This window comes from Sphingomonas tagetis (assembly GCF_024211275.1).
Lineage (GTDB): Bacteria > Pseudomonadota > Alphaproteobacteria > Sphingomonadales > Sphingomonadaceae > Sphingomonas > Sphingomonas tagetis.
The window spans coordinates 1-51726 of the sequence record NZ_JAMLDX010000013.1 but is presented as its reverse complement, the minus strand read 5'-3'; the positions used below and the strand labels follow the sequence as shown (position 1 = coordinate 51726).

The window sequence follows — 51726 nt, the reverse complement described above, 5'->3', positions numbered from 1 at the left end:
CGGCGGCCGCGCAGGAACTGCACGACGATCACGATCAGCGCGACGACGAGCAGCAGATGGATGACCCCGCCCGCGACGTTGAGCGAAAAGCCCAGCAGCCACAGGATCAGCAGGATGACGGCGATGGTCCACAACATGGCGAGTCTCCGTAATCAGAGACTCGTCAACGTGTTGCGGGGGCGGAACGTTCCGCGAGGACGCGGTCAGCGCACGCAGGTGACTTCCAGGGCCCTGACGTCGCCGCTATAGCCCGCCCGCTCCGTTCGAGAAACGACCCCCGCGCTGAATCCGGCCTTGACGCAAAACACCTTTGCCCGATCGCCGCAGTCGCGACTGGGCGAACAATAAAAATCGGCGATGGAACGCACGCCTTCACTCGATTCTCCGCCACTCGGCCCCGCGCGAAGCAGCTTCTCGATCCGGTCGAGCCGCTGAATGATCTCGTTGTGAACGTCCTGAGCGGTTGCCGGCGCGCTCGCCAAGAGGCCCGCCACGGCCGCTGCTGCCACCACGATGCCCCGAACTCGCCCTGCCCCACCTTTGCTCATGCTGTCCCCCCTCGAATGCACGATGGCATCGAAGCATGGCGCGTGCTCGGGTGCAACGGACGTTGCTCCCGTCAGCGAACATCGAACGCGACGGGATCGAACCGGCCATGCCGCGCGCCATTTTCGACCGCACGCCAGAGCTTGAGCGTCTCGTTCGCCACGATCAGCCAGAGCTTGCCGTCGGGCACGGCCATTGCCGCGTCGGTCGCAGAGGGATCGGCGTCGCCGCCCGGGTGCGAATGCCAATAGCCGGCGAGGCGCTCGCCCCCGCCGCGCTCGGCGCGCAACGCCGCGAACAGCGCCGCCGCATCGATCTCGAAATGGCGGCGCGGATCGGCGGCGACGTTGGCGGTCACGCTCGCCCGCCCGAGGTGCCCGCCCGTCCCGAACAACAGCCCGCACGCTTCCTCGGGCAGCGCCTCGGCAGCGGCCTGCTGGATTAGTTCGATAACACAGCTTGAAATCGTGATCGCCATCCCCATCTCGCCTACCAGAATGGACCGGGGGGTTGCCACACTCGAAGCGCGGATCGCGAACACGGCTGACGGATGGCGGCTCGACCGCGCATTGGCCGACGCGCTCCCCACCCTCTCGCGCGAGCGCATCAAGGCGCTGATCTCGACCGGTAACGTCACCGGCCCCGACGGGCAGGTGCGCGATCCCAAGAAGAAGGCGCCGGGCGGCGCGCTGTTCACGCTGAACGTGCCCGAGCCAGAACCCGCGCATAACGAGGCGCAGGATATCGCCCTGAACATCGCGTTCGAGGACGAGCATCTGATCGTGATCGACAAGCAGGCGGGGCTGGTCGTCCATCCCGCCGCGGGCAATTTCGACGGCACGCTGGTCAACGCGCTGCTCCACCACTGTCAGGGCAGCCTGTCGGGCATCGGCGGGGTCGCGCGGCCGGGGATCGTCCACCGCATCGACAAGGACACGTCCGGCCTGATGGTCGCGGCCAAGACCGACCGCGCGCATGTCGGCCTGGCCCGCCAGTTCAAGGCGCATTCGATCGACCGGCGCTATCAGGCGATCGTGTCGAGCCGACCGAAAACGTCAGGCGGGACGATCGACGCACCGCTTGCGCGATCGCCGCAGAACCGCAAGAAGATGGCGATCGTGTCCGGCGGCAAGCGCGCGGTGACTCACTGGACACTGGTCAAGCCGCTGTTCGAGGCCGCGCTGGTCGAGTGCCGGCTGGAGACGGGGCGCACGCATCAGGTGCGCGTGCATATGGCGTCGATCGGCCATCCGTTGATCGGCGACCCGGTTTATGGTAGAACGAAGAAAGAACACCGAGAGGTCCTGGAAACCCTGGGTTTCCAACGACAGGCCTTACACGCGGCGCATCTGGGGTTTATTCATCCCATAAATGGCCACGCTTTGGCTTTCGAAAGCAGCATGCCTGCCGATATGCAGGAACTGTTCAACAGGCTCGTCGTATAGAGAGTCGCCCCCGGCCGCGTCGCCTGACAGGGACGCACAGCCCAACGAAAAAGGGAGTAAGTAGATCATGGCAAGCGGAAGCAACGTCCCCGCGACGATCCCCGCGCTTGGCGGTGAGCAGAGCCTCAATCGCTATCTGGCCGAGATCAAGAAGTTTCCGATCCTGGCGCCCGAGCAGGAATATATGCTCGCCAAGCGCTTTCAGGAGCATGGCGATCCGGAGGCCGCGGCCCAGCTGGTAACCTCGCATCTGCGCCTCGTGGCGAAGATCGCGATGGGTTATCGCGGCTATGGCCTCCCCGTCAGCGAGCTGATCTCCGAGGGCAATATCGGCTTGATGCAGGGTGTGAAGAAGTTCGAGCCCGACCGCGGATTCCGCCTTGCCACCTATGCGATGTGGTGGATTCGCGCCTCGATCCAGGAGTTCATCCTGCGCTCGTGGAGCCTGGTGAAGATGGGCACCACCGCCGCGCAGAAGAAGCTGTTCTTCAACCTGCGCCGGATGAAGGCCAAGCTCGACGCGTTCGAGGATGGCGACCTCTCCCCCGAGCATCTCGCCAAGATCGCCAAGGATCTGGGCGTGACCGAGGACGAGGTCACGTCGATGAACCGCCGCATGGCGATGGGCGGCGACACGTCGCTCAACGTGCCGATGCGCGAGGATGGCGAGGGCCAGTGGCAGGATTGGCTGCAGGACGATGCCCCGTTGCAGGATACGGTCGTTGCCGACGCGCAGGAGGCGGACGTCCGCCACACCATGCTGACCGAGGCGATGGACGAGCTCAACGAGCGCGAGAAGCACATCCTGACCGAGCGCCGGCTGACCGACGATCCCAAGACGCTCGAAGAGCTGTCGCAGGTCTATGGTGTCAGCCGCGAGCGCGTGCGCCAGATCGAGGTGCGCGCGTTCGAGAAGCTGCAGCGCGCGATGATGCGTCTGGCGGGCGACCGCCGTCTGCTTCCCGCCTGACGGCCAAGCGGGGGCGGCATTGGCGAGGGTGCAGCCACGGCGCTGGGGCCGCCGGCTCGTCATGTGGACGGGCAAGGCGATTCTGGCGTTCGTCGCGCTGTCGCTGGTGATGGTGACGGCTTACCGCTTCGTCCCTCCGCCCTTCACCTGGACGATGGCGGGCGACCTGCTCGGCGGGCATGGCGTGACCAAGAGCTGGCGCTCGCTGGACAAGATCGACGCCGACATGCCGCGCGCGGCGATCGCGGCGGAGGATTCGAGCTTCTGCTCACATGGCGGGTTCGATTATGATTCGATCGCGGCGGCGATGTACCGCAATGCCAAGGGCGGCAAGGTGCTGCGCGGCGGATCGACGATCAGCCAGCAGACCGCGAAAAACGTCTTCCTGTGGCAGGGCGGCGGCTATTTCCGCAAGGCGCTCGAAGCGTATTTCACGGTGCTGATCGAGCTGATCTGGCCCAAGAAGCGGATCATGGAAGTCTATCTCAACGTCGCCGAGACCGGCATCGGCACCTATGGCGTCGAGGCCGGAGCGCAGCGTTATTTCCGGCATGGCGCGGGCAATCTGACGCGGGCCGAGGCGGCGCGGATCGCGGCGGTGCTGCCGCTGCCCAAGAAAAGGGCGGGCGCCGCCCCCAAGGGCTTCACCCGCCGTTACGGCAATTCGATCGCCGCGCGCGTCGGCGTGGTTCAGCGCGACGGGCTGGACGCCTGCCTTCGTTAGCCTCCCCTCCCGCAAGCGGGAGGGGAATCAGAGCTTACTTCTTCTCCGCCGGCACCGCCTTGTCGATCGCATCGCCGGCCTTTTCGGCGGTGTCACCCACGCTCTTCGCCGCTTCGGCGATGGCGTCGTCCTTGCGGCTTTCGCTGCTGCCTTCGCTCAGGAAGTAGAAGGCGCCGACCACGACGATGATCAGGGCGATGATGCCCAGGATCAGTCCGCCGCCGCCGCCCCTGCGCTCGATCACGGTGGTGGTGCCGCCGCCGGTACGCTCGGTCACGCGCTCGGCGGTCACGCCGTCGTCGCGCTCGACAATCCGTTCTTCAGCCATTTCGCATCTCCAACTGGAACATTGGCGGCGAAACGCGGACGCCAAATAGATTGTTCCCGTTGTGAAATGTTCAGAACGGCAGCTTGAAGCCCGGCGGGAGCGGCAAGCCGCTGGTGAGCTTGGTCATTTCCGCGTTCGACGCGGCGTCGGCCTTGGCGCGTGCGTCGTTGAGCGCGGCGGCGATCAGGTCCTCGAGCATCTGCTTCTCGCTCGGCGCGAGCAGCGATTCGTCGATATCGACGCCGATGATGCGGCCCTTGGCGCTGGCCTTGACCTTGACCAGCCCGCCGCCCGACACGCCATCGACTTCGATATTGTCGAGATTGCCCTGCGCCTTGGTCAGCTCGTTCTGGACGTTCTGCGCCATCGCCATGATGTCTTCGATACTCTTCACGCGGTCCTCCGTGCGTCGTTGTTCCAGCCGATCAATTCGGCGTCGGGAAATGCTTCGATCGCCGCGGCGACGACCGGCGAAGCCAGCACCGCGTCACGCTCCGCCAGCGCCGCGGCCGCCATGACCTCGGCCAGCGTCGCTTCGCCGGGCGCGTCGGTGACCTTGACCGACCAGCGCTTGCCGAGCGTGCGGCGCACGGCCTGCTCGAAATCACGCACCAGATCGGCGGGCAGACCGCGGCTGCTCACCTCGATCACTGGTTCGCTGAACGAAATCATGCGGACGAGGTTGCGCGCGCGCGCCGCGATGTGATGGTCGTGGGCCGCTTCGAGCCGGTCGAGCAGTTCGGCAAGGTCGCGCGGCGCAGCCGGTTCGGCGGGAGCCGAGGGCGTCGAGGCGGCAGGACCGCCGACCGGTAGTCCCTCGGCGATCTTGCGCGCCAGCTCACCGGGATCGGGCAGAGTCGAGGCGTGAATCACACGCAGCAGCGCCATCTCGCACGCCTCGATCGGCAGCGCGGCGCGGGCGACCTCGTCATGGCCCTTGAGCAACAGCTGCCACAGGCGATGCAGCACCGGGAAGCCGAGCTTCGCCGCCCATTCGGCGAGCGCCTGAGTCTCCTCCGTCGCCTGCCCCGGGATCGCCTCATTGCCGAGCTTCGACAGCGTCACGCGGTGCACCGTCTCGAGCAGCGACTTGAGCACCGCCTGCGGATCGACGCCCAGATCATATTGATCGCGCAACGCCTGCAGCGCGCCGGGCGCATCGCCGGCGATGACGAGCCCGAACAGCGCGCGGATCGCATTGCGATCGGACAGGCCGAGCATCGCGCGTACCGCGTCGGCGGTGACCGCGCCGCCCTCGATCCCGGCATGCGCGATCGCCTGATCGAGGATCGAGAGGCCGTCACGCGCCGAGCCCTCCGCGGCGCGCGCGATCATCGCCAGCGCCTCGGGTTCAGCCTCGGCGCCTTCCTTTCCGGTCACCTCGGCGAAATGCGCAGCCAGCTTCTCGGCGGGAATGCGGCGCAGGTCGAAACGCTGGCAGCGCGAGAGCACCGTCACCGGCACCTTCTGCACCTCGGTCGTCGCGAAGAGGAATTTCACATGGCCGGGCGGCTCTTCGAGCGTCTTGAGCAACGCGTTGAACGCGTTCTTGGACAGCATGTGGACTTCGTCGATGATGTAGATCTTGTAGCGTGCGCTGACCGCCGAATAGCGCGACGCATCGATGATCTCGCGCACGTCGTCGACGCCGGTATGGCTGGCGGCGTCCATCTCGATCACGTCGATATGGCGCCCCTCGGCAATCGCGCGGCACGGTTCGCACACGCCGCACGGGTCGATCGTCGGACCGCCCTGCTCGTCCGGGCCGATGCAGTTGAGCGCCTTGGCGATCAGCCGCGCGGTCGAGGTCTTACCCACGCCGCGCACACCGGTCAGCAGAAAGGCATGCGCCAGCCGGTCGCGCTTGATCGCGTTGCCCAGCGTCTGGACCATCGCATCCTGCCCGATCAGCTCGGCAAAGGTCTGCGGCCGGTATTTGCGCGCGAGCACGCGATAGGCCCCAGCATTGGGGTCGCGCGGCTGCGGGGGTTCGTCGAGGCCAAGCAATGAATCGGACATTACGGGAACCCTAGCGGGTCATGCGGCTCGCGTCATGTGGGGAAGGTGGGAGCCGGGACGACCCGACACGAAAATCGTTACGGCTGCTTCCTTCCGGACCTGACCGGGTTGGCGACGGCATCGTCCGCCCGACTCCCGCGGCGCATATGGGGGAAGCGCGGCGCGATTGCAATGTCAGGCGAAAAGCGCGCCAACGAGCTGCCCCACCTGCGCGTGCACGGCGTTCGCCCTGGCTGGATCGAGGCCGGGGGCGTCGAAATAGCAGCTGATCAGGATCGGCTTGCGGCCCGGCGGGGTAGCGATGGCGATGTCGTTGACATAGCCGTCGCCGCTGGTGCCGGTCTTGTCGCCGACGCGCCAGGCCTTGGGCAGGCGGGCGCGCAGCCGGTCCTTGCCGGTGGGCGAGGCCTCCATCCATCCGATCAGTTTTGCGCGCGACGCCGGAGAGAGGATGTCGCCGAGCAGGAGGCGGTTCATCAGCCACAGCATCGCCTGTGGCGTGGTGGTGTCGCGTTGATCGTCGCCGCGCACGCGGTTGAGTTCGGGTTCGTCGCGGTCGGAGCGGGTGACGGCATCGCCCGCGTCGCGGATGAACTTGGTCAGGCCGCGCGGGCCGGCGATCTGGCCGAAGACGAGGTTGGCGGCGCTGTTGTCGCTCATCACCACGGCGGCTTCGAGCAAGGTCTCGACCGGCAGCGCGCCTTTCGCCAGATTCGCCCGCACGACGGGCGCATATTCGAGCAGATCGGCCTCGCCGAAGCGGATTTCGCGCTTGAGGTCGAGCTTGCCGCGGTCGGCCAGTGCGAGCACCGCCGCCGCGAGCGGCAGTTTGAAGGTCGAGCACATCGCGAAGCGCGCTTCCGCCCCGTCGAAATAGCGCCGTCCGGTGCCGGTATCGAACGCGGCGAGGCCGAGCCGTCCCCCGGTTTCCTCGCGGATGCGGGCGAGCGGCCCCTTCTTCTGTGCGAAAGCGGGGACTGCGGCGAACGCGGTGGCGGCGGCGAGGATGTGGCGTCGGTTCATCATCGCCCCTGCATATCACGATGTTCTGAAGGCAGCCTGACTGTGAGGCCGTCGAGCGTGTCGTCGAGCACGATCTGGCATGAGAGGCGGCTGGTGCGCCCGGCACCGACGGCGAGGTCGAGCATGTCCTCCTCCTCTTCGCTGGCGCGCGGCAGGCGGGCGAAATCACCGGGTTCGACGATGACATGGCAGGTCGAGCACGCCATCTGGCCCTCGCAGGTGCCCTCGAGCGGCATACCCCTCGCCTGCCCCACTTCGAGCAGCCGGTCGCCGGGCTTTGCCTCGGCCTCGACCGCGAGATCGCCGTCGGCGGTGAGAAACCGCACCTTGATCATGCCGCCACCTGTTGCGCGCGCGCGGCCTGGTCGATCGCGAGGCAGGCGGTGAGCAAATCTTCCTCCGTGGTGTAGCGCCCGAAGCCGAGGCGGATGCTCGACCGTGCTTCGGCGTCGCTGAGTCCGATCGCCTTGAGGACGTGGCTTGGCCGGCCGGAGCCGCTGGCGCAGGCCGAACCGGCCGAAAAGGCGATGCCGCGCAGGTCGGACATCAGCCGCGCCACGTCGAGGCCGGGATAGCGCAGGTTGAGGTTGCCGGGATAGCGTTCGTCCTTCGATCCGTTGAGCGCCCAGCCGGCGCCGGCGAGCATCTGGAAGGCGGCGCGGAACAGTTGCGAGACATGCGCGCGGTCGGCGCCGAACCGCTGCTTGGCGAGCGCCGCGGCCGCGCCGAACCCGGCGCACAAAGCGGGCGAGAGCGTGCCTGAACGGCCGAGCGGCTCCTGTCCGCCGCCGTGGAGGAGGGGCTCGAGCGTCACGCCGTCGCGCACCCACAATGCGCCGATGCCCTTGGGGCCGTGGATCTTGTGCGCGGAGACCGCGACCAGATCGGCGGTGTCGGGGACGATCTCGCGGCCGAAGCCCTGCACCGCGTCGGTGAGGAACAGCGCGCCGGCCTGTTTTGCGAGCGTGGCGAGTTGCTCGACCGGCTGAATCGCGCCGATCTCGTTATTGACCAGCATGACGGCGACGAGGCCGGTGCCGGGCTTGATCGCCTCGCGCGCGGCGGCGAGATCGGCGAGGCCGTCGCTGCCGACCGGCAGCATCGTCACCGCGCGCCCGCGGCGCGCCTCGGCGGCGGCGGTGTCGAGCACCGCGGCGTGCTCGGTCGCCAGCGTGACGATCGGGCCGGTGCTGCCCTTGATCGCCCAGTTGAGCGCCTCGGTCGCGCCACTGGTGAAACTGACCGTGCCGCCATCGGGCATCAGCTCGGCCACCGCCTCACGTGCGACCTCAACCGCGGCCTTGGCCTTGCGCCCGGCGGCGTGCGCCGAATGCGGGTTCGCGAAATCGTCGCGCAGCCAGGGCAGCATCGCGTCGAGCGCCTGCGGGGCGAGCGGCGTGGTCGCCTGATAATCGAGGTAGATCATGTCCGTTCGAACGCCTGCAATCCGCCGTGCCGCGCCGATTGCGCCATATTCTGCCACAGTTTGGCAAAGGCGTGCGTCTCTTCCTTGCTGGTCTTGCGGCCGAAGCTGACGCGGATCACTTCGCGCAGTTCGGACTCCTGCCAGCCCATCGCGGTCAGCACATGGCTCGGCCGCATGCTGCCCGACGAACAGGCGCTGCCCGCCGACACGGCATAGCCGGCGAGGTCGAAGCGGATCAGCTGCGCCGCTGCCGACAGACCGGGCATACGATAGGCACGAATCGCCGGCGTGTTCTCGACGCCATAGCCGACGATCGTGCCGCCCGCCTGTTCGACCGCGAAATCGAGCTTGCGGCGCAAATCGCGCAGCGGTTCGAGCGGCTCGGGCACTTCGAGCGCGGCGGCATAGCCGAGCGCGCCCGGCAAATTCTCGGTGCCCGCACGATAGCCCTTTTCCTGCCCGCCCACCGGCAGCAGCGTCGCAAAGTCTCGGATCATCAACGCGCCGATCCCCGGCGGCCCGCCGCGCTTGTGCGCCGAGACCGCGATGAAATCGGCATAGAGCAATGGCGCGTCGTCGGCGCGCGCGGGCATCTGCGCGGCATCGACCAGCAGCAGGCCTCCAAACTCTCGCACGATGCGGGCGATCGACTCGATCGGCTGCTTCACGCCGGTCTCGCTATTGGCCCATTGCACGCAGACCAACGTGCCGGGCTGCATCGCGGCACGCAGCGCGTCGAGATCGACCTGACCGGTCGGGCGCACCGCCAGCACGCCCGCGCCCTCCGAATGGCGCAGCACCGAATCATGCTCGACCGCGGTGATCAGCCGATGCTTCGCCATCGACCGCCGCAGCGCGATGTACAGCGATTCGCTCGCCCCGCTGGTCAGGATCAGCTCGTGCGGCCAGCCATAGGCGGCGGCGATACGGTGCCGCGCATCCTCCAGCGCCGCGCGTGCCGCGCGGCCCTCGCTGTGCGGAGAGGACGGGTTGGCCCAGCGCAGCATCGCATCCTTCACCGCGAGCACCGCCTGCGGCAGCATCGGGGTGGTCGCGGCGTGGTCGAGATAGATGCGGTCGGGAGCCAGGAGATTCGTTCCAATTGCTTGTGCGGACGTGCCGACTATATAGCCGTCATCGTTTTTCGCGCTACCGAACGCGCCCTTTCATAGCAGGTGGGAATTGCCCGAAGTCATCATCCCCGGTCCCGAAGGCCGTCTCGAAGGGCGTTTCGCCCCCGCTCCCCGCCCGCGTGCGCCGGTCGCGATGATCCTGCATCCGCATCCCAATGCCGGCGGCACGATGAACAACCGCATCGTGCAGGAGCTCTACAAGACCTTCCAGCGCCGCGGCTTCGCGACGCTGCGGTTCAATTTCCGCGGTGTCGGCAAGAGCCAGGGCGTGTTCGACAACGGCATCGGCGAACTGTCCGACGCGGCCTCGGCGCTCGACTGGGTGCAGAGCTTCCACCCCGAGGCATCGACCACCTGGGTCGGCGGCTTCGGCTTCGGCGCGTGGATCGGCATGCAGCTGCTGATGCGGCGGCCGGAGATTCGCGGCTTCATCTCGATCGCGCCGCCGGCCAACATGTTCGACTTCACCTTCCTCGCCCCTTGCCCATCCTCGGGCATCATCATCCAGGGCGAGAATGACGAGGTGGTCACGCCGGGCGCCGTGCAGAAGCTGGTCGACAAGCTGCGCACGCAGAAGCACATCACGATTCATCACGACACGATTCCGGGCGCGAACCATTTCTTCGAGCATGAGATGGACGAGCTGATGGGCAGCGTGGACAAATATCTCGACATGCGGCTCGACCCGAACTCGCCGATCCGGTGACCGGTGATGCGGCGGGTGCTTGTCATCCCGCCGCACGCCGTCGCATGATGGCGGGATGAAGCAATCGACCGCGATCAAGATCGCCACCGGCGTCGCCGCCGCTGCCATTGGCGGCCTGTTCCTCTATTCCCGCGCGACGCGGCCGCCGGTGATCAACCCAACGGTACCGCAGCCGGCCAAGCCGGTCGATCTCGCGCGCTATGCCGGCACCTGGTTCGAGCTGGCACGGCACGAGAACAAATTCCAGAAGGGGCTCGACGCGGTCACGGCGGAATATACGCTGGAGGACGGCGGCAAGGTCGCGATCGTCAACAGCGGGATTCGCGCAGGCGAGAACGAGCGCGTTGCGGCCGAAGGGCATGCGATCGTCGCCGACGAGGAGACCGGTGCCAAGCTCAAGGTCTCGTTCTTCGGCCCGCTCTACACCGGCGACTATTGGGTGCTGGATCACGGCGACAATTACGACTGGTCGATCGTGGGCGAACCCAGCGGACGCTATCTGTGGGTGCTGAGCCGCGAGCCGCGCCCGGCGCCGGCGACGCTGCAGGCGCTGCTCGATCATGTCGAGGCGCTGGGGTACGACCGCTGGGCGCTGCGCATCACGCGGCAGGATTGAGCCGATGGAGCGCATCGACGTCACGGTGACCGGCGGCTGCCAGTGCGGCGCGGTGCGCTATCGCGCGACTCAGATGCTCGACAACGCCCATCTCTGCCATTGCCGGATGTGCCAGAAGGCGGTGGGCAATCTGTTCGCAGCACTGGTCGCCGCGCCGAACGAGGCGCTCGAATGGACGCGCGGCGAGCCCGCCGCATTCCGCAGCTCCGAGCATGTCGACCGCGGTTTCTGCGCGGCGTGCGGAACGCCGCTCTACTATCGCAACCTCAAGGGCAGCCGAACGAACCTGACGATCGGCTCGCTGGACGATCCCGCGGCCTTCCCGCCCAGGACGCAAATGGGCAGCGAGGCGCGGATGCCGTGGTTCGGCGATTTGCCCGCGCTAAAGGATATCGGCGCGACCGAGGCGCAGGATGAAGCATGGGCCGCGGCGATCGCGGCGAGCAGCAACCAGCACCCCGACCGGGACTAGGGTCTGAACTCAATTAGAACGAGGTCGTGTCGGAGCCGAATTTGGCGCCAGGCTAGGAGCAAGGAGGACGCGATGGGGATCCATCGTGACTGACGCGCGACGCTGCTCGGCGGCCTTCCACGGGCGATCACGATCCTCGTTCTAATCGAGTTCAGACCCTAGACCGTCCAGATCAGCACGTTGCCGATCAGCACGACGGCGCAGACCAGCATCAGCACGCCCTTCAGCCGGTCGCCCCGGCGCAGGATGACAATCCCGCCCCACAGCAGCGCGAACACACCCGCGACCAGCAATGCGAGCACGGTCGAGGCGGTCGGACTGAGTTGCGTCTCCATCGCCTCGCCCCTAACGCGAAGCTGCGATTGCGTCGAGCAAAGGCTTAATTGCGATTGATTCGCAAAAAGCCTCTGCTATGGGGTGCGCCAACAACCCGAACCATCAGGAATTTCGCGCTCGTGAGCGACCGTAATGCCATTCCCCTCGCCCCTTCGGCAGCGCTGACGGTAGAGACCGTCACCAGCGTTCGCCACTGGAACGAGCATCTGTTCAGCTTCACGATCACCCGCCCGCAAAGCTTTCGCTTCCGCTCGGGCGAGTTCGTGATGCTGGGCCTGCCCGGTGAGGGCCGCCCGCTGCTGCGCGCCTATTCGATCGCCAGCCCCGCCTGGGCCGAGGAGCTGGAATTCCTGTCGATCAAGGTGCCCGACGGCCCGCTGACGTCGAAGCTCCAGCTGATCCAGCCCGGCGACCAGATGTTCCTCGGCCGCAAGCCGACCGGCACGCTCGTCACCGACGCGCTGCTGCCGGGCAAGCGCCTGTTCTTCCTGTCGACCGGCACGGGGCTCGCGCCGTTCCTCAGCCTGGCGCGCGATCCCGATGTGTACGACCTGTTCAACCAGATCCTGCTGGTCCATTCGGTGCGCCGCGTGAGCGACCTCGCCTTTCGCGAGGAACTCGAATCGCAGCTCGCCGGCGACCCGCTGGTGCAGGATCAGGCGCTGTTGCAGTTCAACTATATGCCGACGGTGACGCGCGAGCCGTTTCCGACCAGCGAGCGAATCGGCGCGCTGATCGAGAGCGGCAAGCTGTTCGGCCCGCAAATGCTGGGCGAAAAGCGGCTCGATCCCGAGACCGACCGAGTGATGATGTGCGGCAGCATGGAGATGATCAAGGATCTCTCGGCGATGCTCGAGGGCCTGGGGTTCGAGGAAGGGTCGAACGCCAAGCCGGGACAATATGTGATCGAGCGCGCGTTCGTCGGCTGAGGCTCAATCGTTGCTGCTCAGCACCTTCGCGTAAGCCTCCGCGTCGGCATTCCCGCCCGACAGCACGATCAGCATGTCCGGCGCCGGCTGCACCTTGCCCGCCAGCAGCGCGGCGAGCGCAACCGATCCGCCCGGCTCGACCACCAGCCGCAGCTTGCGTGCCGCCCAGCGCTGCGCCGCGCGCACCTCCGCCTCGCTGACCGTCACCCCGGTGACGCCGCGGCGCGAGAGCACGTCGAAGGTGAGCTGCGCGGGCTGGAAGGTCTGCAGCGCGTCGCAGGCGGTCGGCGGCGGCGAATCGCCGACCGATTCGATCCAGCCGGCCGCCAGGCTGCGGCACATATCGTCCCAGCCCTCGGGCTCGACGATCGTCGTCTGCGCATCGGGCAGCGCCAGCGTCACCCCCGCCGCCAGCCCGCCGCCGCCGCACGGCACGATCACTTGCGCCGGATCGGGCAGCCGCATTTCGGCGCATTGCGTCAGCACCTCAATCCCAAGGCTGCCCTGCCCCTCGATGATCCACGGATCGTCGAACGGCGGCACGAGGGTCGCGCCGCGGGCATGGGCGAGGTGCCCGGCGATCTTGATGCGGTCCTCGCGCATCCGGTCATAGGCGACGACCTCCGCGCCCAGCGCCATCGTCGCCTCGCGCTTCGCCGCCGGGGCGTCGGACGGCATCACGATCACCGCGGGCATGCCGAGCCGCCTGGCGGCCCAGGCGACGCCCTGCGCATGATTGCCAGAGGAGAAGGCCACCACGCCCTTGTCGCGCAGTTCGGGCGCGATCGCAGTGAGGCGGTGCCAGGCGCCGCGAATCTTGAACGCGCCGATCGGCTGGAGGCTCTCCGCCTTGATCATCACCGGCACGCCGCGGATTTCCGCCACGAACAGCGGCGTCGGCGGCAGAATCGCCGCGACTTTGGCCGCTGCGTCGCGCACCCCGGCCCGGGTCGGCTGTCGCAAAATCGTCACTGATCACCCCGCTTCACTGGCTGGACCCCCGAATCACTTTACAAGGGGGACCCCCGACCCTAAATGACCCCTCCGCTGCCCCATGGGACTTCCACCGCAAGGCAGTGTTTCACCGTATGCCGCAAGGCAATTGGAGGTCCCTTGAGTTGCACAAGCATCATAGCGCGCTCGGGCTAGCGAAAGCCCTTCGTCCCGTCGAGCCGGTAACGCTCGTTCGTCCGCACGCAGCAAAGCGAGCAGCCCGATTCTTCGTCGAGAAGTTTCCGGGGACGACGATGTACGCCGTCAAGGCCAATCCTTCCCCCGAGCTCCTGCAGATCCTGTGGGACGCCGGCGTGACGCATTATGACGTCGCGTCGATCGGTGAGGTGCGCATGGCGCGCCGCACGCTGCCCAAGGCGACCCTGTGCTTCATGCACCCGGTCAAGGCCGAGGAAGCGATCGAGGAAGCCTATTTCGTCCACGGCGTCCGCACCTTCAGCCTCGACACGATGGACGAGCTGGAGAAGATCGTCCGCGCGACTCGTAACGCGGCCGACCTCAATTTGTGCGTGCGCATCCGCGTGTCGTCGGATCATTCCAAGCTCAGCCTCGCCGCCAAGTTCGGCGCGGAGCCCGAGGATGTCGCGGACTTGCTGGTCGCCACCCGCCAGGCGGCGGACGCGCTCGGCATCTGCTTCCATGTCGGTTCGCAGGCGATGACCCCGGCAGCCTATGCCGAGGCGATGGAGCGCGTGCGCGCGGCGATCGTGGCGTCGTCGGTCACGGTCGACATCGTCGATGTCGGCGGCGGGTTTCCGTCGAGCTATCCCGGCATGGAGCCGCCGCCGCTCGAAGCCTATTTCGGCGTGATTCACAACGCGTTCGAGAATCTGCCGATCTCGTACAGCGCGGAATTGTGGTGCGAGCCGGGCCGTGCGCTGTGCGCCGAATATTCGAGCCTGATCGTGCGCGTCGAGAAGCGCCGCGGCGAAGAGCTGTACATCAACGATGGCGCCTATGGCGCGCTGTTCGATGCGGCGCATGTCGGCTGGCGTTTCCCGGTGACGCTGCTGCGTGACGCGGGCGAAGCGGCGGGCGAGACCGAGGCGTTCAGCTTCTATGGCCCGACCTGCGACGACATGGACCATATGGCCGGCCCGTTCGAGCTGCCGGCGGACGTTCAGGCCGGCGACTATATCGAAGTCGGCATGCTCGGCGCCTATGGCTGCGCGATGCGGACCGCGTTCAACGGCTTTGGCGCCGATGCGGTGCACGAAGTCACCGACGAGCCGATGGCGACGCTCTATTCGGGCATCGCGATCGAGCGGCCGAGCAATGTCGTGAGCCTCGACCAGTTCAAGCGCCGCGCGCGGCGTTGATCCCATCTGGCCGTCTGGCGAATCCCTCCGGGGTTCGTTAGGCGGCCGGCATGGCGACGATCACCCGGCAGACGCTGGTCTATGACAATTGGTACCGCTTCTATCGTCTCGAACTGACGATGGCGGACGGCGCATTGGCCGAGCGGCATTTGCTCGACAACGGCTCCGCCGTCGCGGTGCTGCCCTATGACCTCGAGCGCCGCTGCGTGCTGCTGATTTCGCAGCCGCGCGCCGCCGTGATCGCGGCCGGCGAGCCGCCGCTGCTCGAAACGATCGCAGGAATGCTCGAAAGCGCCGCGCCGGACGACCAGGTGCGTCAGGAAGCGCTCGAGGAAGCAGGCCTTAGGCTGGGCGCGCTGGTTCCGGTGGCGTCAGTGTGGTCGATGCCTTCGGTGTCGACCGAGCGGGTGCACCTGTACCTTGCCGAATATCGCGCGGGCGACCGCATCGGCCCCGGTGGCGGCGCCGAGGGTGAGCATGAGCATATCCAGACGCACGAAATCAGCTTCGACCGGCTGCGCGAGATGGTGGCCGAAGGCGAGCTGCGCGATGCGCATTCGCTGGTGCTGGCACAAGCGCTGCTGATGCGGCTGGCCGGCTAGACCGGCGCAGACCGCCTCAGTTCACCCCCGCCCGTCGAGGATCGCCTCGATCGCGTCGGTGACGTGCGCGATGTCCGCCATGCCGTCCACGCGCTTCACCAGCCCGCGCGCTTCGTAGATCGGCAGGATCGGCGCAGTCTTGGCGCGGTATTCGGTCATGCGCGTGCGCACCGTTTCCTCATTGTCGTCGGGACGGCGCTTGAACTCATGCGCGCCGCACTGGTCGCAAGTCTCGGCGACCGCGGGCAGCTTGAACTTGTCGTGATAGCCCTCGCCGCAGCTGGCGCAGGTGAAGCGGCCGGTGATGCGCTCGACCAGCGCGTCTTCGTCCACCACCAGCTCGATCACATGGTCGAGCGTGCGGCCACGTTCGGCGAGGATGGTGTCGAGCGATGCGGCCTGCGGCGCGGTGCGAGGATAGCCGTCGAAGATCGCGCCGGTCTCGTCGCCCAGCTCGTCGAGCCGCTCGCCGATGATTCCGCTGACGATCTCGTCGCTGACCAGCTCGCCGGCTTCCATCACGGCCTTGGCCTTGAGACCGACCGGGGTGCCGGCCTTGACCGCGGCGCGCAGCATGTCGCCGGTCGACAGCTGGACCATGCCGCGCTCGTCCTCGAGCCGCGACGCCTGGGTGCCCTTGCCGGCCCCAGGAGGCCCCAACAGGATGATGTTCAACAGACTTCCCCTCTGTTGCCGCCCCTTAGCGGAGACGGCCGCCCTTCAACTTCGCCTTCTTGATCAGGTCGCCATACTGGTGCGCCAGCAGGTGCGACTGGATCTGAGTCACCGTGTCCATGGTCACGTTGACGACGATGAGCAAGCTCGTTCCGCCAAGATAGAAAGGAATCGCCAGGGCGGAGACGAGATACTCGGGCAGCAGACAGATGATCGTGAGATACGCCGCGCCGATCACGGTGATGCGCGTCAGCACATAATCGAAATAGGCCTCGGTATTCTTGCCCGGGCGGATGCCGGGGATGAACCCGCCATAGCGCTTGAGGTTGTCCGCCGTCTCCTCGGGGTTGAACACCACTGCGGTGTAGAAGAACGAGAAGAAGATGATGCCCGCGCCATAGAGCAGCATGTACACGAGGCTGCCGTGCTGGAGGTACTGGTTGACGGTGATGATGAAGTCACCCCACCAGCCCGCGCCCGCCTGCTGCTGCCCCGCAAACTGGCTGATCGTCAGCGGCATCAACAGCAGCGACGACGCGAAGATCGGCGGAATCACGCCGGCGGTGTTGATCTTAAGCGGCAGGTGGCTGCGCTCCGACTGGACACCGCGCTGCGTCTGACGCTTGGGATACTGGATCAGGATGCGGCGCTGGGCGCGCTCCATGAAGCAGATGAACAGGACGAGGCCCGCGACCGCGGCCATGATCGCGACGAGCGTCACGGGGTTCATCGAACCGGTGCGGCCGCCTTCGAACAGCTGGACCAGCGTCGTCGGCAGATGCGCGACGATGCCGGCCATGATGATCAGCGAAATGCCGTTGCCGACGCCGCGGCTGGTGATCTGCTCACCCAGCCACATCAGGAACATCGTGCCGCCGATCAGCGAGATCACCGCGGCGACGCGGAACAGCATGCCAGGCTCGACCACCGGGGCGAGGCCCTGGGTCGCGCCCAGCGTCTCGAGCCCCACGGCGATGACATAGCCCTGCACCGCGGTCAGCGCGACGGTGCCGTAGCGGGTGTACTGGTTGAGCTTCTTGCGCCCGCTCTCGCCTTCCTTCTTGATCGCGGCGAGCTGCGGCGACAGCGAGGTCGCCAGCTGCACGACGATCGAGGCGGTGATGTAGGGCATCACGCCGAGCGCGATGACCGACATGCGCTCCAGCGCGCCGCCCGAGAAGGTGTTGAAGAAATCGAGCACGCCGCCCTGCGTGCGCTGCGCCAGCAGACCGAGCTGAGTCGGATCGACGCCCGGCAGCGGCACATAGCTCAGCATCCGGAAGATGATCAGCGCGCCGAGCGTGAACCACAGGCGCTTCTTGAGTTCGGTGGCCTGTCCGAACTTGGACAGGTTGAGCCCGGAGGCGAGTTGATCGGCTGCGGATGCCATGTGCGCGATTATCCTGGAAACCAAAGCGGCGGAGAAGCGTATGCCGCTACCCCGCCGCCCATATAGGTTACTGTCGGATCAGGGCAATGCGGCGCATCGCCCCGTCCACAGTTAAGTCAGGCCCGGAGAGGCTTAAGCCTTACCGGCCTTCTTGGCGGCGATGACCTTCTGCACCGAGCGATGCTTCGCGGCATGCTTGTCGGCAGCCGGCACGATCTCGGGGATCGTCACGCTGCCGCCGGCCTTCTCGACCGCCTCGATCGCGCCCTTCGACGCGCCGGCGACGGTGAAGCTGAGCTTCGCCGAGAACTCGCCCTTGCCGAGCAGGCGGACACCGTTCTTGCCGCCGCGCGCCAGACCGACGGCCTGCAGCGCTGCGTGATCGATGTCGGTCGCGGTCAGCTTGCCGGCGTCGACCAGCTTCTGGATCATGCCCAGATTGACCTCGGCATAGTCCTTGCCGTTCGGGTTGTTGAAGCCGCGCTTCGGGATGCGCATGTGGAGCGGCATCTGACCGCCCTCGAAGCCGTTGATCGCGACGCCCGAGCGCGCCTTGGCGCCCTTCTGGCCGCGGCCCGCGGTCTTGCCCTTGCCCGAGCCGATGCCGCGTCCGACGCGCATCCGGCCCTTGCGGGCGCCATCATTGTCCTTGATGTCGTTCAGTTTCATGTCGTGCACTCGCTTTCGCTTTTGTCGCGCTGAAATCGCCCGCAACGGGTGATTTCCGAAAATCGGAAAGGGGGCCGATAGCCCCCTCCCCTAAACTTGTCACCTGGAAAGGCGCCGGGGACCTTAGTCCTCGATCACCTCGACCATGTGATGCACCGCACGGATCATGCCGCGAACCGAAGGGGTATCCTCCAGCTCGCTGACCTTGTGCATCTTGTTCAGGCCCAGGCCGACCAGGGTCGCGCGCTGTTCCTTGACGCGGCGGATCGGCGAACCGGTCTGCTTGATCTTGATGGTCGCCATGTCGATTACTCCGTGATCGCCGCGGCTTCGGCCTCGGCGGCCTGCGAGCCGCCACGGCCCAGCAGATCGGCGATCTTCTTGCCGCGACGCTGCGCCACCGCCTTCGGCGAGGTCTGGTCGCCCAGCGCCTCGAAGGTCGCGCGGATCATGTTGTAGGGGTTCGAGGTGCCGACCGACTTGGTCACCACGTCGTGAACGCCCAGGCTCTCGAAGACGGCGCGCATCGGGCCGCCGGCGATGATGCCGGTACCGGCAGGGGCCGAGCGGAGCGTCACCAAGCCAGCGCCGAAATGGCCCTGACCGTCATGGTGCAGCGTCCGGCCCTCGCGCAGCGGCACGCGGACCATCTTCTTCTTGGCAGCGGCGGTCGCCTTCGAAATGGCTTCCGGCACTTCGCGCGCCTTGCCATGACCGAAGCCGACGCGGCCCTTGCCATCGCCCACGACGACCAGCGCCGCGAAGCCGAAGCGCTTGCCGCCCTTCACCGTCTTCGAAACGCGGTTGATGTGGACCAGCTTCTCGATCAGCTCCTCGCCGCCATCGTCGTTGCCGGGACCGCCACGGCCGCGATTGTCGCGACCGCCACGGTTGTCACGGCCGCCACGATTGTTGTTGCCGCCGCCGGGGCCACCACGGCCACGACCGCCACGGCCACCGCGCGGTGCGCCTGCATCGGGAGCGGCAGCGGCTTCGACCGGAGCCTCGGTCGTGTTGATTTCATCCGCCATCTTAGAACTCCAATCCGCCTTCACGGGCGGCATCCGCCAGCGCCTTGACCCGGCCGTGGAACAGGAAACCGCCACGGTCAAACACCACCTGCGTCACGCCGGCCTTCTTGGCCGCTTCCGCGATGCGCAGGCCGACGGCCTTGGCCGCATCGACGTTCGCGCCGGTCGAGCCGCGCACGTCCTTCTCCAGCGTCGAAGCGGCGGCGAGGGTCTTGCCCTGCGCGTCGTCGATCACCTGGACGTAGATGTGCTTGCCCGAGCGATGCACCGAGAGCCGCGGACGGCTGCCAGCGCGCGCCTTGAGCGCGGTACGATTGCGGCGGCGCCGCTTCTCGAAGAGAGAGAGACCCTTGCTCATTACTTCTTCTTCCCTTCCTTGCGGAAGATGAACTCGCCCTCGTACTTGATGCCCTTGCCCTTGTACGGCTCGGGCTTACGCCAGCGACGGATTTCCGCGGCAAACTGGCCGACGGCCTGCTTGTCGTTGCCCGAGATCTCGACGGTCGTCTGGTCGGGGGTCTTGACCTCCACACCTTCCGGCACGTCCAGATCGACGTCATGCGAATAGCCCAGCTGAAGCTTCAGCTTGCGGCCCTGCGCGTTGGCGCGATAACCGACGCCGGTGATCAGCAGCTTCTTGGTGAAGCCCTCGGTCACCCCGGTCACCAGATTCTGGACCAGCGTGCGCTGCATGCCCCAGAACGCCTTGGCGCGCTTGGTGTCGTTGGCCGGCTTTACCACCAGCACGCCGTCGCCCATCTCATAGGAGATGTCGTCCGACGCCGGCATGGTGAGGGTGCCCTTCGGCCCCTTCACGCTGACCACACCGCCCTCGACGCTGGCGGTGACGCCGGCGGGAACGGGGATCGGCTTCTTTCCGGTACGGCTCATCAGAACACCTCCGCCAGCACTTCGCCGCCGACATTCTGGTCGCGCGCTTCGGCGTCGGACAGAACGCCGCGAGGCGTCGAGACGATCGTGATGCCGAGGCCGTTGCGGACGCGCGGCAGCTCCTTCGAGCCCGAATAGACGCGGCGGCCAGGCTTCGAGACGCGCGCGATCGACTTGATCGCGGGCTGGCCCTCGAAATACTTCAGCTCGATGCGGATGCCGGCCGCGGGGCCCATCTGCTCTTCGCTGTAGCCACGGATATAGCCTTCGCGCTGGAGCACGTCGAGCACGCGGGCACGCAACTTCGACGCTGGCGTCAGGACGCTGTCCTTGCGCGCGCGCTGGCCGTTGCGGATGCGGGTGAGCATATCACCCAGGGGATCGGTCAATGCCATCTTCGTATGCCCTTACCAGCTCGACTTCGTGACGCCGGGGATCAGGCCCTTGTTGGCCAGATCGCGCAGCATGACGCGTGCGAGACGGAACTTGCGGTAGTAGCCGCGCGGACGGCCGGTGAGCTCGCACCGGTTGCGGATGCGGGTCGGGTTCCCGTTGCGGGGAATCTCGGCCATCTTGAGACGTGCGATCAGACGCTCGGTGTCGTCGAGCGACTTGTCGTTCGCAATCGCCTTCAGCTTCGCATATTTGCCGGCGTACTTCTTCACCAGCTGCTTGCGACGCTCGTTCTTGTTCACGGAACTCAGTTTCGCCATGACTTAAGTTCTCTTTCCCTTACGCTGCCTGCTTCGCTTCGCCGTCCGCCTCGATGGGGAACGGGAAACCGAAGAGACGGAGGAGCTCGCGAGCTTCTTCGTCGGTGTTGGCGGTGGTGGTCACGATCACGTCCATGCCGCGCACCTTGTCGATGCGGTCATAGTTGATCTCGGGGAACACGATCTGTTCCTTGATGCCGCAGGCATAGTTGCCCCGGCCGTCGAACGACTTGTCGTTCAGGCCGCGGAAGTCGCGAACGCGCGGCAGCGCGATCGTGATGAAGCGGTCGAGAAACTCGTACATCCGCTCGCGGCGCAGCGTGACCTTGCAGCCGATCGCCATGCCCTCGCGCAGCTTGAACTGCGCGATCGACTTCTTCGCCTTGGTGACGACAGGCTTCTGGCCGGCGATCAGCTCCATTTCCTGGGCTGCGCTCTCGACCTTCTTCTTGTCCTGGGTCGCTTCGCCGACGCCCATGTTGAGCACGATCTTCGAGATCTTCGGCACTTCCATGACGTTCTTGTAACCGAACTTCTCGGTCATCGCCTTGGCGATGGTCTCGTCATACATCTTGCGCATGCGCGGCGTGTAGGAATCAGCCATTGATGACCTCCCCGGTCTTGACGGCGACGCGGACCTTCTTGCCGTCGCGCTCCTCGAAGCGGACGCGCGTGGCCTTGCCGTCCTTGGTCACATGCGCGACCTTGGAGACGTGCAGCGGCGCTTCGGCGCGCTTGAGGCCGCCCTGCGGATCGCCCTGGCTCGGCTTGGTGTGGCGCACGGCGACGTTGACGCCGGCGACGACGACCTTGCCGTCCTTGGGCAGCGACTTGGTGACTTCGCCGGTCTTGCCCTTGTCCTTGCCGGACAGGACGATGACCGTGTCACCCTTCTTGATCTTGGCAGCAGCCATCACAGCACCTCGGGGGCGAGCGAAATGATCTTCATAAAGCCCTTCGAGCGCAGCTCGCGGACCACCGGGCCAAAGATACGGGTGCCGATCGGCTCCTCGTTCTTGTTGACCAGGACGGCGGCATTGCCGTCGAAGCGGATCACCGAGCCATCGGCGCGGCGGACGTCCTTGGCGGTGCGGACGATGACGGCGCGATGCACGTCACCCTTCTTCACCTTGCCGCGGGGCTGTGCTTCCTTGATGCTGACGACGATGACGTCGCCCACGCCGGCGAAGCGACGCTTCGACCCGCCCAGCACCTTGATGCACTGCACCCGCTTCGCGCCGCTATTGTCAGCGACGTCGAGATTGGACTGCATCTGGATCATCGATCCGGTTCCTTCTCTCTCGGCCTACCGGGACCCATGGCCCGGGGGTTCCAGTTAAAGCTGTTTAGGCCCGAAGACCTTAGGCGTTGTCGGCCCGCTCGGGGGTCGCGTGAGTATCCACCCGCTCGATCACCTTCCAGGTCTTCAGCTTGCTGATCGGCGCGGTCTCTTCGATCCGCACGGTCTCGCCCGCCTTGTACTCGTTGCCCTCGTCATGGGCGTGATACTTCTTCGAGCGGCGGATGATCTTGCCGTAGAGCGCATGCTTGACCTTGCGCTCCACGTTCACGACCACCGTCTTGTCGCCCTTGTCGGACACGATCTGCCCGGTCAGCACGCGCTTCGGCATGTTTCGTGTCCTCTTACTTCGCAGCCGAGCGCGAACGCTCGGACTGCAGCGTCTTGATGCGCGCGATGTCCTTGCGGACTTCCTTCACGCGGCTCGGCTTCTCGAGCTGGCTGGTCGCCGCCTGAAAGCGCAGGTTGAATGCCTCGCGCTTCAGGTTGCCCAGCTCCTCGCCCAGCTGATCGTCGCTCTTCGCGCGCAGATCGGTTGCCTTGGTCATCTCTATCAACCCTCCAGGTGCGACGTGTCGCCGAGGCGGGCCACGACCTTGGTTTTGATCGGCAGCTTCATCGCCGCACGCTCGAACGCTTCCGCGGCGAGCGGGCCGGGAACGCCGTCCAGCTCGAACAGGATGCGGCCCGGCTTGACGCGAGCGGCCCAATATTCGAGGCCGCCCTTGCCCGAGCCCATGCGGACTTCAGCCGGCTTGCTCGACACCGGAACGTCCGGGAAGATGCGGATCCACAAACGGCCCTGACGGCGGATGTGACGCGTGATCGCGCGGCGAGCCGCCTCGATCTGGCGCGCGGTGATCCGCTCGGGCTCCAGCGCCTTCAGGCCGTAGGAGCCGAAGTTCAGCGTCGCGCCGCCCTTGGCCTCGCCCTTGATCCGGCCCTTGAAGGCCTTGCGGAACTTGGTCTTTTTCGGTTGCAGCATTGCCTAAGCCCTTAGCGACGGTCGTCGCGCGCCGGGCGAACGCCCGACGTCTGCGATTCCATGTTCAGGCGATCGGTCGCCATCGGATCATGGCCCAGGATCTCGCCCTTGAAGATCCAGACCTTGACGCCGCACACGCCATAAGCGGTGTGCGCTTCGGCAGTGGCATGATCGACGTTCGCGCGCAGCGTATGCAGCGGCACGCGGCCTTCACGATACCATTCCGACCGCGCGATCTCGGCGCCGCCGAGACGGCCGCCGCAGTTGATGCGGATGCCTTCCGCGCCCAGACGCATCGCCGACTGAACGGCGCGCTTCATGGCGCGGCGGAACGCGATGCGGCGCTCCAGCTGATCGGCGATGCCCTGTGCGACGAGCTTGGCGTCGACTTCGGGCTTGCGGATCTCGACGATGTTCAGCGACACGTCCGAGCTGGTCATCGACCCGAGCTTCTTGCGAAGCTTCTCGATGTCGGTGCCCTTCTTGCCGATGATCACGCCGGGACGCGCAGCGAAGATGCTAACACGGCACAGCTTGGCGGGACGCTCGATCACGACCTTCGAGATCGCCGCCTGCGGCAGCGTCTTCATGATGTACTGGCGGATCTTGAGATCCTCCAGCAGCAAGCGGCCATAGTCGGCGCCCTCGGCGAACCAGCGGCTGTCCCAGGTACGGTTGATCTGCAGACGCAGACCGATCGGGTTGCTCTTGTGACCCATTATGCTTCTTCCTGCACTTCGCGCACGACGATGCGCAGACGGCTGAACGGCTTGAGGATGCGCGTCGACTTGCCGCGACCACGGGTGTGGAAGCGCTTCATCGTGATCGACTTGCCGACCGAAGCCTCGGCGACGACGAGCGCGTCGACGTCGAGGTTATGGTTGTTCTCGGCATTGGCGATGGCCGAAGCCAGCACCTTGCGCGCGTCAACCGCCATCGCCTTGGTCGAGAACTGAAGGATATTCAGCGCGTCACCGGCCTTCTTGCCGCGGATCAGGCCCGCAACCAGGTTCAGCTTCTGGGCCGAACCGCGGATCTGCGTGCCGACCGACAGCGCCTCATTGTCGCCGACGCGACGGGGAGCCTTGGGCTTCGACATTAGCGCTTACCCTTCTTGTCGGCGGCGTGGCCCGGGAAGTACCGGGTCGGCGCGAACTCGCCGAGCTTCATGCCGACCATGTCTTCGTTGACCGACACCGGCACGAACTTGCGGCCGTTGTAGACGCTGAAGGTCAGGCCGACGAACTGCGGCAGGATGGTCGAGCGACGCGACCAGGTCTTGATCGGACCGCCACGGCCCGAGGCTTCCTGAGCGGTCTCGGCCTTCTTGAGGAGGTGCAGGTCGACGAACGGACCCTTCCAGACTGAGCGAGCCATCGGTTAGCCCTTCTTCTTCGCGTGGCGGCTGCGGATGATGAACTTGTCCGTCGCCTTGTTGTGACGGGTGCGAGCACCCTTGGTCGGCTTGCCCCACGGGGTGACCGGATGACGGCCGCCCGAGGTCCGGCCTTCACCACCGCCATGCGGATGGTCGACCGGGTTCTTGGCGACGCCGCGGGTCAGCGGGCGGATGCCCTTCCAGCGGTTGCGGCCGGCCTTGGCGAGGTTGGTGTTGCCGTTGTCGGGGTTCGACACGGCGCCAACGGTGCACATGCACTCGCCGCGGATGTAGCGCTGCTCGCCCGAGTTCAGGCGAACGATCACCATGCCGCGGTCACGGCCGACGACCTGCACATAGGTGCCTGCCGAACGTGCGATCTGACCGCCCTTGCCAGGCTTCATCTCGACATTGTGGACGATCGTGCCGACCGGCGCCTGGCCGATCTCCATCGCGTTGCCCGGCTTCACGTCGGTCTTCTTCGCCGCGATCACCTTGTCGCCGACGCCGAGGCGCTGCGGGGCGATGATGTAGGCGACGCGATCCTTCCCGTTCTCGTCCGCGCCATAGTTGATCAGCGCGATGAAAGCGGTGCGGTTGGGATCATATTCGATCCGCTCCACCGTGCCCTCGACGTCCCAGGTGCGACGCTTGAAGTCGATGATGCGATAGCGCTGCTTGTGGCCCCCCGCGATGCCGCGCGAGGTCACGTGGCCCTTGTTGTTGCGGCCGCCGGTCTTGCGCTTGCCTTCGGTCAGCGCCTTGACGGGGCCGCCCTTGTGCAGACCCGAACGGTCCACCAGGATCAGGCCACGCCGCGCCGGCGAAGTCGGGTTATAATTCTTTAGAGCCATTTCAGTTGACCCCCTGCGTCACGTCGATCGAGTCACCATCCTTGAGGGTGACGATCGCCTTCTTGATGTCCGACCGGGTGTAGGGCTTGCCCTTCCACTTCTTGGTCTTGCCCTTCTGGACGATGGTGTTGACCGCGGTCACCTTCACATCGAACAGCGCCTCGACGGCCGCCTTGATCTGCGGCTTGGTCGACGTGTTGGCCACCTTGAACACCACGGCGTTCGCCTCGGAGACGAGCGTCGACTTCTCGGTGATGTGCGGCGCGACGATCACGTCATAGTGACGGATGTCGATCTGCTCCTGCTTCTTAGCCATTGAAGCGCGCCTCCAGCTTTTCGACGGCAGCGCGGGTCAGGACCAGCGTGTCGTGCTTCATGATGTCGTAAACGTTGGCGCCCACCGCCGGCAGAACGTTGACGTTCACCAGGTTGCGCGCCGCGAGGAAGCCATTGCCGGCCTCGGCGTCGATCACCAGCGTCTTCTTGCCGACCTTGAGGCCTTCGAACTGGCCCTTGAGCGACTTCGACTTCTCACCCTCGAACGTATCGAGGACGATCAGCGAACCCGCCTTGGCATGGCTCGAAAGCGCCATCTTCAGGCCCAGCGCGCGAACCTTCTTGTTCAGCGAGATGTTGAAGTCGCGCAGACGAGCGCCGTGCGCCTTGCCGCCGCCGATGAAGATCGGGGCTGCGCGGTCGCCGTGACGAGCCGTACCGCCGCCCTTCTGGCGGCCGAACTTCTTGCCGGTGCGCGACACTTCCGAACGCTCACGCGTCGGACGTGCGGTGCCGCGGCGGTTCCACAGCTGCCAGGTGACGACACGGTGCAGGATGTCGGCGCGCGGCTCGACGCCGAACACTTCGTCGTTCAGCTCGATGTCGCCCGATGCCTTCGCGTCGAGGGTTTGAACCTTGATCTTCATGTTCAGCCCTCCTGGCCTTCGGTCGCCTCAGGGGCCTCGGTCACTTCTGCCGGGGTGTCCGCGGGGGCGTCATTGTTGCTGTTGGCAGCCTGCTTGAGGCCGGCGGGGAACGGCGCATCCTTGTGCGCCGGAACCTTCACCGAGTCCTTGACGAACAGCCAGCCGCCCTTCGAGCCAGGGACCGAACCCTTGACGAAGATGAGGCCGCGCTCGACGTCGGTGCCGACGATTTCGAGGTTCTGCTGGGTGCGGTTCTTGTCGCCCATGTGGCCGGCCATCTTCTTGTTCTTGAAGACCTTGCCCGGATCCTGGCGCTGACCGGTCGAACCGAGCGCACGGTGGCTGATCGAGACGCCGTGCGTCGCGCGCATGCCGCCGAAGCCCCAGCGCTTCATGCCGCCCTGGAAGCCCTTGCCCTGCGTCTTGCCCTGGATGTCGACGAGCTGACCCGCGACGAAATGGTCAGCCGAAATCTCGGCGCCCACGTCGAGCAGACCGTCTTCATCAACGCGGAATTCCGCGAGGATCGCCTTGGGCTCCACTTCGGCCTTGCCGAACTGGCCGCGCTGCGGCTTGGCGACGTTCTTCGCCTTGGCGCTGCCAGCGCCGAGCTGGACGGCGGTGTAGCCATCGGTGTTCATTTCGCGACGGGCGACGACCTGCAAGCCTTCGAGGCTCAGGACGGTGACCGGCACGTGGCGGCCGTCGTCCTTGAACAGGCGGGTCATCCCCAGTTTCTTCGCGATCACGCCAGTGCGCATGATCCATACACTCCATAACAGAGGCACCCGCCGGACCATTCCGATGGGTGCGTGCCTTCAGCCCGAATATGCGATGCGAGCCCCCGTCCGGGCTGAGTTCCCTGCCTTGCGGCGGGGAAAGACGGGGGACGCAGACCCGGGCGAACCCGGCGGTATCCCTATGTCGTTTTTGAGCCTTGGCTCCGGTCGGACCAAAAGGATCGGGATCGATCCGGCCAACCCTGCATGATCCCGATGGAATCACGCGAATCTCGTGGGAAGCGGCGCCTTTACGTGAGGCCGGCCTCCCTGTCCACCCCCTGCCCCGCGCTTTGCGGCGGGCCGGGAACGGAAACAGCCCCGGCTGGTGCCCGAGGCTGCGTCAACTGGCTCAGGCCAGCTTGATTTCCACGTCGACGCCGGCCGCGAGGTCCAGCTTCATCAGCGCGTCGACCGTCTGCGCGGTCGGCTGCACGATGTCGAGCAGGCGCTTGTAGGTGCGCGTCTCGAACTGCTCGCGCGACTTCTTGTCGATGTGCGGGCCACGGTTGACCGTGAACTTGTCGATGTGGGTCGGGAGCGGGATCGGGCCACGGATCATGGCGCCGGTGCGGCGCGCGGTGTCGGCGATGTCGCTGGCGGCCTGGTCGAGCACGCGGTGATCGAACGCCTTCAGGCGAATGCGGATATTGTTGTCCATGTACCCTACCGATGCGAAAGAGCGGGACCCGTTGCCGGGTCTCTTGCTGGTTCAAACTCAAACTGGAGGCGCGCCACTACAGGGAAGCGCGATTCGGATCAAGGGGTGAAGGCGGGATTTTTCGCGCGCGCGCTTACAGGCACTTCCCCGTCGCCTGCCCCAGCTCGGGCAACACGCGCAGCCGCCGCTTTCCCCAATAGCTGACGTCGATCGACACGCGCACCTTCGAACCAGCCTTGCGCCAGATGTTCTGGTCACCGCGATCGTCTATCTGGGTGCGGCACAACCGCCATCCCGACACCGCTAGTTTGCGGGCCACCGCCACAACAGCGCGCTGGTCGCGCTCGTGCCACAGCGTCAGCTGGTCGAAGCCGCCGCCCCCGTCCGCTCCGCGTGCGTCGATAGCGCCCTGATAGGGGCCTTCTCCGGCCAGATAGATGCCGTCCCGGCGGCAGCGCAGATAGCTGTTGAAGTCGAGGCAGCGCGTAAATCCGGCGCGCTGCGCGAACGCGAGGCTGCCCGTGACCGGCAAACCCTCGACCGACAGATTGCCCGGCGGGACGCGTGCGGGCTCGCATCCGCCAGCGAGGATCAGAATCAGGGAGGTCGCCACGCGCTTCATCGACCGTCCCCTCGCTTCACCGCCCGGCATTGAAGTAATGTAACGTGGAGTGCCGTCAATGACGGCGCCGAACAGCGGGGCGTATGCACGAAAAAGCCCGGCCTCCCCTTCGGGAAGCCGGGCTCTTCTGTTTCAACCCTTGCGGGTCGAAATACTTACTTCTCGATCGTCGCCACGACGCCGGCGCCGACGGTGCGGCCGCCTTCGCGGATCGTGAAGCGCTGGCCGACGTCCATCGCGATCGGCGCGATCAGCTTGACGCCCAGCGCGACGTTGTCGCCCGGCATGACCATCTCGGTGCCGGCAGGCAGCTCGATCGTGCCGGTGACGTCGGTGGTGCGGAAGTAGAACTGCGGACGATAGTTGGCGAAGAACGGCGTGTGACGGCCACCCTCGTCCTTCGACAGCACGTACACTTCCGACTGGAAGTCGGTGTGCGGCTTGATCGAACCCGGCTTGGCGAGAACCTGGCCACGCTCGACCTCTTCACGGCCGACGCCGCGGATCAGCGCGCCGATGTTGTCGCCAGCGCGGCCCTCGTCGAGCAGCTTGCGGAACATTTCGACGCCCGTGACGGTGGTCTTGCGGACGGCTTCCTGGATGCCGACGATCTCGACTTCCTCGCCAACCTTGACGATGCCGGTCTCGACGCGGCCGGTGACGACCGTGCCGCGGCCCGAGATCGAGAACACGTCTTCGATCGGCATCATGAACGGCTTGTCCAGCGGACGCTCCGGCTGCGGGATCGACTCGTCGACGGCGGCCATGAGCGCGAGAATCGCTTCCTTGCCCAGCTTGTCGTCCGAACCCGACAGCGCGGCAGTCGCCGAACCGCGGATGATCGGAATGTTGTCGCCATCGAAGTCGCGCTTGCTCAGCTCTTCGCGGATTTCCATCTCGACCAGCTCGAGGATTTCCTCGTCGTCGACCAGATCGACCTTGTTGAGGAACACGACCATCGTCGGCACGCCGACCTGACGCGCGAGCAGGATGTGCTCCTTGGTCTGCGGCATCGGGCCGTCGGTCGCGGCAACCACCAGGATCGCGCCGTCCATCTGCGCGGCGCCGGTGATCATGTTCTTCACATAGTCGGCGTGGCCCGGGCAATCGACGTGCGCATAGTGGCGCGCCGCGGTCTCATACTCGACGTGCGCGGTCGAGATGGTGATGCCGCGCTCGCGCTCTTCGGGCGCCTTGTCGATGTTGGCGAAGTCGACGGCGACGCCGCCCGAGGTCTCAGCGAGAACCTTGGTGATCGCGGCCGTCAGCGAGGTCTTGCCGTGATCGACGTGACCGATGGTGCCGATGTTGAGATGCGGCTTGTTCCGCTCGAATTTTGCCTTCGCCATTTTTTCCTACCTTCTAGATCAATTTCGCGGCCGGTCAGGGCGCCACGCGAACGCGGCCCCTTAGCGACTCATTTCGGATTATGCCAGCTTCGCTTTCACTTCGTCGGCCACATTCGGCGGCACTTCGTCGTAATGCGAGAACTGCATGCTGTACTGCGCACGGCCCTGGGTGAACGAGCGGAGCTGGTTCACATAGCCGAACATGTTGGCCAGCGGAACCATCGCCTCGACCGTCTGGGCGTTGCCCCGGCTGTCGGTGCCCTGGATCTGGCCACGGCGGCTGTTGATGTCGCCGATGACGTCGCCCAGATAGTCCTCGGGGGTCACCACTTCCACCTTCATCACGGGCTCGAGCAGCGTGATGCCCGACTTCTGGGCCGCTTCGCGCATCGCGCCACGGGCACAGATTTCGAACGCCAGCGCCGACGAGTCGACGTCATGGTACGCGCCGTCATAGACCAGCACCTCGAAGTCGATGATCGGGAAACCGACCAGCGAACCGGTTTCGGCCGTCTCGCGGAAGCCCTTCTCGATCGCGGGGATATATTCCTTCGGAATGTTACCACCCTTGATTTCGTCCTTGAAGACGAAGCCCGACCCGCGCTCGCCCGGCGTCAGCTTGACCTTGACGCGGCCGAACTGACCGGTGCCGCCCGACTGCTTCTTGTGGGTATAGTCGATATCGACCGGCTTCTTGAGATACTCGCGATACGCCACCTGCGGCGCGCCGACATTCGCCTCGACCTTGAACTCGCGCTTCATGCGGTCGACCAGAATCTCGAGGTGGAGCTCGCCCATCCCCTTGATGATGGTCTGACCACTCTCGGCGTCCGAGGTCACACGGAACGACGGATCCTCGCGAGCGAGACGATTGAGCGCGACGCCCATCTTCTCCTGGTCGGCCTTGGTCTTCGGCTCCACCGACAGCTCGATCACCGGCTCGGGGAATTCCATCCGCTCGAGAATGATCGGCGCGTTGATGGCGCACAGCGTGTCGCCGGTCGTGGTGTCCTTCAGCCCCGCCAGCGCGACGATGTCGCCCGCATAAGCCTCGGTGATGTCCTCGCGGCTGTTCGCATGCATCAGCAGCATGCGGCCAACCTTTTCCTTCTTGTCCTTGACCGAGTTCGTGACCTGCGACGCGGCTTCGAGCTTGCCCGAATAGATGCGCGCGAAGGTCAGCGTGCCGACGAACGGATCGTTCATGATCTTGAACGCCAGCGCCGAGAAGGGCTCGCTGTCCGACGAAGGACGCTCGTCCGGCGTCTCGCCGTCGAGCTTCACGCCCTTGATCGCGGGAACGTCGAGCGGCGAAGGCAGATAGTCGACCACGGCGTCGAGCAGGGGCTGCACGCCCTTGTTCTTGAACGCCGAGCCGCACACCACCGGCACGAACGCCATGCTGAGCGTACCCTTGCGGATCAGCTTCTTGAGGTCGGCGGTGCTCGGCTCGTTGCCTTCGAGATAGGCTTCCATCAGGTCGTCATCGAGTTCGACGGCCATTTCGATCAGGTCGTTGCGATATTTCGCAGCCTTTTCGACCAGGTCCGCGGGAATGTCCTGATATTCGAACTTCGCGCCCAGCGACTCTTCGAGCCAGATGATCGCGCGGTTCTCGACCAGATCGACCAGGCCCTTGAAGCCGCCCTCGATGCCGATCGGCAGATACAGAACGGCCGGACGCGCGCCGAGGCGCTCGATGATCGAATCGACGCAGAAGTAGAAATCCGCGCCGGTGCGGTCGAGCTTGTTGACGAAGCACATGCGCGGCACGCCGTACTTGTCGGCCTGACGCCACACCGTCTCCGACTGCGGCTCAACGCCGGCAACACCGTCGAAGCACGCAACCGCGCCGTCGAGCACGCGCAACGAACGCTCGACTTCGATCGTGAAGTCGACGTGGCCCGGCGTGTCGATGATGTTGATCAGGTGCTCTTCGCCCTTGCCTTCGTCGGCGCGCCACTTGCACGTCGTCGCGGCGGACGTGATCGTGATCCCGCGCTCCTGCTCCTGCTCCATCCAGTCCATCGTCGCCGTGCCTTCGTGCACTTCGCCGATCTTGTAGGACTTGCCGGTGTAATAGAGGATGCGCTCGGTCGTCGTCGTCTTGCCGGCGTCGATGTGCGCCATGATGCCGATATTGCGATAACGCTCGAGCGGATGGCTGCGGGCCATGATCGGGGTTCCTTAGAGATTTGGGGAGCCGTTTGTCGCGGCTCCCCAGGATATAGGTTCGAAAATTACCAGCGGTAGTGGCTGAACGCGCGGTTCGCTTCGGCCATACGATGGGTGTCTTCACGCTTCTTCACGGCGTTGCCGCGGTTGTTCGAAGCATCCAGCAGCTCGCCCGACAGGCGCGCCGACATGGTGTTTTCCGAACGGTTGCGCGCGGACGTGATCAGCCAACGGATCGCGAGCGCCTGCGCACGCTCCGGACGGACTTCGACCGGGACCTGATAGGTCGCACCGCCGACGCGGCGGCTGCGGACCTCGATGCCCGGCTTGATGTTGTTGAGCGCCTCGTGGAAGACCCCGATCGGGTCCTTCTTCGCGCGCTGCTCGACAACTTCGAGCGCCGAATAGACGATGCCTTCGGCGACGGCCTTCTTGCCGTCCAGCATGACGCTGTTCATGAACTTCGAGAGAACCTGATCTCCGTACACGGGATCGGGCAGGATTTCCCGCTTTTCGGGACGACGACGACGTGCCATCTTGAATTTCCTTCTAAACTTCAGCGTATCCGGAACACGTCCGGGGCTTACTTTGGCTTACTTGGGACGCTTCGCGCCGTACTTCGAACGGCTCTGCTTGCGGTCCTTGACACCCTGGGTATCGAGCACGCCGCGCAACACGTGATAGCGGACGCCGGGAAGGTCGCGAACGCGGCCGCCACGGATCAGCACGACCGAGTGCTCCTGCAGGTTGTGGCCTTCGCCGGGGATATAGCTGATGACTTCGCGCTGGTTCGTCAGGCGGACCTTGGCCACCTTGCGAAGCGCGGAGTTCGGCTTCTTCGGAGTCGTCGTATAGACGCGGGTGCAGACGCCGCGCTTCTGCGGGTTCTGCTCCATCGCAGGGACCTTCGACTTGGCCTTCTGCGGTTCGCGGCCCTTGCGGACCAGCTGGTTGATCGTCGGCATGAAGCCCTTCACCTTTGTGTTTACCGGTCGCCCGGCGGTTACTTTGCTGAAGCCCTTTACGAGCGAATACGAAAAGGCCCCGGCGGTCGAAAACGACCTCCCAGGCCAGATGCGTCTCCAGCAACGTTCAGCTCTGCCCCGCCTGGACTCGGCCATTCGGGACGCGGGCGCCTATACGCAGCAGAGCCGATGCGGTCAACCGGATCGAAAGACGTGGCGTGCGATGCAGCGGCGATGCACCCGATTCCATTTCCCGCCTATCACCGTTCGCGCGCCGCCGCCATCGTCACCGCTTTGGCCGCATGCGCCGCGACGATCGCGTTGAGCGGAGTTGGGGCGCCGGCCCCTTCCCTGCCCGCCTTGGCCGTCGCGCTGGGCGCGGACCGCGCCTTGGTCATCGGCCTGGCGTTGCCGCTGCTCGCCGGCCTCGTCGCTTTCCACGCCGCGCGGCTTTCCGCCGAGCCAGCCGGATCGCTCGGCCACGCCGCGCTCCCGTCCGCACTGGCGGCGCTTCTGCTCATGCCGGACGCGAGCACAGTGGGCATGCTGCCAGCGCTGATCGCCGCATCGATGCTTCCGCTCGACCGCAGCGCCGATCGGATCACCGCGATTTTGGTGCTGTGCGGCGCACTTCTCGCACTGCTCGATGGCACCGCAGCGATCACGGTTTGCGGCCTTTTCATCATGATCCTGTTGCTGGCAGGCGCACTTAGCGCGCGTCGTTCAGCTCCGATGGCCGCAAACGACAATATCGGACCGCACCTGCAAGCTTCGTCCCCATGGCTTGGCCTCGATCTGCGCCATGTTACCTTCGCCGGCGAATCATCCGGGGAAGTGGGGAATAGTTCATGTTCAACAAAGGCACGCGTGGCGACGATCGTCCATTGATCGCAACGCCGATCCAGAGTTCGGGGAACGGGAAACGCGGCCAGTTCTCGGTGCTCGGCGCGGACCTCACCATCACCGGCAATGTCAGCGCCACCGCCGAGCTGCACCTCGAAGGGCGGATCGAGGGCGATGTCGATTGCGGCACGCTCTTGCAGGGCGCTGAAAGCCAGATCGTCGGCAACGTCCGCGCGGAAAGTGCACGCCTTGCCGGATCGATCGAAGGCACGGTCCGCGTCCGCCAGCTTACCGTAGAGCGCACCGCGCGCATTACCGGCGATGTCGAATATGAGAATATCACGATGGAAAATGGCGGCCATATCGATGGCCGGCTCAAGCATATGAGCCGCACCGTATCGGTGTCGGCCCCCGCGACGAGCCTCGACCCGACGCCGGTCGCGCCGGCTGGCGACCTGCTGACCCCGAACTTCGGCCAGAGCAGCGCGGCCTGACCGCGCCGGGTGCGGGTTACTCCACCCGCACCCCGCCCTTGATCACCGCCGACACCTTCGTCAGCACGCCGACGTCCTTCAGCGGGTCGCCCTCGACCGCGACGATGTCGCCATAGCGGCCCACGGCGATCGCGCCGACGTCCTTCTCACGCCCGAGCGCCTGCGCGGCGTTGACGGTCGCGGCGCGCATCGCCTCGATCGGCGTCATGCCATATTCGACCATCGTGCGGAACTGACCCGCCGCGGTGCCGTGCGGCATCACCCCGGCATCGGTGCCGAACACCATCCTGACGCCCGCCGCATGGGCCTTGCGGAAATTGTCGCGCTGGATCTGCGCGACTTCGCGGTCCTTGCGCAGATTGTCCTCGAGCACGCCGTTTTTCTTTCCCTCGGCCTGGGTATAGTCGGTGTTGTAGATATCCATCGAGAACCACACCGGCTGCTTGCGCGCCGCGGCGAGCCGAATGCCCTCGTCATCGACCAGACTGGCATGCTCGATCGTGTCGATACCGGCGCGGATCGCCGCCTTGATCCCGGCCGCGCCATGCGCGTGGGCGGCGACTCTCAGGCCCCATTGATGCGCCTCGTCGGCGATGGAGCGCATCTCCTCTTCGGACAGCTGCTGCTGCCCCGGCTCGGTATTGCGCGAAAAGACGCCGCCGGTGGCGCAGATCTTGATCACCTCGGCGCCGTACTTGCGCTGCTCACGCACGCGCTGGCGCAATTCCTGCGGCCCGTCGCCGACCGCCACGCCCTTGGCCTTGAACGAGGGCGGCAAATAGGTCTGGTCGCAATGCCCTCCGGTCGCGCCGAGCGAATGCGCCGCGGGCACGATCCGCGGCCCCACGATCAGCCCCTCGTCGATCGCCTGCTTGTAGCCGACATCGGCATAATTCTCCGACCCGACATTGCGGACGGTGGTGAAGCCAGCCTTCAACATCGCGCGCGCATTGGCGACGCCCTGCGCCGTCCAGAAGCTGTCGGTAAATTGCAGCCCGGTATAGCCGCCATAGAGCGGGTTTCTGTCGAGATGGACGTGCATGTCGATCAGCCCGGGCAGGATCGTCTTGCCCGACAAGTCGATATGCCGGACATCGGCGCCCCACTTCACCGTGCGCGCATCGGCGACGCTGGTGATGCGGCCGTCGGTGATGAAGACGGCGAGATAGTCCACCGTCTTGCCGCTCACGACATCGACCATGCGCTCGGCGGTGACCACCACCGTCTCGGCCGCCGCCGGCATCGCCATCATCGCGGCGGCGAGCGCGCCCATCATGCTGAACTTCATCGGGTTTCCTTTGTTCGCTGCGGCAGCAACGCTCGCCGCTACCACGCGGCAGGTCAACTCGGATCGGTTCCCGGCTCCCGCGGCCCCTCCTCGGGGACGCAGATATCGTGGTCGGGCGGCGCGAGCGCGAAGCTGAACCCCTGGGCGCCCTCGCGCATCACGAGGTTGAACGGCTTCGTATCCACCGGATTGCGCGACGGCCGCGTCACATGCAGCAGCAGGTTCATCGGCGACGCCGCCTGCCCGCGCGGCAAGGCATAGCTCAGCGCGACCTCCCGCGCGCCCGCCTGCGCGTTGGAAAAGCCGAACTGCTTCCACAGCCCCGCCGGCTTGTCGTCGGTCGAGATGAGGCCGGGCAGCGAGAAACGCCCGCCCTCGCGATACCCGCCGGTCTCGCGCGACACGAGATTGCCGTCGACATAGGTCTCGCGCGTCCACGACACGGTCAGCGACCACTCGCCCCACATCGCGCAGATATCGGCACGCCTGGGCGCTTGCAGGTCGCCCTCGGGCGTCTCGATCCAGCCCGACTGGAAGGTGCCCTTGTCGGGCGACTTGGCGACATCGGCGAACACCACCACCGTGTCGCCCGCGCGCTTGGCGCCGACGCGCAGCGAGATGCCGGTCTCCGGGTCGGTGAAGACCGTCTTCTCGGAATCCTTGATCTTGCAATCGGCGAGCGGCGGACCGCCCTTGCCACCCCCGCCGCCACCACCACCACCGCCGCCCAACAGTCCCCCGGCGAGGCCGCCCAGCGTCGACACCAGTTTCTTCGCGGCGCGCGCGCCCGATCCCACCTTGCCGTTCGATCCGATTTTGATCGGCGCGCGGCCCGGCTTCTTGCCGTCGGACGGGCACGCCTTTTTCTTGCCGCCGGGCGTGACCGGGACGGGGTTGCCGCCCGGCACCACCGCGCGGTCATTCGGCGTCTCGGGCTGGGCGGGCGGATCGCATGGATCGAGCGGCCGCGACAGCGCGGCGTTGCGCGCGGCGCGTTGCCGTTCGGTCTCCGTGTAAAGCTCGTTGACCACCGCCTGATAGGCCCGGGTCTCCTCACTCACCGCCTGAATCGTGTTGAAGTCGGCTTTCTCGATCGAGAGCCGCCCCGACTGCTCATTGAGGCTGGTGAGATGTTTCGACGCGGCGGTGAGGCGTTCATCCGCCGCGGCGATGGCGGCATCATGCTGCGTGAGCAGCGCCGTCCGGTCGGCCTCGGTACAGATTCGCCCGGGCACCGGCGCGACCGGCGCGGCGGGCAGTTCGGGGCGCTGCGGCACCGCGAAGCGCGGCGCCGGCGCCACCAGCGCGGGCCGCGGCTCGGGCGTTGTGGCGCAGGGATCGAGCGCCCGGCTCGCGGTCTCGGCGCGCCGCGCGGCCAGATCCTCCAGCGCGAGCTTCAACGCTTCCACCAGCGCGCCATAGCTCCGCACTTCCGATCCGACATCCATCTGATCGAATTCGTTGGCGTTGCCCGTTTTGAGCGCGAGCTGAAGCTGGATCAGAACGCCCAAATGCGCCATCGCCGGACCCAGCCGCGCCTGCGCGGCGCGGATCGCCGCATCGAGCTGCGCCAGCCGGGCGCTGCGGTCGGCTTCGGTGCACAGCCGCCCGGCCGCGACCGGGCCGCCGGATGCGGGCAGCACAGGGCGCGGCGGAACCGGGCTTCGTCCCATACGGTCGCCGGGAACCGTCCCCGGAACGGCGGTCGCGTCGGGCGGCCCGTCGCACGGGACGATCGGCATCGCGGCCAGCAGCTTCTCGCGCTGCTCGGCCCAATAGCTGATCCGCGAATTGGCGAGGTTCTGGTCCAGCGCCCAGTTCCGTTCGGCTCGCAGATTGGCGAGGTGCAGCCGGTGCTCCCGGGTATCTGCCGCCGCGTCGAGGACCCTGCCATGCTCGCTCACCAGGTTGAAATAGGCGCGCATCCGTTCGATGTTCGCCTGGGCCGCTGCCGCCGCGGCGCGCAGCCGCTGGCGCAGCGCCTCGCGCTCGGCCTCGCTGCACAGGCGCGCGGGCAGCGGCGGAAGCTCGACCCGGTCCTGCTGCGGCCGCATCTTCTGGAGGCCCTCGAGCGAGCAGTCGATGATCGGCGCCGCCTTCGCCCGGGCGATATTGTCTTCCGCCTCACGGGGCTGCCTGATCGTCAGATAGTGGAGCATCCCGTCATTCGGCGTGGTCAGGTCCTCACCATGCTCGAACTCCCGCAGCATCTCCATCATACGATCGACCGCGGGCTGGTTCTTCGCGGCCTGATAGTGGCCGAGACTCTGGCGCAGCGCGATGAAGTAGGCGCGGGCGCGGTCGGCATCGGCCTCGATCAGCTTCAGCGCGGCTTCGGCCTTGGCGATATAGGCTTGCCGCTCCGCCTCCGAGCAGAATTTCTCCGGGGGCGACAGAACCAGGCTGCCGCGCGACGGGTAAGGCTGTGGCGGAAGCACGGGCGGGTCGTTGAGCGCATTCGCCGACGCCGGAACAGCCAGCGCCGCAGCGATCAGGAGAATCGACAATAGCTGCCACAGCCGGCCGAGACTCATCGGAACCCCCTCAACTGTCGCGTGCAAGCTACCAGATTTTCAGCGGTCGGTCCATTTGCGTAACGATCTCTCGCAGCGGCCGGAGTACTGGCGCTTCAGGCCGTCAGCACCTCGCCCGGCGCGCGATCGAACGCGGTCTGCGCGCTCGCCAGATCGACCGCGAAGCCGATCCACATCGCCATCAGCACCACCGCCGACAGCGCGAACAACAGCGCGCGCACCGGCACCTTTTTCGGGCCGATATGCACGAAGCTGTGCAGGTAGCGCAGCGCGACATAGAGCCACGCCAGCATCGCCTGCACATCGCTGGCCTGATCGGTAATCATCAGCAGCGGCACCAGCGCGAAATACAGCACCGGCATCTCGAACAGGTTGCGATAGTTGTTCGCCGGCATCTCGATCGGGGCGAAATAGCGGAGCGCCGCATCGCCGCTGTCGAACTCGCCGGCCTTGGGCGGGTTGCGCTTGATGTGCCCGGCGCGCGTCACGAACATCGTTAGGAACACGATGAAGATGAGCGCGACCAGCGCGAATGTCGGCCAGAGGATCGAAATGCCCATACCCGTGGCTCCCCTTTGCATTATGACGCGAGGGTGCCGGGCGATGGCATGCGTGTAAAGCGGAGGATGCGATGATGATCGGTCAGGAAGGCGGCTGCCGCTGCGACAAGGTGCGGTTCCGGATCAACGCCGAACCGCTGGTGACGGCCGTCTGTCATTGTCGCGGCTGCCAGAAAATGACCGCCAGCGCCTTTTCCACCACGCTCACCCTCCCCGCCGACGCGCTTGAGGTGATCGCGGGCGAGCCGGTGATCGGCGGCGTGCACGGGCCGGACGCCCGCCACCATCATTGCGACTGGTGCAAAAGCTGGCTCTTCACGCGCCTGCCGCCCGAATATGGCGCGGTGAACGTGCGCGCGACGATGCTCGACGACGCGAGTTGGTTCGTGCCGTTCATGGAGACGTTCACCAGCGAAAAGCTGCCTTGGGCGCAGACCGGCGCGCCGCACAGCTTCGAGAAATTTCCCGAACCGTCCGATTACCCGCGATTGATCCAGGCGTTCGCCGCCGCGAACGCCTGATCGCCTGTCACATGTGGAGCTGGCGGCCATAGGCGGCCAGCACCGCCTCGTGCATCGTCTCGCTGATCGTCGGGTGCGGGAACACCGTCTCCATCAGCTCGGCCTCGGTCGTCTCGAGCGTCTTGCCGACGGTATAGCCCTGGATCATCTCGGTCACTTCCGCGCCGATCATGTGCGCGCCGAGCAGCTCGCCGGTCTTCGCGTCGAACACGGTCTTCACGAAGCCTTCGGGTTCGCCCAGCGCGATCGCCTTGCCGTTGCCGATGAAGGGGAAGTTGCCGACCTTGACCTCATAGCCCGCTTCCTTCGCCTTCGCCTCGGTCCGGCCGACGCTGGCGATCTGCGGATGGCAATAGGTGCAGCCCGGGATGTTGAGCGGGTCCATCGCATGCGGATGCTTGCCCGAGATTGCCTCGGCCGCGATCACGCCTTCGTGGCTCGCCTTGTGCGCCAGCCAGGGCGGCGCGGTGATGTCGCCGATCGCATAGATCCCCTCGACACTGGTCTTGCACGCCGCGTCGGTCTTGAGAAAGCCACGCTCGTCCACAGCGACGCCCAGCTCCTTCAGGCCGATGTCCGCCGTGTTCGGCACGATGCCGATCGCGACGATGACATGGCTGAATTCGGATGCGGTGACCTTGCCGTCCTTGTCCTTGATCGACGCCTTAACGCCGCTGGCGGTCGCCTCGATCTTCTCGACCCCCGCCTTGGTCAGGATCGTCATGCCCTGCTTCTTCAGCGCCTTTTCGAGATGCGCCGAAATGTCGGCATCCTCGACCGGCACGATCCGGTCCATCATCTCGACCACGGTCACGTCCGCGCCCATGTCGTTGTAGAAGCTGGCGAACTCGATCCCGATCGCGCCCGATCCGATCACCAGCAGCTTGCCCGGCATTTCGGCCGGGGTCATCGCATGGCGATAGGTCCATACCCGCTTGCCGTCGGCAGGCAGGTTCGGCAGGTCGCGCGCGCGTGCGCCGGTGGCGAGGATGATGTTCTTGGCGGTCAGTTCGGTCGCCTTGCCGTCCTTGTCGGTGACGGTCAGCTTCCCCTTCCCAGTCAGCTTGCCATTGCCCATGTGGACCGTGATCTTGTTCTTCTTCATCAGGTGCGTGACGCCCTGATTGAGCTGTTTCGCCACCCCGCGCGAGCGCTTCACGACGGCTTCGAGGTCCGCGCTGATCTTTTCGGCGGCGAGACCGTAATCCTTGGCGTGCTGCATGAAGTGGAAGATCTCGGCCGAGCGCAGCAGCGCCTTGGTCGGGATGCAACCCCAGTTGAGGCAGATGCCGCCGAGCAGCTCGCGCTCGACGATCGCGGTCTTGAGCCCGAGCTGGCTCGCGCGGATCGCCGCGACATAGCCGCCGGGACCCGAACCGAGCACGATCACGTCATAGGATTCAGCCACGTCGATCTCCAGTTTGGCGCAGGCGCGTCGGGCGCAGCGCGTCGAAATTGAGGATAAGCCAGAACAAGGCGGCGATCGGTCCGACCGCCAGCCCGAAACGCGAATAGTCGCCGGCATTGTCCGGCACGATCTGCATCGCGATGAGGTATGCGGCGATCACGCCGATCCCCGCGCCCAGCCCGATCAGCAGGATCGCGGTGACGATCCCCGGCAGCGCCAGCCGCCGCAGCAGCACGAAGCCGGGCCATGCCGCCAGCAGCCCGGCGAGGATGATCGCGAACAGCACGCCGATGCTCGTCCAGTCGGTCGCCCCGCCCTCGGCCTCGAGCATCCAATAGACCACCAGATTGGCGAGCCACGCGCCGACCAGCGCGGGCAGCAGGAAGCGCCGCAGGGCCGCGGTCACCCATTTCATGCATCCACCGCGCGCGGCTTCTTGTCCGCGCCCACGGCGACGAAGGTGAACGAGGCCTGCGTGACCAGTTCGCGCTCGTCCTCCTCGCGATGACGCCGCCATGCCTCGACATCGATCTGCATCGACGTGCGGCCGACTTTTGTCAGCTGGGCATAGACCGACACTTCGTCGCCGACCGAGACCGGCGCGTGGAATTGCATCCCGTCCATCGCCACCGTCACCGCGCGCCCGCGCGAGCGCCGCGCGGCGACGAGTCCCGCGGCCATGTCCATCTGCCCCATCAGCCAGCCGCCGAAAATGTCGCCATAGGCATTGGCATCGGCGGGCATCGTGGTGACGCGGATCGTCGGCTCGATCGCCGGCGGCGTGCGGTCAGGCATCGCCGGCGCCGTTCGGGTCAGCGCGCCGCTTCGCCCGGTCTTCGGCAGCTGCACGGCGCATCGGGCCAATTCCCATCAGCAGCACGGCGAGGATCGCCACGCCGGTCACGATCCACACATCCCCGCGCGCCAGCGGATAGGCCCAGCTGCACAAAGCCGCGATCAGCAGCGCGACGGCGATGCCGGCCGAGATGTGCAGGGCTTCGACCAGGACGCGCATGGCGCTCCCTCCGGCTTCAGGCCAGCAGGCCCATCGGCGATTCGACCAGCGCCTTGAAGATCTTCATCAGCTCGGCGCCGTCCGCCCCGTCGATCGCGCGGTGGTCGAAGCTGCCGGTGGCAGACATCACCGTCGCCACGCCGAGCGCGTCATCGACGATATAGGGCCGCTTCTCGCCCGCGCCGACCGCCAGGATCATGCCCTGTGGCGGGTTGATCACCGCGTCGAACTGCTTGATCCCGAACATGCCCATATTGCTGATCGAGGCGGTGCCGCCCTGATATTCGTGCGGCTGCAGCTTGCCTTCCTTGGCCTTGTCGGCGAGCGCCTTCATCTGCGTCGAGATGCTGGCGAGGCCGATATTGGCGGCGTCGCGGATGATCGGCGTGATCAGGCCCGTGGGGGTCGAGACCGCGACCGAAATGTCCGAACGGCTATACTTGATCAGTCTGTCGCCGGCATAGGTTACGTTGCACTTGGGCGCCTGCGCCAGCGCGACCGCCAGCGCCTTGATCAGCATGTCGTTGACCGACAGCTTCACCCCGCGCCCGTCCAGGCTCTTGTTGAGCTCGCCGCGCAGCTTGAGCAGCGCGTCGAGGCGGATATCGACGGTGAGGTATATATGCGGAACGGTCTGCTTCGCCTCGGTCAGGCGACGCGCGATCGTCTTGCGGATGTTGGTGAGCTTTTCTTCCTCGTGCGGAATGCTCTCGTCATACCAGACTGCGGCGGGCGCCTGAGCCGGCGTGGGCGCAGGCGTCGCGGCCGGCGCTGCCGCTGCTGCTGCAGGCTTGGCCGCAGGTGCCGCGCCCGTCTTAGCGCCCTCGACATCCGCCTTCACGATCCGGCCGTTCGGACCCGAACCGCTCAGCGCGGAAAGCTCGATCCCCTTCTCGGCCGCGATGCGGCGCGCGAGCGGGCTCGCCTTGACGCGCCCATCGTCCCTGGCGCCGTCGCTGGCGGCGGCCAGGCCGTTCGACTTCGGCGCAGGTGCCGCCGGTGCGGGCGCAGCAGTCTTGGGCTCTTCCTTGGGCGCTTCGGCCTTCGGTGCCTCGGCCTTGGGCGCTGCCGCCGCGCCCGCGTCCTCGCCCTCGCCTGCCATCACCGCGATCACGCTGCCGACCTTCACCCCATCGGTGCCCTCGGCGATCACGATCTTGGCGATCACGCCCTCATCGACCGCCTCGAACTCCATCGTCGCCTTGTCGGTCTCGATTTCGGCGAGCAGGTCGCCCGACTTCACCGAATCGCCCTCCTTCACCAGCCATTTGGCGAGCGTACCCTCCTCCATCGTGGGGGAGAGTGCAGGCATCTTGATTTCGATCGACATGGGTGGGGAGGATCCTGTCGTATGATGAGTGGTCCACCGCCCCTGTCGCGCGGCGGACGGCGGCGGTCAAGCCTGCCGCGCGCGTCAATCGCTTGCGCTTTCCTATTTGGCACGCCACCACCGCAATATCGATCGGGGAGGATGGTATCATGCGCACCTATCTGGTGGTGATCGACGAGAGCCCCGAGGCGCAGATCGCGCTGCGTTTCGCCGCCCGGCGTGCGGTCAAGACCGGCGGCGGCGTCGAGATTCTGTCGCTCATCCCCAAGCCCGATTTCGTGCAATGGGGCGGCGTCATGGCGACGATCGAGGAGGAAGCGCGCCAGCGCGCCGAGGCGCTGGTCACCGGCGCGGCCGGCACGCTGATCCAGGAATCGGGGCTGAAGCCCAGCATCACTATCCGCGACGGCGACGGACCGAAGATCATCCGCGAGATGATCGACGCCAATCCCGAGATCGCGGCGCTCGTGCTCGGCGTGGCTGAGGGCGGCAAGCCGGGCGCGCTGGTCGCGCATTTCACCGGCGCCGACATGGCCGCGCTGCCGGTCCCGCTGATGCTGATCCCGGGAAGTCTCGACCGCGAGGCGATCGACCGGCTAAGCTAGGTTTCATGCGATACCTTCCCATGCTCGCGCTGCTCCTTGCGGCCCCCGCCCCCAACGCTGCCATCGCCCAGCAGAAACAGACGGAAGCGCCCAACCCCGAACGGCTCAAGGCAGACGTCGAGAAGCTCGTCAGCTTCGGCACGCGCCACACCCTCTCCTCGCCCGACCACCCGACGCGCGGCATCGGCGCGTCGCGCAAATGGGCGGCGGAGGAACTCGACCGCATCGGCGCGAAGTGCGGCGACTGCATCAAGGTCGCTCGGATCGGCCGCACCTTTACCGGCCCGCGCGCGCCCAATGGGGTCGAAGTCGTCAACGTGCTCGGCTTCCAGCGGGGCGAGGACCCCAGGCGCGTCGTCATCGTGCAGGGCCATATCGACAACCGCGTGTCCGACGTCATGGACTCCACCAGCGACGCCCCCGGCGCCAATGACGACGCCTCGGGCGTCGCGCTGGTGATCGAGGCCGCGCGCATCCTCTCGAAACAGAAGCACAAGGCCACGATCGTCTACGCCGTGCTGTCGGGCGAGGAGCAGGGCCTGTGGGGCGGCACCTTGCTCGCGGAGACCGCGAAGGAGCGCGGCTGGACGGTCACCGCGGTGCTTAACAACGATATCGTCGGCAACACGCTCGGCCAGAACGGCGTGCGCGTCGCCGACCGCGTGCGGGTGTTCTCGGAGGGCATCCGCGCGTCCGAAGCGCTCGAGGACGGCATCAGGCGCCGCGGCGACGGCGGGGAGGATGACGGCCCCAGCCGTGCCCTCGCCAAGGCGATCGACAAGGTCGCCGGCGACATGCGCCAGACGGATTCGGGTGCCCTCGACGTGTTCGTCGTCCGCCGTCCCGACCGCTTCGGCCGCGGCGGCGACCACGAACCGTTCCTCAGGCTCGGTTATCCGGCAGTGCGCTTCTCGGTCGGCGCCGAGAATTGGGACCAGCAGCACCAGAATCTGCGGACCGAGCAAGGCCGTGTCTATGGCGACACCGTCGACAAGATGGACTTCCCCTATCTTGCCAGGGTCACCGCGATCAACATCGCGACGATCCGCCGTCTCGCCAACGCCCCCGCCGCGCCCGCCAGCGTGACACTCGACGGCGCGCTGTCGATGGACGTCAAGGTCAAGTGGAGCGAAGTCCCCGGCGCGCGCAGCTACAACGTCTATTGGCGGCGCAACGACGTGCAGGACTGGCAGGAGGTGCGCGGCGTCGCCGGGCGCACCGAGACACTGCTCAAGGATAAGGTGGTCGACGACCATTTCGTCGGCGTGTCCGCGGTCGCCGCGGACGGGAGCGAGAGTATCGTCACCTTCGGTACGCGCGCCGCGCCGCCCCCGCGCTGATCAAAAAAGCCCCGCCCGCGCAGGCGCGGACGGGACCGGGAGAAACCGGCGTTCAGCCGGTTACCGAACTTGACGTCTGACCCGCCACCGTCACCCTCCCCGGGCGGTGGCGGGCAGCGGCTCAGCGGCAGTAACAGGTCTTGGTCTTGACCCGTGCCGGTGCGCGATAGAGCTGCTTGGACGGCGCGCGGCGCACGACCTTGCGCCCGCTATAGACGACCTCGGTCACCGTCGTGGTCGTCGTCACCACCGGCGCCGACTGGATCACCACGGTCGTCGTGACCGGCGCGCCGTAATAGCCATAGCCGTAACCCGGCGCCGGATAGCAGTTGGCAACGCAGCGCATCCCCGGCGCAGGCGCGGCATAGACCACCGGCGGCGGGGGTGCATAGCCCGGCGGCGGCGGCGGGGCGTCGGCATAGCCCGGCGCGTCATAGCCGGCGCCATAGCCATCGTCTTCCTCGGCATACTCGCCGCCATCGTCATAATAGCCGTCGCCGCGGTCCCAATCGACGCCGCTCACCGAATCCCACACGCGGCCGTACTGGTCGACCAGCACCGCATCGTCATAATAGCGGACCCAGTTATAGCCATAAGGCGGGCTGCTCAGCCCCCAGCTCGTCCAGTCCGAAATCCAGAAACCGCCCGAGAACCAGTAGCTCGGCAGCGTCCAGCCGCGCACCGGGCGCTTGTACGCGCCCCAGCCGCCCGGGGCCTTCCATCCGCCCTGCCAGCGGCCCTTATATTTCTCGCCCCAGCGCCAGCCGGGCTTCTGCATGCCGGGCTTGCCGGGCCTGCCCGGCTGCCATCCGCCCGGCTTGCCCGGTTTGCCGGGTTGCCACCCGCCAGGCTGACCCGGTTTGCCGGGCTGCCAGCCACCGGGCTTGCCCGGCTGTCCCGGTTGCCATCCGCCGGGTTGACCCGGCTTGCCCGGCTGCCATCCGCCGGGCTGGCCCGGTTTCCCGGGCTGCCAGCCTCCGGGCTTGCCGGGATTGCCGGGCTTCCAGCCCCCTTGCGGCGGCGTACCGGGCTTCCACCCGCCCTGGGGCGGACGGCTCGGCTGCCAGCCGCCCGGACGCGGCGCGCCCGGTTGCGGCTTCCACCCGCCAGGCTGCTGCGGCGGGTTCAGCCGCGCGGCGGGAACGGCGGTGCGCGGAAAGGAAGCACCACGCGCCTGCCCGCCCGGCTGCTGCGCCGGCGACGGCGCGGCGAGCGAGAGACTGCTGACGGCAGCGACGATCAGGGTGGCGGAACGCATCGTGGCGGCAACTCCTTTGCGGGCGCGCCTCCAACGGGTGAAGACACGCTTCTTCACCTTTTCTTAACATTTAACGTTGGTCGCCTCCACGGCGCCCTATGGTTAAGGAATCCCGAATCGGGCCAATGAGTTAACCGGCGATCCGCGGCGCCAGCAACGCGGCCAGCGCCTCGCACCCGGCCGCGTCCTCGGCATCGAACCGCCCGCGAGTCGGGCTGTCGATATCGAGCACGCCGATCAGCTCGCCGTCATGCACGATCGGCACCACCAGCTCGGCGCGGCTTGCGGCATCGCACGCGATATGCCCGGGAAAGGCGTGGACATCCTCGACCAGCTGAGTCTCGCGGCTCGCCGCCGCCGCGCCGCACACGCCCTTGCCGAACGGGATGCGGATGCACGCCGCCTTGCCCTGGAACGGCCCCAGCACCAGCTCGCCGCCGACATTGCGGTAGAAGCCCGCCCAATTGAGATCGGGCATCACCTGCCAGATCAGCGACGCCGCGTTGGCCATGTTGGCGATCGCGTCGGGCTCGCCCGCGGTCAGCGCGTCTAGCGCGCCGTGCAGGTCGCGATAAAGCTCCGCCTTCGATCCGGCGGCGATGTCGAAATCATACATCGCTCTTATGTAGCGCGCCGCCACCGAACCGAAAGGCCGCCGCGTTCACCGGATTTTATCTTGCATTGCAGCATAAGCACGGCATCATGTTCTCAGGGGGACGCGGGCTGGATTACGAGCGCGACATCGCCGATATCGGACAACGCTGCGGCGACTTCGCGCTGCAATGCAGCGACGTCGCCGGCTTCGTCGGCGAGGTCAGCGAACGCATCGTCTCGGGCCAGTCGCGGCTCGAAGAGCTGCGCCGCAGCGTCGGCGAGCTCAAACTGTTCCAGCATGACGTCAGCCGCGCCGCGAGCGAAATCGATCAGGTCGCGCGCCACGCCGCCGCGCTGCTCGAGGCCAATCATGGCGGCACCGACGCCGCGCTGCGCGAAATCGAGGAGCTGACTCACCACGTCGTCCAGACGGTCGAGGAGCTCGAAGCCTTTTTCGTCGCCTTTGCCGACGTCACCTCGATCTCCGATGAACTTGCCGCGATCTCGCGCGAGACCGGGGTGATCGCGATCAACGCCTCGATCGAGGCGGCGCGTGCGGGCACGCAGGCCAATGGCTTCGCGGTCGTCGCGGCGGAAGTGAAGCGGCTCGCCACCGGCGCGCGCGACGTGTCGGGCCGCGTCGCCGCGCGGATCGACACGCTCGACAGCCTCGCCCGCGCGATCGCCACGCGGATGCGCGCCGATGGCGTTCGCGCGCGCTCGATCCGCACTTATACCGGCGGCATCGCCGACGCGCTCGACCGCATCACCGAAGCGGTCGCGCAATTCGGCCAGAGCGCCGCCGCGATCGACGCTGCCAGCCATGCGATGACCGGCCATGTCGGCTCACTCGACGAAGGCTTTGACGGCTTCTCCGCCGCCTCGACCGCCAATGTCGCCGAGCTGGCGCGGATGCGCGAGCAGCTCGACGCGCTCGAAAGCGGGTCGAACCTGATGCTCAACCGCATCGCCCATGCCGGCGGCGCGACCCGTGACACGCCGTTCATCCACCGCGCGCTGGACGAAGCGGCACAGGTCCGCACGCTGATCGACACTGCGCTGCGCAGCGGCGAGCTGGACGCCGACGCGCTGTTCGACACCGGCTATCGCGCGATTCCGGGCAGCGAGCCGCCGCAGTTCCTGACGGGCTTCGTGCCGTTCGCCGACCGCGCGATCCGTCCGCTGCTCGATGCCGCGACCGCAGCCGATGCGGCGATCGTCGGCTGCTGCCTGATCGACCGCAATGGCCATCTGCCGACGCACATCGCCGAGCGCAGCCTGCCGCAACGGCCCGGCGAGCGCCGCTGGAATCTCGAACATTGCCGCAACCGCCAGATGTTCATGGACCCGCAGACGCGCCACGCGCTCGACCATGACGAGGATTTCTTCCTCTTCACCTACCGCCAGGATTTCGGCGACGGCCGCTACCGTGCGCTGCGCAGCGTGCTGGTGCCACTGTCGTTCGAGGGCCGGCGCTGGGGACTCTACGAGTTGGGCTATCTCAACTAGTCGAGCTGCACCTTGCCGCGACCGGCCTTGACCTGCGCCCGGCCCTTCTTCTCATCGACGCGCCGCGCCTTGGCCGCCTTGCTCGGCTTGGTCTTGATCCGCCGTGCGTCGCGCTCATGCGCCTTCTCGATCAGCTCGGCGACCCGCTCGCGCGCATCCTGCCGGTTGGCTTCCTGCGTGCGGAACTTGCGCGCGGTGATCACCAGCTCGCCGCCGCTGGTCAACTTGCTCCCGGCCAGCGTCTTGAGCTTGGCATAGGCATAGGGCGGCAGCCCCAGCCGGAACACGTCGATGCGCAGCTGCACCGCGGTCGCGACCTTGTTGACGTTCTGCCCGCCCGGTCCCGACGCCGCCAGGAACTTCTCCTCGACGATCGCGGCGTCGAGGTCAGCCATCGCCGCCCCCGGCGAACCCCATGTCCTTGAAGCGCTGCGGCGTCGGCGCCTCGGCATGGACGTCGGGCTTGCCCGGCCGCGGAACCGTCAGCTGCGCGGCGTGCAGCATCATCAGGCGCCCGTTCGCCGCGCCATAGACCGGATCGCCCGTGATCGGGATGCCCAGCCCTTCAGCGGCATGCACACGGATCTGATGCGTGCGCCCGGTCTCGGGATAGAAGGCGATGAACGCCCGCCCCTCCTTCGCCTCCAGCACGCGCCAGCGGGTCCGCGCCGATTTGCCTTTCGGGTCGCCGGTCATGCGCCAGCCGCGTTCCGCGCTCGACACCTTGATCAAAGGCAGGTCGATCAGCCCCGATTCCTCGTCTGGCACGCCGTCGATCAGCGCGAGGTAGCGCTTGGTCACGCTGCCCGCCTCGAACGCCTGCTGGAAGCGCGCATGCGCCTTGGGGTTGCGCGCGAGCAACAGGCAGCCGCTGGTGTCGCGGTCGAGCCGGTGCACCGCCGTCGGCCAGCGCTGAAACCCGAAGGTCAGGTTGGCGAGATGATTTTCGAGGCTGATCGCCCCGTCACGCGGACGGTCGACCGGCAGTCCGGCGGGCTTGTCGATCACGATCGCCTCGCCGTCGATGAAGAGCACGTGATCCTGAATCATGCCCCGCTTTGGGCGAAGCAGCGCTCACGCGCAACGGGCTTAGCTGAGTGACGTCCCGAACGCCGGCAGCCCCGGCTGCGCGCCCTGATAGCTCGGCAGCAATCCGTTACGGTCGCGCGAGCGCTCCATCACGACGCCGATCTGGGTCAGCATCACCGCTGACACGCGGTAGCGCGGGCGGAATCCGCCCTGACCGTCGCTCACCAGCGGATCGTCGAACTCGATCCCCTGATGGTCCTGATGCGACCGCATCACCGTCGCCACGCTCCATTGCCGGTCGCCGAAATCGATCACGAACCGCGTGCCGAGCGGCACATCGAGGATGCCCTGGATCAGCGCGCCCTTGCTCGACAGGTTGCGCAGGATCACCGGATAATAATGATCGCCATGCACCGCCCCGATCCGGCGAAAAGTCGCGAGGCGATGCTCGCGCTGCTTGGCCGGACCGATCGGCTTGATCTCCCAACTGCCGTCAGCGACGGCGTTGGCGACGGCCTCGGCGGAGACCGGCAGGCTGTAGAGATAGCCCTGGATCAGCCCGACGCCGAGCTCGCGCATCGCATCGAGCTGATCGACGGTCTCGATCCCCTCGGCGGTGGTGTCCATGCCCAGCGCTTCGGCGAGCGCGACGATCGAGGTGATGATCGCCTTGTTGCGCGATGCCGGGTCGGCCGCGCCGCGCACGAAGCTCTGGTCGATCTTGATCTTGTCGAACGGCGCGCTCTTCAGATAACCGAGCGAGGAATAGCCGGTACCGAAATCGTCGAGCGCCAGCCGCACACCGATCTTCTTGAGCGTCGCGAACATCCGGTCCGCCTCGCCACTGCTGTCGAGAAAGACGCTTTCGGTGATCTCCAGCTCGAGCCGGTCGGGCCGCAGCCCGGAACTGGCCAGCGCGTTGAGCACGACCTGCGGGAGGCTCGGGTTGGCGAACTGGATCGGCGAGACGTTGACGGCGACGCGCAGATCGCCGGGCCATTGCGCGGCGTCCATGCAGGCCTGCCGCAGCACCCATTCGCCGAGCCGGGCGATCAGGTTGGTTTCCTCGGCGATCGGGATGAACAAAGCCGGCGAGATGCGCCCGCGATGCGGATGGTTCCAGCGCAGCAGCGCTTCGAACCCCGCGACCTGATTGGTCGTGGCGACGACCAGCGGCTGGTAGTTGACCTCCAGCTCGCCGCGATCGAGCGCGTCGAGCATGTCGTGCTCCAGCTGGCGCCGATCCTCGGCCGCCTCCAGCATGTCGCGCGAGAAGAAGCGGTGGCAGCCGCGGCCGGCATCCTTGGCGGCGTAGAGCGCGAGGTCGGCCTTGCGCGCCAGATCCTCGGGCGTATCGTTGCCGTCCGAACAGACCACGCCGATCGACGCGCCGATCACGCAACGGCTGCCGTTGACCGAATAGGGCCGTGACAGCCCCTCGATGATCGACCCGGCCATCCGCGTCAGCACGTCGAGTTCGATCGGGCCGCCCAGCACGATCTGGAACTCGTCGCCGCCGATCCGCCCGACGCGCTCGGGATCGCTGATCTCGAGCTTGAGGCGGTCGGCGACCTGCGCCAGCAGCTGGTCGCCGACCGGATGGCCGAGCGTGTCGTTGACCTGCTTGAAGCGGTCGAGATCGATCAGCATCACGGCAAAACCGGTCTCGTCGCGCGCCGACAGCGCCAGCGCCTGCTCGACCAGCGTCGCCATACCGCGCCGGTTGCGCAGCCCGGTCAGCGGGTCGCGGCTGGCCAGCCGCGTGATCTCGTTCGCCGATTCCTGCACCGCGGTGACGTCAGCGCCGACGCCGCGAAAACCAAGGAAATTCCCAGCGTCGTCGAATTGCGGGCTGCCCGATACAGTCCAGATGCGCTCCTCGACGTCGAACGGGCAACGCACATTGACGCCACGGAACGGCTTTTGCCGCGCGACGAGAAAGCCGATCGACCCGTTCGCCTCGATCAGCTCGCTCTCGGCGCGGAAGATCGCGGTCAGATCGCGGTCCAGCACATCGCCGCCCTGCGCAGCGAACTCCTCGGCGATCCAGCTGCTCAGATAGGAGATGCGGCCTTCATGGTCGGTCGACCAGAACCAGTTGATCTTGAGGTCTTCGACCGACGCGACGATCCCGGGCACGCTGGCGCGCACGTCCGCTTGCGCGAACCGTCCGTCCTGCGTCTTGCGCTGCCTGCCCCCGATCACATCCCATCCGGTCCAATACGGCCGCCCCGGCAGCCAACCTTGATGGGTTAGGACCAGACCGGTTTCATTTCGATGAAGATTGATACCCGTTTCGCAAGCGCTTAGGTGTTTGATCCCACGGTTTGATGGTGCGACCCTTTCGTTGGAATGGAAGGAAGCATTATGGGCCAGGTTCGTCACGGGAGCGCCACGACCACGCACGCCGTCCGAGCAGCAATACAGCGA

69 protein-coding genes and 1 other RNA gene (1 of these 70 only partly in view) are annotated in these 51726 nt (G+C 66.5%); 15 read left to right on the top strand and 55 right to left on the bottom strand.

Annotated features, from left to right (window positions below):
- The 3 genes from M9978_RS15775 to M9978_RS15765 form a co-directional block, all read right to left on the bottom strand.
- Positions 1-137 carry the 5' portion of a lmo0937 family membrane protein gene (locus tag M9978_RS15775; RefSeq protein ID WP_254294832.1) on the bottom strand. 10 nt of this gene lie to the left of the window's left edge, so the window shows 137 of its 147 coding nt (coding positions 1-137); it begins with the start codon at positions 135-137; the stop codon falls past the left edge of the window.
- A gap of 66 nt (positions 138-203) precedes the next feature.
- The gene (locus tag M9978_RS15770) at positions 204-548 is read right to left on the bottom strand and encodes a hypothetical protein (RefSeq protein ID WP_254294830.1); all 345 of its coding nucleotides are present in this window, start codon (positions 546-548) and stop codon (positions 204-206) included.
- A 71-nt stretch (positions 549-619) separates the two neighbouring features.
- Positions 620-1024, bottom strand: coding sequence for a M67 family metallopeptidase (locus M9978_RS15765; protein ID WP_254294828.1), 405 nt, complete (start codon positions 1022-1024; stop codon positions 620-622).
- A 19-nt stretch (positions 1025-1043) separates the two neighbouring features.
- Here M9978_RS15765 and M9978_RS15760 point away from each other — a divergent pair, with 19 nt between their 5' ends.
- The 3 genes from M9978_RS15760 (at position 1044) to mtgA (ending at position 3685) form a co-directional block, all read left to right on the top strand.
- A complete protein-coding gene (locus M9978_RS15760) occupies positions 1044-1991 on the top strand; it encodes an RluA family pseudouridine synthase (protein WP_254294826.1) in 948 nt (315 codons plus the stop codon).
- Positions 1992-2058: 67 nt separating this feature from the next.
- A complete protein-coding gene (rpoH, locus tag M9978_RS15755) occupies positions 2059-2961 on the top strand; it encodes an RNA polymerase sigma factor RpoH (protein WP_254294824.1) in 903 nt (300 codons plus the stop codon).
- 61 nt (positions 2962-3022) lie between these two features.
- The gene (gene mtgA / locus M9978_RS15750; RefSeq protein WP_254294974.1) at positions 3023-3685 is read left to right on the top strand and encodes a monofunctional biosynthetic peptidoglycan transglycosylase; all 663 of its coding nucleotides are present in this window, start codon (positions 3023-3025) and stop codon (positions 3683-3685) included.
- Positions 3686-3719: 34 nt separating this feature from the next.
- Here the strand turns inward: mtgA and M9978_RS15745 are convergent, their stop codons facing one another.
- The 8 genes from M9978_RS15745 to M9978_RS15710 form a co-directional block, all read right to left on the bottom strand.
- The gene (locus M9978_RS15745; RefSeq protein ID WP_254294821.1) at positions 3720-4013 is read right to left on the bottom strand and encodes a hypothetical protein; all 294 of its coding nucleotides are present in this window, start codon (positions 4011-4013) and stop codon (positions 3720-3722) included.
- Positions 4014-4083: 70 nt separating this feature from the next.
- Positions 4084-4407, bottom strand: coding sequence for a YbaB/EbfC family nucleoid-associated protein (locus M9978_RS15740; RefSeq protein WP_254294819.1), 324 nt, complete (start codon positions 4405-4407; stop codon positions 4084-4086).
- Positions 4404-6032 (bottom strand): DNA polymerase III subunit gamma/tau, encoded by a 1629-nt coding sequence (locus M9978_RS15735; protein WP_254294817.1) that lies wholly within the window; start codon positions 6030-6032, stop codon positions 4404-4406. The genes M9978_RS15740 and M9978_RS15735 overlap by 4 nt, the downstream gene beginning before the upstream one ends.
- A 41-nt stretch (positions 6033-6073) precedes the next feature.
- An RNA gene (gene ffs / locus M9978_RS15730) (signal recognition particle sRNA small type) lies at positions 6074-6172 on the bottom strand.
- Between the two features lie 34 nt (positions 6173-6206).
- A complete protein-coding gene (gene bla, locus M9978_RS15725) occupies positions 6207-7055 on the bottom strand; it encodes a class A beta-lactamase (RefSeq protein WP_254294815.1) in 849 nt (282 codons plus the stop codon).
- Entirely contained in the window at positions 7055-7390 is a 336-nt protein-coding gene (locus M9978_RS15720; RefSeq protein WP_254294813.1) for a 2Fe-2S iron-sulfur cluster-binding protein, read from the bottom strand. The genes bla and M9978_RS15720 overlap by 1 nt, the downstream gene beginning before the upstream one ends.
- Positions 7387-8481 (bottom strand): cysteine desulfurase family protein, encoded by a 1095-nt coding sequence (locus M9978_RS15715; protein WP_254294811.1) that lies wholly within the window; start codon positions 8479-8481, stop codon positions 7387-7389. The genes M9978_RS15720 and M9978_RS15715 overlap by 4 nt, the downstream gene beginning before the upstream one ends.
- A complete protein-coding gene (locus tag M9978_RS15710) occupies positions 8478-9569 on the bottom strand; it encodes a cysteine desulfurase family protein (RefSeq protein WP_302054052.1) in 1092 nt (363 codons plus the stop codon). Before M9978_RS15710 ends, M9978_RS15715 begins: the two co-directional genes overlap by 4 nt.
- A 94-nt stretch (positions 9570-9663) precedes the next feature.
- On the opposite strand from M9978_RS15710, the gene M9978_RS15705 reads away from it, so the two are divergent.
- The 3 genes from M9978_RS15705 to M9978_RS15695 are packed head-to-tail and all read left to right on the top strand — an operon-like array spanning position 9664 to position 11408.
- A complete protein-coding gene (locus M9978_RS15705) occupies positions 9664-10320 on the top strand; it encodes an alpha/beta hydrolase (RefSeq protein ID WP_254294807.1) in 657 nt (218 codons plus the stop codon).
- A 55-nt stretch (positions 10321-10375) separates the two neighbouring features.
- The gene (locus M9978_RS15700) at positions 10376-10936 is read left to right on the top strand and encodes a lipocalin family protein (protein ID WP_254294805.1); all 561 of its coding nucleotides are present in this window, start codon (positions 10376-10378) and stop codon (positions 10934-10936) included.
- A 4-nt stretch (positions 10937-10940) separates the two neighbouring features.
- Positions 10941-11408, top strand: a complete 468-nt coding sequence (locus M9978_RS15695; RefSeq protein WP_254294803.1) for a GFA family protein — start codon at positions 10941-10943, stop codon at positions 11406-11408.
- Positions 11409-11566: 158 nt separating this feature from the next.
- Here the strand turns inward: M9978_RS15695 and M9978_RS15690 are convergent, their stop codons facing one another.
- On the bottom strand, positions 11567-11743 hold the full coding sequence (locus tag M9978_RS15690; RefSeq protein ID WP_254294801.1) for a hypothetical protein: 177 nt from the start codon (positions 11741-11743) through the stop codon (positions 11567-11569).
- A 120-nt stretch (positions 11744-11863) separates the two neighbouring features.
- Between M9978_RS15690 and M9978_RS15685 the strand changes: the two genes are divergently transcribed.
- Positions 11864-12673, top strand: a complete 810-nt coding sequence (locus tag M9978_RS15685) for a ferredoxin--NADP reductase (RefSeq protein WP_254294799.1) — start codon at positions 11864-11866, stop codon at positions 12671-12673.
- A gap of 3 nt (positions 12674-12676) precedes the next feature.
- Here M9978_RS15685 and M9978_RS15680 read toward each other — a convergent pair whose 3' ends face one another.
- Positions 12677-13645 carry a threonine ammonia-lyase gene (locus tag M9978_RS15680; protein WP_254294797.1) on the bottom strand — a complete coding sequence of 323 codons (969 nt, stop codon included), beginning with the start codon at positions 13643-13645 and terminating at the stop codon, positions 12677-12679.
- A 146-nt stretch (positions 13646-13791) separates the two neighbouring features.
- Between M9978_RS15680 and M9978_RS15675 the strand changes: the two genes are divergently transcribed.
- On the top strand, positions 13792-15006 hold the full coding sequence (locus M9978_RS15675) for a type III PLP-dependent enzyme (RefSeq protein WP_254294795.1): 1215 nt from the start codon (positions 13792-13794) through the stop codon (positions 15004-15006).
- Between the two features lie 50 nt (positions 15007-15056).
- The gene (locus tag M9978_RS15670; protein ID WP_254294794.1) at positions 15057-15608 is read left to right on the top strand and encodes an NUDIX hydrolase; all 552 of its coding nucleotides are present in this window, start codon (positions 15057-15059) and stop codon (positions 15606-15608) included.
- Positions 15609-15629: 21 nt separating this feature from the next.
- On the opposite strand, the gene M9978_RS15665 is transcribed toward M9978_RS15670, so the two are convergent.
- From M9978_RS15665 to M9978_RS15525, 29 genes are all read right to left on the bottom strand, one after another.
- Positions 15630-16283 carry an adenylate kinase gene (locus M9978_RS15665; protein ID WP_254294792.1) on the bottom strand — a complete coding sequence of 218 codons (654 nt, stop codon included), beginning with the start codon at positions 16281-16283 and terminating at the stop codon, positions 15630-15632.
- 25 nt (positions 16284-16308) lie between these two features.
- Positions 16309-17673 (bottom strand): preprotein translocase subunit SecY, encoded by a 1365-nt coding sequence (secY, locus tag M9978_RS15660; RefSeq protein ID WP_254294790.1) that lies wholly within the window; start codon positions 17671-17673, stop codon positions 16309-16311.
- Between the two features lie 132 nt (positions 17674-17805).
- Entirely contained in the window at positions 17806-18342 is a 537-nt protein-coding gene (gene rplO, locus M9978_RS15655; RefSeq protein ID WP_254294789.1) for a 50S ribosomal protein L15, read from the bottom strand.
- Between the two features lie 123 nt (positions 18343-18465).
- Positions 18466-18645 carry a 50S ribosomal protein L30 gene (gene rpmD, locus M9978_RS15650; protein ID WP_254294788.1) on the bottom strand — a complete coding sequence of 60 codons (180 nt, stop codon included), beginning with the start codon at positions 18643-18645 and terminating at the stop codon, positions 18466-18468.
- 5 nt (positions 18646-18650) lie between these two features.
- Positions 18651-19373, bottom strand: a complete 723-nt coding sequence (rpsE, locus tag M9978_RS15645) for a 30S ribosomal protein S5 (protein ID WP_254294787.1) — start codon at positions 19371-19373, stop codon at positions 18651-18653.
- A 1-nt stretch (position 19374) separates the two neighbouring features.
- Positions 19375-19731 (bottom strand): 50S ribosomal protein L18, encoded by a 357-nt coding sequence (gene rplR / locus M9978_RS15640; protein ID WP_254294786.1) that lies wholly within the window; start codon positions 19729-19731, stop codon positions 19375-19377.
- The gene (rplF, locus tag M9978_RS15635) at positions 19731-20264 is read right to left on the bottom strand and encodes a 50S ribosomal protein L6 (RefSeq protein WP_254294785.1); all 534 of its coding nucleotides are present in this window, start codon (positions 20262-20264) and stop codon (positions 19731-19733) included. Before rplF ends, rplR begins: the two co-directional genes overlap by 1 nt.
- Positions 20264-20659 carry a 30S ribosomal protein S8 gene (rpsH, locus tag M9978_RS15630; RefSeq protein WP_069320021.1) on the bottom strand — a complete coding sequence of 132 codons (396 nt, stop codon included), beginning with the start codon at positions 20657-20659 and terminating at the stop codon, positions 20264-20266. The genes rplF and rpsH overlap by 1 nt, the downstream gene beginning before the upstream one ends.
- 12 nt (positions 20660-20671) lie before the next feature.
- Positions 20672-20977 (bottom strand): 30S ribosomal protein S14, encoded by a 306-nt coding sequence (gene rpsN / locus M9978_RS15625; RefSeq protein ID WP_069320022.1) that lies wholly within the window; start codon positions 20975-20977, stop codon positions 20672-20674.
- Between the two features lie 19 nt (positions 20978-20996).
- The gene (gene rplE, locus M9978_RS15620; protein ID WP_254294784.1) at positions 20997-21581 is read right to left on the bottom strand and encodes a 50S ribosomal protein L5; all 585 of its coding nucleotides are present in this window, start codon (positions 21579-21581) and stop codon (positions 20997-20999) included.
- A complete protein-coding gene (rplX, locus tag M9978_RS15615) occupies positions 21574-21891 on the bottom strand; it encodes a 50S ribosomal protein L24 (RefSeq protein WP_254294783.1) in 318 nt (105 codons plus the stop codon). The genes rplE and rplX overlap by 8 nt, the downstream gene beginning before the upstream one ends.
- Entirely contained in the window at positions 21891-22259 is a 369-nt protein-coding gene (gene rplN, locus M9978_RS15610) for a 50S ribosomal protein L14 (protein ID WP_066574426.1), read from the bottom strand. Before rplN ends, rplX begins: the two co-directional genes overlap by 1 nt.
- Positions 22260-22338: 79 nt before the next feature.
- Positions 22339-22608, bottom strand: coding sequence for a 30S ribosomal protein S17 (rpsQ, locus tag M9978_RS15605; protein ID WP_254294781.1), 270 nt, complete (start codon positions 22606-22608; stop codon positions 22339-22341).
- A 13-nt stretch (positions 22609-22621) separates the two neighbouring features.
- Positions 22622-22825, bottom strand: a complete 204-nt coding sequence (gene rpmC, locus M9978_RS15600) for a 50S ribosomal protein L29 (protein WP_254294779.1) — start codon at positions 22823-22825, stop codon at positions 22622-22624.
- 5 nt (positions 22826-22830) lie between these two features.
- Complete coding sequence (rplP, locus tag M9978_RS15595) at positions 22831-23262, bottom strand: 50S ribosomal protein L16 (RefSeq protein ID WP_254294778.1); 432 nt, start codon at positions 23260-23262, stop codon at positions 22831-22833.
- A gap of 11 nt (positions 23263-23273) precedes the next feature.
- Positions 23274-23981: a 30S ribosomal protein S3 gene (gene rpsC, locus M9978_RS15590; protein ID WP_254294777.1), complete on the bottom strand. Its 708-nt coding sequence runs from the start codon at positions 23979-23981 to the stop codon at positions 23274-23276.
- Positions 23981-24361 carry a 50S ribosomal protein L22 gene (gene rplV / locus M9978_RS15585; RefSeq protein WP_254294776.1) on the bottom strand — a complete coding sequence of 127 codons (381 nt, stop codon included), beginning with the start codon at positions 24359-24361 and terminating at the stop codon, positions 23981-23983. Before rplV ends, rpsC begins: the two co-directional genes overlap by 1 nt.
- Entirely contained in the window at positions 24361-24639 is a 279-nt protein-coding gene (gene rpsS / locus M9978_RS15580; protein ID WP_254294775.1) for a 30S ribosomal protein S19, read from the bottom strand. The genes rplV and rpsS overlap by 1 nt, the downstream gene beginning before the upstream one ends.
- A 3-nt stretch (positions 24640-24642) precedes the next feature.
- On the bottom strand, positions 24643-25494 hold the full coding sequence (gene rplB / locus M9978_RS15575; RefSeq protein WP_254294774.1) for a 50S ribosomal protein L2: 852 nt from the start codon (positions 25492-25494) through the stop codon (positions 24643-24645).
- Position 25495: 1 nt separating this feature from the next.
- Complete coding sequence (locus M9978_RS15570; RefSeq protein WP_254294772.1) at positions 25496-25810, bottom strand: 50S ribosomal protein L23; 315 nt, start codon at positions 25808-25810, stop codon at positions 25496-25498.
- Positions 25803-26417, bottom strand: coding sequence for a 50S ribosomal protein L4 (gene rplD, locus M9978_RS15565; RefSeq protein ID WP_254294771.1), 615 nt, complete (start codon positions 26415-26417; stop codon positions 25803-25805). Before rplD ends, M9978_RS15570 begins: the two co-directional genes overlap by 8 nt.
- 2 nt (positions 26418-26419) lie before the next feature.
- Entirely contained in the window at positions 26420-27178 is a 759-nt protein-coding gene (rplC, locus tag M9978_RS15560; RefSeq protein ID WP_254294770.1) for a 50S ribosomal protein L3, read from the bottom strand.
- Between the two features lie 370 nt (positions 27179-27548).
- On the bottom strand, positions 27549-27857 hold the full coding sequence (gene rpsJ, locus M9978_RS15555) for a 30S ribosomal protein S10 (protein WP_066664400.1): 309 nt from the start codon (positions 27855-27857) through the stop codon (positions 27549-27551).
- A gap of 133 nt (positions 27858-27990) precedes the next feature.
- Positions 27991-28479 (bottom strand): hypothetical protein, encoded by a 489-nt coding sequence (locus tag M9978_RS15550; protein WP_254294769.1) that lies wholly within the window; start codon positions 28477-28479, stop codon positions 27991-27993.
- Positions 28480-28634: 155 nt separating this feature from the next.
- On the bottom strand, positions 28635-29828 hold the full coding sequence (gene tuf / locus M9978_RS15545) for an elongation factor Tu (RefSeq protein ID WP_254294768.1): 1194 nt from the start codon (positions 29826-29828) through the stop codon (positions 28635-28637).
- A gap of 78 nt (positions 29829-29906) precedes the next feature.
- Positions 29907-32003, bottom strand: coding sequence for an elongation factor G (gene fusA / locus M9978_RS15540; RefSeq protein WP_254294767.1), 2097 nt, complete (start codon positions 32001-32003; stop codon positions 29907-29909).
- Between the two features lie 65 nt (positions 32004-32068).
- Positions 32069-32539, bottom strand: a complete 471-nt coding sequence (gene rpsG / locus M9978_RS15535) for a 30S ribosomal protein S7 (RefSeq protein WP_254294765.1) — start codon at positions 32537-32539, stop codon at positions 32069-32071.
- A gap of 57 nt (positions 32540-32596) precedes the next feature.
- Positions 32597-32968: a 30S ribosomal protein S12 gene (rpsL, locus tag M9978_RS15530; protein ID WP_019831557.1), complete on the bottom strand. Its 372-nt coding sequence runs from the start codon at positions 32966-32968 to the stop codon at positions 32597-32599.
- A 260-nt stretch (positions 32969-33228) separates the two neighbouring features.
- The gene (locus M9978_RS15525) at positions 33229-33489 is read right to left on the bottom strand and encodes a hypothetical protein (protein WP_254294763.1); all 261 of its coding nucleotides are present in this window, start codon (positions 33487-33489) and stop codon (positions 33229-33231) included.
- 22 nt (positions 33490-33511) lie between these two features.
- Here M9978_RS15525 and M9978_RS15520 point away from each other — a divergent pair, with 22 nt between their 5' ends.
- Together M9978_RS15520 and M9978_RS15515 are read left to right on the top strand one after the other, a co-directional pair.
- Positions 33512-33856 (top strand): hypothetical protein, encoded by a 345-nt coding sequence (locus M9978_RS15520; RefSeq protein WP_254294761.1) that lies wholly within the window; start codon positions 33512-33514, stop codon positions 33854-33856.
- On the top strand, positions 33817-34305 hold the full coding sequence (locus tag M9978_RS15515; protein WP_254294759.1) for a bactofilin family protein: 489 nt from the start codon (positions 33817-33819) through the stop codon (positions 34303-34305). Before M9978_RS15520 ends, M9978_RS15515 begins: the two co-directional genes overlap by 40 nt.
- Before the next feature lie 16 nt (positions 34306-34321).
- Here M9978_RS15515 and M9978_RS15510 read toward each other — a convergent pair whose 3' ends face one another.
- The 3 genes from M9978_RS15510 to M9978_RS15500 form a co-directional block, all read right to left on the bottom strand.
- Positions 34322-35593 carry a Xaa-Pro dipeptidase gene (locus tag M9978_RS15510; protein WP_254294757.1) on the bottom strand — a complete coding sequence of 424 codons (1272 nt, stop codon included), beginning with the start codon at positions 35591-35593 and terminating at the stop codon, positions 34322-34324.
- A gap of 53 nt (positions 35594-35646) precedes the next feature.
- The gene (locus M9978_RS15505; protein ID WP_254294755.1) at positions 35647-38127 is read right to left on the bottom strand and encodes a hypothetical protein; all 2481 of its coding nucleotides are present in this window, start codon (positions 38125-38127) and stop codon (positions 35647-35649) included.
- 95 nt (positions 38128-38222) lie between these two features.
- Positions 38223-38687: an MAPEG family protein gene (locus M9978_RS15500; RefSeq protein ID WP_254294754.1), complete on the bottom strand. Its 465-nt coding sequence runs from the start codon at positions 38685-38687 to the stop codon at positions 38223-38225.
- 71 nt (positions 38688-38758) lie between these two features.
- Between M9978_RS15500 and M9978_RS15495 the strand changes: the two genes are divergently transcribed.
- Positions 38759-39208, top strand: a complete 450-nt coding sequence (locus tag M9978_RS15495) for a GFA family protein (protein ID WP_254294751.1) — start codon at positions 38759-38761, stop codon at positions 39206-39208.
- A gap of 7 nt (positions 39209-39215) precedes the next feature.
- Here the strand turns inward: M9978_RS15495 and lpdA are convergent, their stop codons facing one another.
- The 5 genes from lpdA to M9978_RS15470 are packed head-to-tail and all read right to left on the bottom strand — an operon-like array spanning position 39216 to position 42961.
- On the bottom strand, positions 39216-40616 hold the full coding sequence (gene lpdA, locus M9978_RS15490) for a dihydrolipoyl dehydrogenase (protein ID WP_254294749.1): 1401 nt from the start codon (positions 40614-40616) through the stop codon (positions 39216-39218).
- Entirely contained in the window at positions 40609-41031 is a 423-nt protein-coding gene (locus tag M9978_RS15485; RefSeq protein ID WP_254294748.1) for a hypothetical protein, read from the bottom strand. The genes lpdA and M9978_RS15485 overlap by 8 nt, the downstream gene beginning before the upstream one ends.
- Positions 41028-41411: an acyl-CoA thioesterase gene (locus M9978_RS15480; RefSeq protein WP_254294746.1), complete on the bottom strand. Its 384-nt coding sequence runs from the start codon at positions 41409-41411 to the stop codon at positions 41028-41030. Before M9978_RS15480 ends, M9978_RS15485 begins: the two co-directional genes overlap by 4 nt.
- Complete coding sequence (locus tag M9978_RS15475; protein ID WP_254294744.1) at positions 41404-41631, bottom strand: hypothetical protein; 228 nt, start codon at positions 41629-41631, stop codon at positions 41404-41406. Before M9978_RS15475 ends, M9978_RS15480 begins: the two co-directional genes overlap by 8 nt.
- 16 nt (positions 41632-41647) lie before the next feature.
- Positions 41648-42961, bottom strand: a complete 1314-nt coding sequence (locus M9978_RS15470; RefSeq protein ID WP_254294742.1) for a pyruvate dehydrogenase complex dihydrolipoamide acetyltransferase — start codon at positions 42959-42961, stop codon at positions 41648-41650.
- 149 nt (positions 42962-43110) lie between these two features.
- On the opposite strand from M9978_RS15470, the gene M9978_RS15465 reads away from it, so the two are divergent.
- Both M9978_RS15465 and M9978_RS15460 read left to right on the top strand, forming a co-directional pair.
- Positions 43111-43566, top strand: a complete 456-nt coding sequence (locus M9978_RS15465; protein WP_254294741.1) for a universal stress protein — start codon at positions 43111-43113, stop codon at positions 43564-43566.
- 5 nt (positions 43567-43571) lie between these two features.
- Positions 43572-44906: a M20/M25/M40 family metallo-hydrolase gene (locus M9978_RS15460; protein WP_254294739.1), complete on the top strand. Its 1335-nt coding sequence runs from the start codon at positions 43572-43574 to the stop codon at positions 44904-44906.
- 121 nt (positions 44907-45027) lie between these two features.
- Here M9978_RS15460 and M9978_RS23185 read toward each other — a convergent pair whose 3' ends face one another.
- Both M9978_RS23185 and M9978_RS15450 read right to left on the bottom strand, forming a co-directional pair.
- Complete coding sequence (locus M9978_RS23185; RefSeq protein ID WP_302054047.1) at positions 45028-46164, bottom strand: RcnB family protein; 1137 nt, start codon at positions 46162-46164, stop codon at positions 45028-45030.
- A gap of 130 nt (positions 46165-46294) precedes the next feature.
- On the bottom strand, positions 46295-46780 hold the full coding sequence (locus M9978_RS15450) for a GAF domain-containing protein (RefSeq protein ID WP_254294735.1): 486 nt from the start codon (positions 46778-46780) through the stop codon (positions 46295-46297).
- An 86-nt stretch (positions 46781-46866) separates the two neighbouring features.
- On the opposite strand from M9978_RS15450, the gene M9978_RS15445 reads away from it, so the two are divergent.
- Positions 46867-48267, top strand: coding sequence for a methyl-accepting chemotaxis protein (locus M9978_RS15445; RefSeq protein ID WP_254294733.1), 1401 nt, complete (start codon positions 46867-46869; stop codon positions 48265-48267).
- Here M9978_RS15445 and arfB read toward each other — a convergent pair.
- The 3 genes from arfB to M9978_RS15430 are packed head-to-tail and all read right to left on the bottom strand — an operon-like array spanning position 48264 to position 51501.
- Complete coding sequence (gene arfB / locus M9978_RS15440) at positions 48264-48662, bottom strand: alternative ribosome rescue aminoacyl-tRNA hydrolase ArfB (protein WP_254294731.1); 399 nt, start codon at positions 48660-48662, stop codon at positions 48264-48266. The genes M9978_RS15445 and arfB overlap by 4 nt on opposite strands.
- Positions 48655-49317 carry an RluA family pseudouridine synthase gene (locus tag M9978_RS15435; RefSeq protein WP_254294730.1) on the bottom strand — a complete coding sequence of 221 codons (663 nt, stop codon included), beginning with the start codon at positions 49315-49317 and terminating at the stop codon, positions 48655-48657. Before M9978_RS15435 ends, arfB begins: the two co-directional genes overlap by 8 nt.
- Before the next feature lie 39 nt (positions 49318-49356).
- Positions 49357-51501, bottom strand: coding sequence for a putative bifunctional diguanylate cyclase/phosphodiesterase (locus M9978_RS15430; protein ID WP_254294729.1), 2145 nt, complete (start codon positions 51499-51501; stop codon positions 49357-49359).
- Positions 51502-51726 lie beyond the last annotated feature (225 nt).

What these genes read in the sequence shown, in the direction of transcription:
- M9978_RS15770 (WP_254294830.1), bottom strand. Translation starts at nt 548, where the DNA reads ATGAGCAAAGGTGGGGCAGGGCGAGTTCGGGGCATCGTGGTGGCAGCA.
- M9978_RS15765 (WP_254294828.1), bottom strand. Translation starts at nt 1,024, where the DNA reads ATGGCGATCACGATTTCAAGCTGTGTTATCGAACTAATCCAGCAGGCC.
- M9978_RS15760 (WP_254294826.1), top strand. Translation starts at nt 1,044, where the DNA reads ATGGACCGGGGGGTTGCCACACTCGAAGCGCGGATCGCGAACACGGCT.
- rpoH (WP_254294824.1), top strand. Translation starts at nt 2,059, where the DNA reads ATGGCAAGCGGAAGCAACGTCCCCGCGACGATCCCCGCGCTTGGCGGT.
- mtgA (WP_254294974.1), top strand. Translation starts at nt 3,023, where the DNA reads ATGTGGACGGGCAAGGCGATTCTGGCGTTCGTCGCGCTGTCGCTGGTG.
- M9978_RS15745 (WP_254294821.1), bottom strand. Translation starts at nt 4,013, where the DNA reads ATGGCTGAAGAACGGATTGTCGAGCGCGACGACGGCGTGACCGCCGAG.
- M9978_RS15735 (WP_254294817.1), bottom strand. Translation starts at nt 6,032, where the DNA reads ATGTCCGATTCATTGCTTGGCCTCGACGAACCCCCGCAGCCGCGCGAC.
- bla (WP_254294815.1), bottom strand. Translation starts at nt 7,055, where the DNA reads ATGAACCGACGCCACATCCTCGCCGCCGCCACCGCGTTCGCCGCAGTC.
- M9978_RS15720 (WP_254294813.1), bottom strand. Translation starts at nt 7,390, where the DNA reads ATGATCAAGGTGCGGTTTCTCACCGCCGACGGCGATCTCGCGGTCGAG.
- M9978_RS15715 (WP_254294811.1), bottom strand. Translation starts at nt 8,481, where the DNA reads ATGATCTACCTCGATTATCAGGCGACCACGCCGCTCGCCCCGCAGGCG.
- M9978_RS15700 (WP_254294805.1), top strand. Translation starts at nt 10,376, where the DNA reads ATGAAGCAATCGACCGCGATCAAGATCGCCACCGGCGTCGCCGCCGCT.
- M9978_RS15695 (WP_254294803.1), top strand. Translation starts at nt 10,941, where the DNA reads ATGGAGCGCATCGACGTCACGGTGACCGGCGGCTGCCAGTGCGGCGCG.
- M9978_RS15690 (WP_254294801.1), bottom strand. Translation starts at nt 11,743, where the DNA reads ATGGAGACGCAACTCAGTCCGACCGCCTCGACCGTGCTCGCATTGCTG.
- M9978_RS15670 (WP_254294794.1), top strand. Translation starts at nt 15,057, where the DNA reads ATGGCGACGATCACCCGGCAGACGCTGGTCTATGACAATTGGTACCGC.
- secY (WP_254294790.1), bottom strand. Translation starts at nt 17,673, where the DNA reads ATGGCATCCGCAGCCGATCAACTCGCCTCCGGGCTCAACCTGTCCAAG.
- rplO (WP_254294789.1), bottom strand. Translation starts at nt 18,342, where the DNA reads ATGAAACTGAACGACATCAAGGACAATGATGGCGCCCGCAAGGGCCGG.
- rpmD (WP_254294788.1), bottom strand. Translation starts at nt 18,645, where the DNA reads ATGGCGACCATCAAGATCAAGCAGACCGGTTCGCCGATCCGCCGCGTC.
- rpsE (WP_254294787.1), bottom strand. Translation starts at nt 19,373, where the DNA reads ATGGCGGATGAAATCAACACGACCGAGGCTCCGGTCGAAGCCGCTGCC.
- rplR (WP_254294786.1), bottom strand. Translation starts at nt 19,731, where the DNA reads ATGAGCAAGGGTCTCTCTCTCTTCGAGAAGCGGCGCCGCCGCAATCGT.
- rplF (WP_254294785.1), bottom strand. Translation starts at nt 20,264, where the DNA reads ATGAGCCGTACCGGAAAGAAGCCGATCCCCGTTCCCGCCGGCGTCACC.
- rpsH (WP_069320021.1), bottom strand. Translation starts at nt 20,659, where the DNA reads ATGGCATTGACCGATCCCCTGGGTGATATGCTCACCCGCATCCGCAAC.
- rpsN (WP_069320022.1), bottom strand. Translation starts at nt 20,977, where the DNA reads ATGGCGAAACTGAGTTCCGTGAACAAGAACGAGCGTCGCAAGCAGCTG.
- rplE (WP_254294784.1), bottom strand. Translation starts at nt 21,581, where the DNA reads ATGGCTGATTCCTACACGCCGCGCATGCGCAAGATGTATGACGAGACC.
- rplX (WP_254294783.1), bottom strand. Translation starts at nt 21,891, where the DNA reads ATGGCTGCTGCCAAGATCAAGAAGGGTGACACGGTCATCGTCCTGTCC.
- rplN (WP_066574426.1), bottom strand. Translation starts at nt 22,259, where the DNA reads ATGATCCAGATGCAGTCCAATCTCGACGTCGCTGACAATAGCGGCGCG.
- rpsQ (WP_254294781.1), bottom strand. Translation starts at nt 22,608, where the DNA reads ATGCCGAAGCGCGTGCTGACCGGGCAGATCGTGTCCGACAAGGGCGAC.
- rpmC (WP_254294779.1), bottom strand. Translation starts at nt 22,825, where the DNA reads ATGACCAAGGCAACCGATCTGCGCGCGAAGAGCGACGATCAGCTGGGC.
- rplP (WP_254294778.1), bottom strand. Translation starts at nt 23,262, where the DNA reads ATGCTGCAACCGAAAAAGACCAAGTTCCGCAAGGCCTTCAAGGGCCGG.
- rpsC (WP_254294777.1), bottom strand. Translation starts at nt 23,981, where the DNA reads ATGGGTCACAAGAGCAACCCGATCGGTCTGCGTCTGCAGATCAACCGT.
- rplV (WP_254294776.1), bottom strand. Translation starts at nt 24,361, where the DNA reads ATGTCGAAGCCCAAGGCTCCCCGTCGCGTCGGCGACAATGAGGCGCTG.
- rpsS (WP_254294775.1), bottom strand. Translation starts at nt 24,639, where the DNA reads ATGGCTCGCTCAGTCTGGAAGGGTCCGTTCGTCGACCTGCACCTCCTC.
- rplB (WP_254294774.1), bottom strand. Translation starts at nt 25,494, where the DNA reads ATGGCTCTAAAGAATTATAACCCGACTTCGCCGGCGCGGCGTGGCCTG.
- M9978_RS15570 (WP_254294772.1), bottom strand. Translation starts at nt 25,810, where the DNA reads ATGGCTAAGAAGCAGGAGCAGATCGACATCCGTCACTATGACGTGATC.
- rplD (WP_254294771.1), bottom strand. Translation starts at nt 26,417, where the DNA reads ATGAAGATCAAGGTTCAAACCCTCGACGCGAAGGCATCGGGCGACATC.
- rplC (WP_254294770.1), bottom strand. Translation starts at nt 27,178, where the DNA reads ATGCGCACTGGCGTGATCGCGAAGAAACTGGGGATGACCCGCCTGTTC.
- rpsJ (WP_066664400.1), bottom strand. Translation starts at nt 27,857, where the DNA reads ATGGACAACAATATCCGCATTCGCCTGAAGGCGTTCGATCACCGCGTG.
- M9978_RS15550 (WP_254294769.1), bottom strand. Translation starts at nt 28,479, where the DNA reads ATGAAGCGCGTGGCGACCTCCCTGATTCTGATCCTCGCTGGCGGATGC.
- tuf (WP_254294768.1), bottom strand. Translation starts at nt 29,828, where the DNA reads ATGGCGAAGGCAAAATTCGAGCGGAACAAGCCGCATCTCAACATCGGC.
- fusA (WP_254294767.1), bottom strand. Translation starts at nt 32,003, where the DNA reads ATGGCCCGCAGCCATCCGCTCGAGCGTTATCGCAATATCGGCATCATG.
- rpsG (WP_254294765.1), bottom strand. Translation starts at nt 32,539, where the DNA reads ATGGCACGTCGTCGTCGTCCCGAAAAGCGGGAAATCCTGCCCGATCCC.
- rpsL (WP_019831557.1), bottom strand. Translation starts at nt 32,968, where the DNA reads ATGCCGACGATCAACCAGCTGGTCCGCAAGGGCCGCGAACCGCAGAAG.
- M9978_RS15525 (WP_254294763.1), bottom strand. Translation starts at nt 33,489, where the DNA reads ATGAGCAGAAGCGCCGCCAGTGCGGACGGGAGCGCGGCGTGGCCGAGC.
- M9978_RS15520 (WP_254294761.1), top strand. Translation starts at nt 33,512, where the DNA reads ATGCTGCCAGCGCTGATCGCCGCATCGATGCTTCCGCTCGACCGCAGC.
- M9978_RS15515 (WP_254294759.1), top strand. Translation starts at nt 33,817, where the DNA reads ATGTTCAACAAAGGCACGCGTGGCGACGATCGTCCATTGATCGCAACG.
- M9978_RS15510 (WP_254294757.1), bottom strand. Translation starts at nt 35,593, where the DNA reads ATGAAGTTCAGCATGATGGGCGCGCTCGCCGCCGCGATGATGGCGATG.
- M9978_RS15505 (WP_254294755.1), bottom strand. Translation starts at nt 38,127, where the DNA reads ATGAGTCTCGGCCGGCTGTGGCAGCTATTGTCGATTCTCCTGATCGCT.
- M9978_RS15500 (WP_254294754.1), bottom strand. Translation starts at nt 38,687, where the DNA reads ATGGGCATTTCGATCCTCTGGCCGACATTCGCGCTGGTCGCGCTCATC.
- M9978_RS15495 (WP_254294751.1), top strand. Translation starts at nt 38,759, where the DNA reads ATGATGATCGGTCAGGAAGGCGGCTGCCGCTGCGACAAGGTGCGGTTC.
- M9978_RS15485 (WP_254294748.1), bottom strand. Translation starts at nt 41,031, where the DNA reads ATGAAATGGGTGACCGCGGCCCTGCGGCGCTTCCTGCTGCCCGCGCTG.
- M9978_RS15480 (WP_254294746.1), bottom strand. Translation starts at nt 41,411, where the DNA reads ATGCCTGACCGCACGCCGCCGGCGATCGAGCCGACGATCCGCGTCACC.
- M9978_RS15475 (WP_254294744.1), bottom strand. Translation starts at nt 41,631, where the DNA reads ATGCGCGTCCTGGTCGAAGCCCTGCACATCTCGGCCGGCATCGCCGTC.
- M9978_RS15470 (WP_254294742.1), bottom strand. Translation starts at nt 42,961, where the DNA reads ATGTCGATCGAAATCAAGATGCCTGCACTCTCCCCCACGATGGAGGAG.
- M9978_RS15465 (WP_254294741.1), top strand. Translation starts at nt 43,111, where the DNA reads ATGCGCACCTATCTGGTGGTGATCGACGAGAGCCCCGAGGCGCAGATC.
- M9978_RS15460 (WP_254294739.1), top strand. Translation starts at nt 43,572, where the DNA reads ATGCGATACCTTCCCATGCTCGCGCTGCTCCTTGCGGCCCCCGCCCCC.
- M9978_RS23185 (WP_302054047.1), bottom strand. Translation starts at nt 46,164, where the DNA reads ATGCGTTCCGCCACCCTGATCGTCGCTGCCGTCAGCAGTCTCTCGCTC.
- M9978_RS15450 (WP_254294735.1), bottom strand. Translation starts at nt 46,780, where the DNA reads ATGTATGATTTCGACATCGCCGCCGGATCGAAGGCGGAGCTTTATCGC.
- M9978_RS15445 (WP_254294733.1), top strand. Translation starts at nt 46,867, where the DNA reads ATGTTCTCAGGGGGACGCGGGCTGGATTACGAGCGCGACATCGCCGAT.
- arfB (WP_254294731.1), bottom strand. Translation starts at nt 48,662, where the DNA reads ATGGCTGACCTCGACGCCGCGATCGTCGAGGAGAAGTTCCTGGCGGCG.
- M9978_RS15435 (WP_254294730.1), bottom strand. Translation starts at nt 49,317, where the DNA reads ATGATTCAGGATCACGTGCTCTTCATCGACGGCGAGGCGATCGTGATC.